Below are 56,809 nucleotides of genomic sequence, written 5' to 3'. Positions count from 1 at the left end.
TTCGGCCATGCATCCAACGATATCGTTCCCTGCCGCACCTGAGGACGAAGTCAAACGTTGCGGAATGCCGAGCCCATTGAACTCGATTCTGCGGATTGAACGGCATGAGCGAGGCGGTGCTGGAGCGGCAACTCATGCGGCGCTGAAACAGGCATCGCTTGATGGGTGGTACCTCCAAACTCCGGGGGTTATTTGGGCACTGAACGAAGCGGAGTTCAGATTCGATGTGTAGTTCGGCTCAAGGTAAGAAGTAGAAGCCCAGGGCACCTGTACGGACCCTGCCGGGCTTCAGGCACTCTCGCCGTTCAAGGACCTTTGCCTGCCGTCACTTGGCTACGAAGCTGTTGGATGTCGTCCGATCTTTGATTCATACCGGCATGACGCCTCCTCGATTGGAGCGCATGCAGCCGACTGCAGTGCAGTCAGAACAATGTCGGCGACGAAGCCTAGGGATCGGCGTGGCCGGGTTGAGAATGGCCGCGAAGCATACGGTAGCGATTGAACGTGCTTGCGCTTCAATGAGATGAGTGTTTCCTGCAAGTGATTCTGGTGGGAGTTCAAATGGAGAGAGACGAATTCGGCACTAGTCGCGGGACCGACGGCGAAGTCGATCCCGGCAACTACACCAGGACCGCCAGTTCTTCGAGGATGGCTATCTGGGGTTGCGTCATCCTCAGCGTCACCGGTGTACTCATCACGCTGGGCTGCCTGCTCGCGATCTACTTGGAGTCAACCGGGCTAGGTGCCCCGCGGGACGCAGGTTTACGCCCCGGGTACACCGCGCTGCTTGTCGTTGGCGCCGGGGCTGGGGTTCTGGTGCCCGTGGGGGCCTGCTTCGCTCTTCTCCGCACCTCTCATCGCCTCACCGTCGTGGTGGGAGCACTGGCGGCGGTAGTTGTCGCCGCAGCAATACTGGGCATGATGGGCTCCTGATACCAGCAGCCATAGGTGATGTCCTGCTCCTGAGTCACCCGCTGAATATTCGGTCAGGGGTGGATATTCGTTCGGTTCTCATCAGCACTGGCGTGTCCTTTGCGCGAGGCGATGGTTGCAGCTGCAGGACAGTGGCGTAGTCGTCTCGGCGCAGTGAGACGATCGCCCGGGCGACAAAGAGAACTGCCGCGATGAGCATGATGCAAGAGCCTGCAATCAGGTACCAGGCATCGGCCTCTTGGGGGAGCGCCAGCGAACAGCCGATCGGCTCTTCAGGGACGGCCGAGGTGAGGACGGGGTAGAGTACGGAACTGCCGTCGTCGTTCCGGGTGGATGGACCGGACCGTCCGTTACCTTGGTTACCAGTCCGGGTCGGTGCAACCTGTCAATACGTGGATGCGGTGTCGAAGTATTCGTCTGTGAAAGTGCACCTTGTGGGCGGGTACCCCGAATACCAGAGGGCTCCGGAGCGGCGGCAACTCAAGCGGCGCAGCAGGGCTTGCCGGAAATTCTCCATGGCCTGGTCAGCGGTTCACAGGGTGTTACGTAGGCGCTACCCAGTAAGGGCGGAGTAGCGACTTACGGTCTAGTCTTCGCGCCCGCTAGCAGCTCGAAGGCGGGCTTTCCCTGCGTGTCTCACCGTTTGCAACGACAAATTGGGAGTTGGTGCGGCACGTCTCGCCATTCTCGGTACTCGTGCTCTGACTGGTCAGCTTCGTTACGTTCTCGAGCTCGGTGTACTGCGTTTTGTAGTCGAACGACGACTGGCTGTCGCCATCCTGATACGTCGACTGATCCCTGCTATTGGTCGTGTAGTAGTAGCCGCCATGTTGACGAGTTACGGTGTGGTATTCATATGTTCCATCCGGAAAGCTGAGATCGCGGCGTTCCAGCTGCGCGCCGTTACTGTTGCCCGACGAGGTCGGCGGCGCGGCCAGTGCCGGTGAGGCAGTGAGGGCGAGGGCTAAGCCAGCGCCGCAGGCGATGATCAGAGGGGTCAGACGGTTCATCGTGGGGTCCTTCCGCTACTTTGTCGGGCTCCCCAGCGCGCATTGGACGAACCATAACGGTCGCGTGGTATCTCCGTCAACGAGTTGCGTAAACGCCTTCGAGGAGTGCGTGAACGGGTGCTCCCTGCTTGGTGGGGGCACAACCTCGGGGGCTTGGGCGAAACGCCGCGGCGTGGCAATAACACCCACAGTTTCCAGGGCGAGGCACCGGTGCTGAGCAGGAGACCTGCGGAGCTCAGAAGCAACTGGAAGAGTCGAACTTCTGTGCGGAACTCAGTAAGCGCCGGATTCTGCTTCACGAGGACGATGTCAACAGGAACGTGCACCACGCGGCTTGCAGCGCCCACCAGACACAGCCCGCCCGTCTGGAGGGAGTTCCACTTCAACGTCCGGTCGGCAGGTCACGCGACGGGACATCCGCCGCGACCAGCTCCGTATCCTGCGGTCGCCTCGGTCTGCGTCCGTAGAAGATGTCGCCTCTCCCGTGGCGGATCGGTGCGCTACAAGAGCACTGTGGGGCACATTCGGCCCGCCGTCACCAGAGTGAGACGGACTGTTAGCCTCTCATCATGCGCAAGACGTCGGCACGAGGCCCCGGCACCGCTGGCGGGGAGCGCGTACTGATCCTGTCCGCAGGGGTGGGATCGGGGCACAACAGTGCTGCGGCGGCGGTCCAGCAGGCGTGCGCCGAGCGCGACGACGTCGCCGAGGTGCAGGTTCTGGACGTGCTGCAGGTGAGTAGCGTGCTCTACCGTGCACTGCTGGGGAAGGGTTACTTCGTCCTGGTCGAGGGTGCGCCCTGGCTGGTCGAGTGGGGGTATGACCTCAGCGACCCACCGTTCCGGCGCCGCGGCCCGATCGACCCCTGGACACGGGTGAACGCTCTTCCGGTCATCGCTGCGATCAGGCAGTTCCGCCCGACCTCGATCGTGTGCACGCACTTCCTGCCGGCACAGCTGGTGGCGTCGCTGCTCCTTCGTGGCGTAATCGACGCGAGGACCGCTGTCGTGACCACGGATTACGACTTCCAGGGGCTGTGGCTTCCGGGCGTGTTCCACGCGCTCTTCGTGGCCAGGGAGGAGGCAAGAGTGGAGCTGATGGCGCTCGGCCTTCCTCCCGATCGAGTCGCGGCCACGGGCATCCCGATCGCAGAGCAGCTTGATGCTGCACCGTCGCGCAATGCCGGCGAGCCCCCGATGCTGCTGATCTCGGCGGGCGCATCCGGTGGTGACTATGCGGTCTCGGTGGTGCGGCAGACGATGCACATGCGCTCGCCGTTCACGGCCACGGTCGTGTGCGGACGCAACGATGTGCTGCGGCAACGCATGGAGCGGCTGGTGGCACCCGCTGGCGACCGTTACAGCGTGCTCGGCTTCACGGCGGAGATGCCGCAGTTGCTGCGCTGCGCCGACTTGTTCGTGGGCAAGCCGGGCGGGCTGTCGGCGTCGGAGTGCATGGCTGCAGGGCTGCCCATGGTGCTGGTGAATCCCATTCCGGGGCAGGAGGTTCGCAATGGCGACTACCTGATGGAGCAGGGGGCAGCCGTCCGCTGCAATACCGCCGCGACGATCGGCTGGAAGATCGATCAGGTGCTGCGCGAGCCGGGCCGTCTGCAGCGGATGCAGGCAGCGGCTAGGAGGACAGGCCGCCCTGACGCCGCGGCGGACGTGCTCACCGGCCTACTGGAGGGGCCGTCGCGTCCGCTTGTCGTGACCCGCGCGGCGCAGAAGACCATTCTCGGTGCGAGCGAGCAGCGCCTCGTCGCGTCCGATCTGAAGGGACCCTCCTCCTTGGTCCGCCTGGTCGACTCGGCTGCGGGTAGCACCGTCGCAGTGCTGCAGGCCGAGGAGGTCGGCGAACTCCAGAATCGGTACGGGACGCCGGACGGGGAGCTGGTGCTTCGGCGCGGCCAGGCGCCCGTGTCGCTCCGGTGGGAGGCGCGGCGGTTGCTGCGCGCCATGCTGCGGGGTGACGATGCGCTGCCCGTCCGCGTCGAAGGGCTTTCGGCACCCCCTCACGTCGTCACCGGGTGACCGACGGGACGCGTCCCCTATCAACCTCAGGTCCGCCGACCGTCCGTGTCACCTTCCTCGTCGATCGGTCCCACCGGCCGCCGCAATCGGGCCGCGTCTGCCCATCTGGCCGGGCTGTGCTGGGCTGCGAGCAGGGCCCAGTCGCCCGCGCGGGGGGACCAGCGCCGTGTGGCCGGATCGCGCTGCAGGGTGGGCCCCGCGTCCAGGGGAACCTGCACTGTCGTCTCCTCGCCGGGCTGTAGCGTCACCTTCCGGAAACCCAGGAGCTGAGCCACCGGCCTCGAGACGGACACGTCCGCGGCGTAGACCTGAATGACGGTCGAGCCTTCGCGGCCGCCGGTGTTCGTTACGAGCACGTCCGCGTTGCCGCCCGTGTCGTCGAATCCGTGGTCGAGAAGCCGGTGCTCGATGGTTGTGTAGCCCAGACCGAATCCGAATGGGAACGCGGGTGCGTGTCCCTCGTCGTCGAGCCGGCGTTGACCCCACCTGTCGTCGTAGACGACCGACTTCGCCGCGCGGTCGAACGGTGGCAGATGCGCGGCGTCCGTCGGCAGCACGAAGGGCAGCCGCCCGCCGGGCTCCGCACTGCCGGTCAGCACGCTCGCGAGCGCGCGGCCGCCCTCCATACCGCCGTACCAGGCGACCAGGATCCCCGGCACGCGCTCCCGCCACGCCTCCATGAGGATCGCGCTGCCGCCGATCAGCACGACGACGGTCCGGGGGTTCGCGGCGACGACCGCGTGGATGAGGCGCACATCGGCGGGGCGCAGGTCGAGTGAGGTGCGGTCGCCTCCACGGACGAAACGCGACGCCACGTGAGCGAGACCGATGAGCAACCGACGGAGGGGACCTGCGCCGAAGGCCGGACCGAGCACGCCTACGTCGACGCCGCCGGTCACCACGGATTCGCCCTCGTCGTGCTGGTCCAGGCCGACGACGACGATCGCCGTCTCCGCTGCGGCTGCGAGCGCCGCCGCGGCGCGCTCGTTCCTCCCGGAGGTGGTCGTGATCCGCACCCGGGGAAGCGCTTCGCGCAGCCCCTGTAACGGCGAGACCGTTGCGGGTGGCCGAACGCGTGACGAGCCATGATCGCCGAGGTTCGCCAGTGCCGCGAGCCGTCCGATCACCGCGACATGCCGGGTGGCGGAAGCCAATGGCAGAAGCGGTGCTGCGCCGACGGTCTCGTTCTTGAGCAGCACGATCGACTCCGCAGCGACCTGACGGGCGAGCGCCCGGTGCGCCGGGGAGGCGACGAGGGCGGGGGTCGGGCTCGCCGCCTCCCGGGTCGCGGCATGCAGCACGCACGTGCGCAGGACGCGGTGCGCGGACCGCAGCACAGTCGCGCGGGCGAGGTCACCGCTGCGCAGCGCGGCCGGCAGGTCACGGGCGCGCAGCAGCCGCAGCGGCATCTCCACGTCCATCCCGGCCTCCAAACTGACGACCGCGTCGTGGGTGCCGAATACCCAGTCGCTCGTCACGAACCCAGGGAAGCCCCACTCATGCCGCAACACATCGGTCAGGAGGGCGCGATTGACGTCCATGTACTCGCCCCGCACCCGGTTGTAGGAACTCATCACGGAGTCGGCGCCGGCGTCCACGACGGCCTTGAAGTGCGGCAGGTACACCTCATGCAGGGGGTGGTCGTCGACCGACACGTCGACCTCGAAGCGCTCGTTCTCCATGGAGTTGAGCGCGAAGTGCTTCACGCACGCCATCACGTGCACCCGGACGCCCCGGGTGAGGGCCGAGCCCATCCGGCCGGTGAGCACCGGATCCTCCCCGTAGCACTCCTGCGCCCGGCCCCACGCCGGGTGGCGAAGCAGGTTCACGCAGGCGGAGGCGGAGTAGTTCGCTCCACGCGCCCTGGTCTCGAGACCGATCGCGACCCCCACCCGTTCTTCCAGCAGCGGATCCCAGGTCGCGGCCCGTGCCATCGTCACAGGGAAGGCCGTGGAGGCGCCGATCACGACGCCGCGGCCACCATCGCTGAACCGGATGCCTGGGATGCCGAGCCGCGAGACTGCCCCTGCCACGAACGGCCGACGACCGAGCAGTATCGGGATGAGCGGGAGCAGCAGCCCGGGGGAGTCACCGTCGAGCAATCCGAGAATCTCCCCATCCGTCATCAGGTTGATCAGTTGCTCCGCTGCCTCATCCGCGTCGAGTTCACCCACCCGGACTGCCCGCACGGCCTGGCCGTACGCGCTGCGCTCCGTCGGCACCGTGCCCATCGATACCGGCTCTTGCGCCGGCGATCCCCAACGCCCTGCAGCCATCTTCATGCTCTAGATTCTGCACCCTGTGCGTGTGCGAGCGCGCAAGCGTCCGCCGAGCGGCGAGGTCCGGTACCAACGTCCGACCGGCGCGGGCTTCGCCGACGACCGGGAGTTATGGGTGTCGGTCCACACAGATTCCGCAGAACTGCCTGAAGCCTTTGTTATTGAGGAGATATTTTGGTTGCGCCTTATTTCACTGCTGGTCTACGCTGCGGAATAGCCTGCATTTGACCGTCGTTGTTTCTGGATCGACACCTTCTCGACCGAGCTGAATATTCCAATTCCACATGAGAAACAGCGATGAATATGAAAGCTACGTCCGCTGGTTCAATAAGTCCCTCCTCTTCGGCACAAGCGTCGCTCCACGTCCGCCCGGTAACTCCTGCGGTGCCTGGGCCGACGGCTGTCAGAGCATCAGGGATGTCGTTCTGGCGTAAGTGCGTAGCCGTTGCATCGACCCTTCTGATCGGATTCGCACTCATCACTCCGACAACGGCAAGCGCCGCAGCGACGGTCTCGCTGACCATGGACAGCTACGTACAGGCGGACAGGGCGACGACCAACTTCGGGTCCAGTATCCGTCTGTCCACGGAGGGACATGCGAACATCTGGCGGAACGCACTCCTACGCTTCAATATCCGGGTTCCCGCCGGAGAACGTGTCGTTTCGGCCAAACTGCGGGTGTATTCGGAGACATCCACGACGTCCACCCAGTTCGTGGATGTGTTCACCACGTCCGGCGGCTGGACCGAGGGGGGAGTTACCTGGAACAACGCTCCGGTTCGCGGGGCGTGGCTGGGGAAGGCCGGCGGGTTCGCTGCCAACTCCTGGGTCGAATGGGATGTCACCAAGGGCGTGAGTGCCACGGGTGGCGAGCAGAACTTCAAGCTGGAGAGCAACGCGCAGAAGTGGATCGGGTTCACGTCGAAGGAAGCTTCGAATCCCGCCCTGCGTCCCCGGCTGGTCGTGACGACCGCCTCTGGCACGGGAACACCTACCGAGGCGGCGGTAGTCCATGGTTGGGGCACACGGACAGCTGGCGACGAGTTCAACTACGCAGGTGCGCCGGATGCCACGAAGTGGATTGTCTACAACAGCGTCGGGCACGCCGGCAACGGTATTCGGAGTCCCCAGCAGGTCACCGTGGACGGTTCCAAGATGGTCATGACGGGAACTCCGGACGGCACGACCGCCGGCATCAGCGCGAAGTTCGCAAACCAGAAGTACGGGCGATGGGAAGTCCGTGCGGCCGGGTCCGGTGACGATGAATACCACCTCGTGTCCATCCTGTGGCCGGACAGTGGAAATTGGCCATGCGACGGCGAAGTCGACTTCGCGGAGACCACCGGTGATTGGAACGTCATCAAGTTCTTCCATCACTATGCGTGTTCGAACTCGCAGACGTCGGCGTTCAAGGCCCTGGACGTTTCCCAGTTCCACAACTACGCGGTCGACTGGTCTCCGAAGGGAATCGTGGGGTACATCGATGGGGTGAAGTGGTTCGAGGACACCGATCCCGCGCACCAGCCCCCGGGTTCGATGCACCAGACGCTACAACTGGACTGGTTCCCGAACAGCACTGCCAACGGCGCCGGCGAGATGCGAGTGGATTGGGTCCGCGTGTATGCCGCGGCCCCATCGCTCTGAATCCGGCCGTGAATCCGGCCGTGGTATCCGAGGAGCGGGCCGCCCTGACGCACACGCCCTAATCGACGTCGTGCCCTGTTCCACCCGGGGTCCATCCGAGGGCCGGACCCAGGGTGGTGGCAATGTCGGTCAGGATCTGGACGTAGTCCTCGTGGTCGAAGCTGAAGGGCAGCGCGAACGCCACCTCGTCGACCTCCTGGAACCCCGCGTGCGCGTGCAGTTGCTCGGCGATCTCATCGCTGGTGCCGACGAGATCCGGGGCGAACAGCATGCCTCGTGGCCCCTGCGGTGCCTTGGTGCGGGGCAAGCGCTCCTCGACGTATCGTCTGTACCTTTCCCGCTGGTCCGCCGATGCCGAATCGGTCGGGATCACCACCAGGCCCTGCGAGACCCGCCCTGGTCCGTGCGTTCCGGCTGACGTGGTGGCAGCCTCACGGAAGGCGCGGATCTGTGCCTGCTGGATCCGGTCGAAGACCGGTTCCTGATCGTCCTCGGGAAAGATCACACTGCTGGAGAGCAGATTGAAGCCGTTCGCCCCAGCCCAGATGGCGGATTTCCTGCTGCCGGCCCCGTACCACAGCCGTTGACGCAGCCCGGGGGAGTGGGGCTCCACACGGTTGGAGAATTCTTCGACGACACCCTGTCTGCCGGACAGTGCTCGGAGCGGTTCCCCTGAGATCAGACGGGCGAGTCGCTCCACGCGCGCGTAGCTGAAGTCTTCGAGCTCCGAAGAGTTCGGATACAGCTCGTCCTTGACGGTGTCGTAGTGCATCGGTTCGCCCACACTGAGGCCGGGGTTGATCCGTCCGCCGGCGAGCAGATCGACGGTGGCCAGGTCTTCGGCCAGGCGCAGGGGATTCTCCCAGCCCAGCGGGGTGACCGCGGTTCCGATCTCGATCCGGGACGTTCGCTGGCTCGCAGCGGCCATCATCGCAATAGGAGAGGAGATTCCGAACTGCAGGTGGCGGTGGCGCAGCCAGGCGCTGTCGAATCCGAGCTGCTCGCCGAGTTCGATGATCTGCAGGGTCGATTCGTGCCCCGCGGCCGGGTCCGCCGGATCGAACAGGCCGATGGTGAGGAATCCGAGCTTGCGTAGCGGACGCTGTGGGTCGGGCATGGGTTTCCTTCGAGGAAGCGGTGCAGTGCTGATCCTCACACTATGCGTCGGTCACCACATCCGGCTGTTCGTCTCCGAGACGAACCCGCGTCCGTCGGAGAACCAGTGGATGGTCGGGCTGTTGCGCGCCGTCGGTGTCGTGAGCTCGGCGAACAGGTCCGCGTTGAAGCGGTTGTTCAGCTCGGGGGAACTGAGCACCGTGTCTCTCGTGATGACGAAGACCGGACCCTTGAGTCCCCTGCTCTGGATCGACAGGTGCACCTCGGCATGCTGGTCCAACCGCGCCTTCAGCGCGCCGATCGCTGCCTGGACATTGGCGTCGTCGTCCCAGACGGCCGCGTGCTTGTCGACAAACAACCAGGCCATGCTCCTCCTTCTGCGTCATGTCGCTCCGCGCCCTGCCGGACGGGCACCTGCGGTGCCACCGATGACACTGTGCAAGCGTGGTTCCGTCAAGCAGAACACCGGGTCGAGCGCCTGATCAAGCCACGCGGATCGCCGTCGTCGTGCGTTGCAAAGAGGGGTACCTGTGCGTAGCCCGTTGGACGTCGCCACAGGTTCAGCACCCGACCCGGCATCGAGAGGCGGCGCCTCGGTCGGCTGGAACCATTTGGTTGCAGCTCGATAACAACCGTTAGGGACCACCCACATGGATACCTGCTGGTAACAATGTGCACTTAGGCTTTTGCTCACGTGAGTAGCGTCACCCTCTCGGGTCGCGTGTCCGCTGTCATGCAACACCGCGTGAAGCTGGGATCACACTAAGAAAGAGGAGGCGGAATGCGTTTCGGACGTACTTCCAAAGCTTTGGGGGTCGCTGCCGTGGCAGCACTCGCATTGAGCGCCTGCGCTGCCAATACGGGAACTGAAACTCCCGAGGAGAGCGCCGAGGGCGAAGCAACGGGCGGAAACATCCGCGTCGTAGAAGTAAATGCTTTCAGCTCGTTCAACTCGAACAGCTCCGAAGGCAATGTGGACATCAACGGCAAGATCGCCTACGCGACCCACTCCGGGTTCAACTACATCAACAACGATCTCGAGGTCGTCCCCAACGAAGACTTCGGCAGCATGGAGGTCCTCTCCGAGGATCCCCTGAGCGTGAAGTACACGGTCAACGAGGGAGTCAACTGGTCCGATGGCGAACCGGTCGACGGCGGAGACCTGCTGCTCTCCTGGGCCATCGGCTCCGGGTACTTCAACGACTCGAAACTGGATGACGCAGGTGAGGTCGTTTCCGGCGCCACCTACTTCGACTACGCGGGAGACACTGCGGGACTCGCCCTCACCGAACTTCCCGAGATCGGCGAGGACGGGCGCTCCATCACCCTGAACTACTCGGAGCCCTTCGCGGACTACGAGGTCGCGTTCGGCTTGATGACCGAGGGTGGCATCTCCACCCCGGCGCACGTGCTGGCGGAAAAGGGTGGGCTTGCCGACGAGGATGCACTCATCGAGCTCATTCAGACCACACCTGCGGGAGACCCGGAGAGCCCGGTAGAGCGTCCCGAGGTCCAGGCTCTCGCCGACTTCTGGAACACCGGCTTCGACACCAAGTCGCTGCCGACGGATCCGTCGCTCTTCCTCTCCAACGGTCCGTTCGTCGCCTCGGCCATCACGCCGGACCAGTCGATGACCCTGACCCGCAACGAGGACTACAACTGGGGCCCGGAGCCGAAGGTGGACGAGATCACCGTCCGCTACATCGGCGAGGCCCCCGCACAGGTCCAGGCACTGCAGAACGGCGAGGTCGACATCATCGCCCCGCAGGCCTCGGCCGATACGGTCGAGCAGCTCGAAGGGCTCGAGGGCGTCACGGTCGAGCAGGGCAACCAGCTGTCCTACGACCACCTCGATCTCAACTTCAGCGGCGTGTTCGAAGATGAGGCAGTCCGCGAGGCCTTCATGAAGACGGTGCCGCGCCAGCAGCTCGTCGACACCATCACCAAGAAGATCAACCCTGATGCAGAGCCTCTCGACTCGCAGCTGTTCCTGACCGACCAGGAGCCGTATGAAGAGGCAGCGTCGACCAATGGCTCGGAAGCCTACGCCGAGGTCGACATCGAAGGCGCCAAGGAGCTGCTCGATGGAGCGACTCCCGAGGTCCGAATCATGTACAACCGGGACAATCCGAACCGCCTCAACTCGTACACGCTCATTGCGGAGTCCGCGGCGCAGGCCGGCTTCAAGATCGTCGACGGCGGCCTCGGTTCCTCGGACTGGGGATCTGCCTTGGGCAACGGCACCTACGACGCCACGATCTTCGGCTGGATCAACTCGGGCGTCGGCGTATCCGGCGTGCCGCAGATCTTCAAGTCCGGCAACGGCTCGAACTTCAACGGCTTCTCCAGCCCTGAAGCCGACAAGCTGATGGACGAGTTGATCGTCACTACGGATCCTGCCGAGCAGGATGCCCTGCAGGTGCAGATCGACAAGCTGATCTGGGATTCCAAGTACGGACTGCCGCTGTTCCAGGTGCCTGGCGTCGACGCCTTCAGCGACAATGTCAGCGGCATCGAGTACATGCCGAACCAGACCGGTGTCTGGTGGAACTTCTGGGATTGGCAGGTCGTCCAGTAGCTCGACCGCTGGCACGAGTACATCTGTAGGAGGAAGACGCCGGGACGGGGGAACTCAGCCGTCCCGGCGTCTTTTTCTCTGCCAAGGGCCACGTCGCCCCATCCCCGCTGCGGTGGCCTCCTGGTGGGGCCAGTGGCACCGGAGTGATTGGGAGACCCCACATTTCGTCCCTCCGGGCCCTGCACTACACTTTCGCGAAGCACGGGAACACCCACCCGCACTCAACATTGAGGCTTGAAATACATGGTGACCTACATCGTTCGGCGTCTGGTGACGGCCGTCCTCATCCTGTTCGGCGCTTCCTTCGTGGTCTATCAGCTCACCGCCCTGTCGGGTGATCCGCTCGAGGACCTTCGGGCCAGCAACGCCCCTAACCGGGAGCAGCTGATCCAGGCGCGCACAGAACTCCTCGACCTCAATACGCCTGCGCCACTGCGCTACTTCGGTTGGCTCGCGGGAGCAGCCAAGTGTCTGGTGCCGTTCGCCGCCAGCTGCGACCTCGGCGCAAGCATCCAGGGTGAGGCCGTCACGACGTCGCTGGCCCGGGCCATGGGCAACACCATCACCCTCGTCACCACGGCCACCGTCCTGGCCATCATCATCGGCATCTCGCTGGGCATCATCACCGCGCTGCGCCAGTACAGCGGGCTGGACTACGGCGTGACCTTCATGTCGTTCCTGTTCTTCTCGCTGCCGATCTTCTGGCTCGCGGTGCTCCTCAAGGAGTTCGGGGCCATCGGTTTCAACAACTTCCTGGCGGATCCCGACATACCAACGTCGACGATCCTCGTCGTGGCGATCGCCAGCGGGCTCATCTGGGCGTTGTTCGCCAGCCGGTCATGGAAACGCAGGGCCATCGCCTTCGTCGTCGGCGCCATCGTCGCAGCGGCGTTGCTGACAGTCCTCGACCTCGTCGACTGGTTCTCGACGCCGGGCCTCGGCCCGATCGTCATCCTCGTCACAGGGGTCGGCATCGCCTTCGGCATCGTGCTCCTGACGGCCGGCCTCCGCAACCGCAAGGCGCTCTTCTCGTCCCTGGTCATGGTCGCGGTAGGGCTCGTCGCCTACTACGTCGTCAACCCGATCCTGAACTCAGCGACCGTCTGGATGATCGTCATCCTCGCGATCGTCACCGTGTTGCTGGGTATGGGGGTCGGTTACGCCATGGGCGGCTACGACCGCGCCCAGAGCATGCGCGCCGCGGCGCTCACGGGGCTCCTCATGGGGTTCCTCATCGTCGTGGACCGCTTCATGGTCACGTGGCCGTCCTACGTCAGCAACCCGCGCGTCCGGGGAAGGCCGATCGCTACGGTCGGAGCAGAGACGCCCGGCCTCGACGGCACCTTCTGGGTCAACGGGCTCGATACGTTCACCCACCTGCTGCTGCCGACGCTCGCACTGCTGCTCGCATCCCTTGCCAGTTACAGCCGGTACTCGCGCGCCTCGATGCTCGAGATCATGAACATGGACTACATCCGCACGGCCCGGGCCAAAGGCCTCAGCGATCGCACCGTGGTCATGCGGCACGCGTTCCGCAACGCCCTGATCCCGCTCGCGACCCTCGTGGCCTTCGACATCGGAGCGCTGATCGGCGGTGCCATCATCACCGAGCAGGTGTTCGCGTTCTCCGGCATGGGCCAGCTCTTCGTCCAGGCGCTTCAGCGCACCGACCCCGATCCCATCATGGGCTTCTTCCTGGTGGCCGGGATCCTCGCGCTGGTCTTCAACCTCGTGGCCGACATCGTGTACTCGTTCCTCGATCCTCGCGTAAGGGTGAAAGCATGAGCATCCAGACCCCCTCAGACCTCCCGGGCGGGGATGCGGCCACCGTCACCGGCCCGACCCATCCCGCACCCGAGCCGGAAGCGAAGGGCCTCTCGCAGGGCCAGATCGTGCGGCGGAAGTTCTTCGACAACACGGCGGCAATCGTCAGCCTCGTCGTTTTCGCCATCATCTTCCTTCTGGCGTTCACGTCCGTGGGCTTCGCCGGGGTCCCCGGGTGGTGGAAGTACAACCACACGGAATTCCTGCCGTTGCTCAATGGCGGTGCACCGACCGTCACCGGCCCCTTCAGCTGGGGGGACCACCCGTTCGGCCAGGACTCCATCGGCCGCGACTACTTCGCCATGACGATGCGCGGGACGCAGAACTCGATCATCATCATGTTCATCATCGGCACCCTCGCCGGCGTCGTCGGCGTGATTGTCGGTGCCTGCTCGGGATACTTCCGCGGCTGGACCGAGGCAGTGCTGATGCGCTTCACCGACATCATCATCATCATTCCCGTGGTCCTCGCAGCCGCGACCCTCGGTCAGGCCGTGAATCGGTACGTCGGGCCCGGAGCGCAGATCTGGCTCCTGGGCCTGTTCCTCGGGCTCGTACTCTGGACCGGGCTCGCGCGCCTCGTCCGCGGTGAATTCCTGACCCTGCGCGAACGCGAGTTCGTGGACGCAGCGAAGATCGCCGGAGCATCCAATGTCCGCATCATCTTCAAGCACATCCTGCCGAACGCCGTCGGCGTGATCATCGTGAACACCACACTGCTGATGTCCTCGGCCATCCTGCTCGAGACGGCGCTGAGCTACATCGGTTTCGGCGTGAAGGCTCCGGACGTATCCCTCGGGCTCATCATCAGCCAGAACCAGGAAGCCTTCCAGACGCGGCCGTGGCTGTTCTGGTTCCCGGGCCTGTTCATCGTCCTGATCTGCCTCTGCATCAACTTCATCGGCGACGGCTTGCGCGATGCCTTCGATCCGCGGCAGAAGAAGTTCAACGCCGGCCGGGCAAAGGACGCAGAGAAGCCCGCGGCCACGTGAGACGTCGTCTAGGAGCCGACGTTCTGGACGGCGCCCGCGCCGATCAGCAGCACCGCGACCGCGACGTGCCGCCAGTTCCAGGAGCGGCGCACACTATCCGGATGATCGACGTCGAGCGTGCCGTTCTCCACCAGCTCCTGCCAGCGGGAGCGGACGAGGTAGGCGGCGTAGCCCGAATCGGTGTTCTTGAGATCGCCCGGACGGACGGATCCGCCAGGACCGTAGCTCGTGGACGGCAGGTTGGTGACATGCTCGACCTTCCCGGCGTGGGTTCCCCACACGCCGGGAGCGGGAGCGGCCCACGCGGTGTACGCACCCGAGGGCGTGACGAGCTTCAGCGCGTACTTCGTGTCGACGTCGATCAGCGCGGCCCACGGTACCCGGATGGTGGCCAGAGGGTTGCGCAGGGTGACTGCTTCGTCGGCGAGAAGGACGGCCGGATACCAGAACAGCCACCAGCCGAGATAGGCGACGCCGACGAGCGGCGCCGCTGTCGAAAGGGCGGCGGTCCCGTCCGTCACCAGCACCGACACGAGCCCGCCCACCGCGATCAGGACGGCGATGCCCGTGAACCAGATACTGGTACGCGGCTTGAAGACGGTGGCGCCGGCCACGCTCGAGCTTTCCATGGCTCAATAGTCCCAGCACTGCAGCCGCACGCGGCAATCCAGGAGGACACGCTGACCCGCGTACCCTCCGTCACGAAGGAGAATCCCTCATGAGCACTCAGGTAATCGGCGGCACGGGAGACTCCGGCATGGACCGGCCGGCCTCCCAGGGGCCCGTGCTCGAAGTCCGGAACCTCTGCGTCGACTTCGGCGTGGACAAGAAGTGGGTGCCGGCCGCGATAGACCTCAACTACCAGGTGAACGCCGGTGAAGTACTGGCAATCGTGGGAGAGTCCGGCTCCGGCAAGAGTGCCAGCTCCATGTCCCTGCTCGGGCTCCTGCCCTCGAACAGCCGCGTGACCGGTGACGTGCTGCTCAACGGCAAGTCGGTCCTCACCATGTCGCCCGCCAAGCTGCGGCAGATTCGCGGCAACGACGTCGCCGTCATCTTCCAGGAGCCCATGACCGCCCTCAACCCGGTGTACACCGTCGGGTTCCAGATCGTCGAGACGCTCCGCCTGCACAATGAGATCTCGCCGGACGAGGCGAAGCAGCGCGCCCTGCGCCTGCTGCAGATGGTCGAGCTGCCGGACCCGGACAAGGCATTCCGGTCCTACCCGCACCAATTGTCCGGTGGCCAGCGCCAGCGCGCCATGATCGCGCAGTCCCTCTCCTGTGATCCGAAGCTGCTGATCGCCGATGAGCCGACCACGGCGCTCGACGTCACCGTCCAGGCCGAGATCCTCGACCTCATGCGCAACCTGCGGAACCAGCTCAACAGCGCGATCGTCCTCATCACACACGACATGGGTGTGGTGGCGGACCTCGCGGACCGGATCGCGGTGATGCGCCAGGGGCGCATCGTCGAGACCGGAACGGCCGATGAGATCTTCAATAATCCGCAGCACGAGTACACCAAGGCGCTCCTCGCCGCCGTGCCGCACCTCGGGCAGGGCGACGGGAACGACGACGTCGATATCACCGCCGCGCTCGCCGCGGCCACCCGGACCGAGCTGCAGTCGGTGGACCACGACGAGCTGGAGAGGCGGGAGCAGGAGGTCCTCGCGCAGCTCGCCGTGGACCGGTCCGTCGCCCCACCGACCGCCCAGCCCGTCCTCGAACTCATCGACGTCGCTATCGAATACCCGAAACAGGGGCGCGTGCCCGCGTTCCGAGCGGTGGAGGGCGCCAACCTCACGGTGTATCCCGGACAGGTGATCGGCCTCGTGGGGGAGTCCGGCTCCGGCAAGACGACGATCGGTCGGGCCGCCGTCGGGCTCCTGCCCGTCGCCGCGGGATCGCTGAAGGTCGTCGGCACCGACATCTCCGGATTCCGTCCCTCGTCGAAGGAGCTCGGCGCCGTCCGTCGGCACGTCGGCATGGTGTTCCAGGACCCGTCCTCGTCGCTCAATCCACGGCTCCCGATCGGTGAGAGCATCGGCGAGCCGATGTTTCTCGCCGGCGAGGCCAAGGGCGGGGAGTTGCAGAAGCGCATCGAGACACTCCTCGACCAGGTCGAGCTTCCACGCTCCTACCGCAACAGGTACCCGCACGAACTCTCCGGCGGGCAGAAGCAACGCGTCGGTATCGCCAGGGCCCTGTCGCTCAGGCCCAAGCTGATGGTCGCGGACGAGCCGACCTCCGCACTGGACGTGTCCGTGCAGGCCAAGGTGCTGGAATTGTTCCAGAACCTGCAGCGGGAGCTCGGATTCGCGTGCCTGTTCGTCACGCATGACCTCGCCGTCGTCGATGTGCTCGCGGACTACATCTGCGTCATGAAGCGCGGACGGATCGTCGAGCAGGGCAGTCGCGACCAGATCCTGCGCAGCCCCCGGGACCCGTACACACAGCGGCTGCTGGCAGCAGTTCCGCTCCCTGACCCGACGAAACAGCGGGAGCGTCGCGAGTTGCGCGCAAAGCTCATGGCGACGACCGACTGATCTCCCGTAGAGCGGTGTCGGCACAGCAGACACGCCCGAACCGGGGAGGTAGCCCGTCCTGCGCGGCAGGACGGGCTTCTCCGTGTCCGGCGGACAGGGTAGGAACCCGCTGCCCCGGGCCTCCTCCACGCCCTGTACAGGGCTGAAGACCGATGGCCAGCAGTCGTTACTGAAGCGTGATCAAGCCGCTGAGGTATCGCTGGCGGGCGGAAAGACGGGCGTCGACCCGCGTGGAGTCCCGCCCGGGGCGGGCACCCGCCGACCGGTTGTTCAGGGAAGCAACAAATCGGGCATATGATTCTGCGGTGTGAGTTGGCCCTCGCTATTCGCGGGGCAACCGAACCGGCCACATCAGCGCCGGAAAGACCAATACCTAGGAGGCGGAATGCGTTTTACGCGCAATTCCAAAATGCTCAGCGTCGCGGCCATCGCCGTCCTGTCGCTGAGTGCATGCGGCGGCGGAAGCACTGAATCCAGCACGGGCGGCGGCACCACGGACGCCGTCATCGTGGTGGACGGATCCGAGCCCCAGAACCCGCTGATCCCCACCAGCACCAACGAGGTGGGCGGCGGGGCAATCCTCGACCTCATCTTCGCGGGCCTCGTCAGCTACGACGCAGACGGCAAGCCCGAGAACGAGATGGCCGAGTCCATCGAAACCGAGGACGCGCAGAACTACACGATCACGCTGAAGGAAGGCAAGACCTTCACCAACGGCGACCCCGTCACCGCGAGTTCGTTCGTCGATGCCTGGAACTACGGCGCCGCCGCGAAGAACGCGCAGCTCTCGAGCTACTTCTTCGAGAGCATCGAGGGCTACGACGAGGCCAGCGCCGAGGGCTCCACCGTGGAGACCATGAGCGGCCTCACCGTCGTCGACGACCGCACGTTCACCGTGAAGCTCGCTCAGCCCGAGTCCGACTGGCCGCTGCGCCTGGGCTACAGCGCGTTCTTCCCGCTGCCCGCTGCCGCACTGCAGGATCCCGCCGCCTTCGGCGAGAACCCGATCGGCAACGGCCCGTACAAGTTCGCCTCCGAGGGCGCCTGGCAGCACAACCAGCAGATCGAACTCGTCCCCAACGACGAGTACGAGGGCACGCAGGCGGCGCAGAACGCGGGCGTGACGTTCAAGATCTACCAGAACGACACGACCGCCTACCAGGACCTCATCTCGGACAACCTCGACGTCCTGAAGACGATCCCCACGAGCGATATCAAGAACTTCAAGAACGACCTCGGTGAGCGCTCCATCGAATCGCCGTACGCGGGCAACCAGACCATCGCGATCCCGTATTACCTCCCCAACTGGGACGGCGAGGCCGGCAAGCTCCGCCGCCAGGCGATCTCCATGGCGATCAACCGCGAGGAGATCACGTCGGTGATCTTCAACAACGGCCGCACGCCCGCCAAGGACTTCACCGCACCCGTGCTCGACGGCTACAGCGAGGACCTGCCGGGCAGCGAGAACCTCGAGTACAACCCGGAGAAGGCGAAGCAGCTCTGGGAGGACGCCGAGGAAATCTCGCCGTACGACGAGTCGCAGCCCCTCACCATCGGCTACAACGCCGACAAGGGCGACCACAAGACGTGGGTCGAGGCCGTGGTGAACAACATCAAGAACGACCTCGGCATCGAGGTTGCGGGCAAGCCATACGCGACGTTCAAGGAAGCCCGCACCGAGGCCACGGAGGAAACCCTCACGGGTTCCCTGCGTGCCGGGTGGCAGGCGGACTACCCGTCGCTGTACAACTTCCTCGGACCCATCTACGCAACAGGCGCGGGATCCAACGATGCCCGCTACAGCAATGCCGAGTTCGATCAGGAACTGACCGACGGACTGGCTGCCAGCACCGTCGAGGAGGGCAACGAGGCCATGAACAAGGCCCAGGAGCAGCTCCTCGAGGACCTCCCGGCCATCCCGCTGTGGTACCAGGTCGCCCAGGGCGGCTGGAGCAACAACGTGGACAACGTCGAGTTCGGCTGGAACGGCGTTCCGCTCTACTACGCCATCACCGGCAAGTAACCCCCAGCGGTCGCGGGGCCCGCCCGGCACAGGGCGGGCCCCTTTTCCGTGCTCCAACGAAAAGGTCCAACACCTCATGAGCAACCCCCACTCGCGTCCCGACCGGACGCCCGCAGCACCGGGAGGTAGGCGCTGATGGTCTGGTACATCGTCCGACGCTTCCTGCAGCTGATCCCCGTCTTCCTCGGCGCCACCCTGCTGGTGTACTTCCTCGTCTTCAGCCTTCCCGGTGATGCCACCGCCGCCATCTGCGGTGAGCGCGGCTGCACTCCCGCCGTCGTCGCAGGACTGCGTGAGCAGTACAACCTCGACCAGCCCTTCTGGATCCAGTACCTGCTCTACCTCAAGGGCGTCCTCACCTTCGATCTCGGCGTCAACTTCTCCGGGCGGCCCATCGCCACGATCATCGCCGAGGTCTTCCCGACCACGGCGAAGCTCGCCGTCATGGCCCTCGTCATAGAAGCCTTCTTCGGGATCGTCTTCGGCCTGATCGCAGGCCTCCGCAAGGGGAAGATCTTCGACTCGTCGGTCCTGGTCCTGTCCCTGGTCGTCATCGCCGTACCCATCTTCGTGCTCGGCTTCCTGATGCAGTTCCTGATCGGCGTGAAGCTCCAGTGGACCAACCCCACCGTCAGCGGGAATGCGACCTTCTCGGAGCTGCTCCTGCCGGCCGTGGTCCTCGGACTGGTGTCCTTCGCCTACGTGCTGCGCCTCACCCGCACGAGCATCATCGAGAACGTCAACGCGGACTACGTGCGCACAGCGACGGCCAAGGGCCTCAGCCGCAGGCGTGTCGTCGTCGTGCACGTCCTCCGCAACTCCCTGATCCCCGTCGTCACCTTCCTCGGAGCCGACCTCGGTGCCCTCATGGGCGGCGCGATCGTCACCGAGGGGATCTTCAACGTCAACGGGGTGGGCAACACGCTCTACCGGGCCGTGCTCAACGGTGACGGACCGATGGTCGTCTCGATCGTCACGTTCCTGATCCTCATCTTCTGCCTCGCGAACCTGCTGGTGGATCTCCTGTACGCGTGGCTGGACCCAAGGATTCGATATGCCTGAACCAACATCCCTACCCGCCCCCACCGAGGCGCCAACCCCCATGGCCCGCACCAAGACGTCCGCCTACCCCATCGAGCACTTCGTCGCCGATCCCGACGAGACGCCCGTGCGGGCCACGGACAGCACGGTGTCCGACGCCGCTCCCCGCAGCCTGTGGAGCGAGGCCTGGCGCAGCCTGAGGCGCCAGCCGCTGTTCATCATCAGCGCGGTCCTGATCCTCGCGGTCATCTTCGTGGCGCTGTTCCCGGGCCTCTTCACGAACGAGCCGCCCAACGAGAACTGCCTGCTCGCGAACTCCGACGGCGGGCCCGCCCCCGGGCACCCGCTCGGCTTCACGGTGCAGGGCTGCGACATCCTGTCCCGCGTGGTCCACGGCACGCAGTCATCACTGACCGTCGGACTCTTCGCGACGATCGGCGTCGTCCTGATCGGCGGCCTCATCGGTGCCCTCGCCGGCTTCTTCGGCGGTTGGGTCGATGCCATCCTCGCCCGGGTGGGTGACATCTTCTTCGCGCTGCCGCTGATCCTCGGCGCGATCGTCGTCGTGCAGCTCCCCGTCTTCCAGCAGAACCGTAACGTGTGGACGCTGGTGGTCATCCTCGTCACGTTCGGCTGGCCGCAGATAGCCCGCATCACGCGGGCTGCCGTCATGGAGGTGCGCAACGCGGACTTCGTGACGGCCGCCCGATCACTCGGGGTGTCGCCGCTGGGCGCCCTGGTGAAGCACGTCATCCCGAACGCGCTCGCACCGGTCATCGTCATCGCGACGATCTCCCTCGGCACCTTCATCGTGGCGGAGTCGACGCTGTCGTTCCTGGGGATCGGACTGCCGCCGGACGTCATGTCCTGGGGGAACGACATCTTCTCGGCGAAGCCGTCGCTCCGCAGCAATCCGATGGCCATCTTCTGGCCGGGCCTCGCCCTGTCGATCACCGTTCTGAGCTTCATCATGCTGGGCGATGCCCTGCGTGACGCTCTCGATCCGAAGGCGCGTAAGCGATGAGCAGCAGCATGAGAGATGACACGACCCGGTCCTCGGCGACGCCGGCCACGTCCGACCTGCCGACGCCGCTGCTGGAGCTCCGCGACCTCGCCATCACCTTCTCGACGTCGAACGGGGAGGTCGAGGCGGTGCGGAACGCACATCTCACGGTGATGCCCGGTGAGACCGTCGCGATCGTGGGTGAATCGGGTTCGGGCAAGTCGACGACCGCGCTGGCTGCCATCGGGCTGCTGCCCGCCAACGGGCGCGTCTCGAACGGCAGCATCATCTTCGATGGCGAGGACATCACCTCCGCCTCGGAGAAGCGCATCGTCGAGCTTCGCGGTTCGTCGATCGGCATGGTGCCCCAGGACCCGATGTCCAACCTGAACCCGGTGTGGAAGATCGGATTCCAGGTGAAGGAGACACTGAAGGCCAACGGCCTGCCCAGCGGCACCCAGGACGTGGCGAAGGTGCTCTCGGAAGCGGGACTGCCCGACGCCGAGTCCCGCGCCAACCAGTACCCGCACGAATTCTCGGGCGGTATGCGCCAGCGCGCCCTGATCGCCATAGGCCTGTCCTGCCGCCCCCGCCTGCTCATTGCCGACGAGCCGACATCGGCCCTCGACGTGACCGTGCAGCGGCAGATCCTGGACCACCTCGACACCATGACGGAGGAGCTCGGCACCGCCGTCCTGCTCATCACGCATGACCTCGGGCTCGCCGCCGAGCGCGCCCACAAGGTGATCGTCATGTACAAGGGCCAGGTCGTCGAGGCCGGTCCTGCGCTCGAGCTGTTGACCAACCCGCGCCACCCGTACACACAGAAGCTCGTGGCGTCCGCGCCGTCGATCGCGTCACGGCGCATCGAATCGGCGAAGAGGGCCGGCATCGAGACGAGGGACCTGCTGGCGCCTGCCGTCGTGAAGGCAGCGTCCCTGGACACGGTGATCGAGGTCGAGGACCTGACCAAGGTCTTCAAGATCCGCGGAAGCTGGGGCAGGTCGACCGACTTCACCGCCGTGGACAAAGTGTCCTTCTCGATCGCACGCGGCACCACCACCGCTGTGGTCGGCGAGTCCGGTTCGGGCAAGTCGACCGTCGCGAAGTTGGTCCTCGGACTGGACGGCGCGACGTCGGGCAGTATCCGCTTCGACGGCGTGGATATCACCACGCTCGGACGGAAGGAGATGTTCGACTTCCGGCGCCGCGTGCAACCGATCTTCCAGGACCCCTATGGCTCGCTGGATCCGATGTACAACATCTACCGGACCATCGAGGAGCCGTTGCGCGTGCACGGCATCGGCAACGCGAGGAGTCGCGAGAAGAAGGTCCGTGAGCTGCTCGACCAGGTGGCTCTGCCGTCCGCCACGATGCAGCGCTTCCCGAACGAGCTCTCCGGTGGCCAGCGGCAGCGGGTGGCCATCGCCAGGGCCCTGGCCCTCGATCCGGAGGTGGTCATCTGCGACGAGGCCGTCTCGGCGCTCGATGTGCTGGTGCAGGCGCAGATCCTGAACCTGCTCGCCGACCTGCAGTCCGACCTCGGTCTGAGCTACCTCTTCATCACGCACGACCTCGCGGTGGTCCGCCAGATCGCCGACCACGTGGCCGTCATGGAGAAGGGGAAGCTCGTGGAGCAGGGGACCACCGACGAGGTGTTCGACAACCCTGGAACCGCCTATACGCAGGCCCTGCTGGCAGCGATCCCCGGAGCGGGACTCGTCCTGCCGCCCGAGGTCGCCTGACGCGCGGCCGTCCCTCATCCGGGCGGTGAACCCATAGCTGACGACGGCGGCCCACCTCGCGGAGGGCCGCCGTCGTTGTGCGCCCACAGCGGATTCCGGGCGCCGTCGACAGGTCGCATTAGGTCTGTTTTTATCCAACGTTTAGACTGGAGACAGGGCGTGCAGTGCAGCCGCCGCCACTTTCCCCGCAGCAGATACCGAATTGAGTAATAACGCATGTCTGAAACCACAGGCAATACCGCTGTCCGCAGCGATCTCCGCAACGTAGCCATCGTGGCTCACGTTGACCACGGAAAAACCACCCTGGTCGACGCCATGCTGAAGCAGACCAACTCGTTCGCGGCTCACGGCGATGTAGCCGACCGCGTCATGGACTCCGGTGACCTCGAGCGCGAGAAGGGCATTACCATCCTCGCGAAGAACACCACCGTGTTCTACGACGGTCCCGCAGCCAAGGGCGAGACCATCACCATCAACGTCATCGACACCCCGGGCCACGCCGACTTCGGTGGTGAGGTCGAGCGCGGCCTGTCCATGGTCGATGGCGTCGTGCTGCTCGTCGACGCGTCCGAGGGCCCGCTGCCCCAGACCCGCTTCGTGCTCCGCAAGGCCCTCGCGGCCAAGCTCCCCGTCATCCTGCTGGTCAACAAGACCGACCGCCCGGACTCCCGCATCGAGGAGGTCGTCAGCGAGTCGATGGACCTGCTCCTGGGCCTCGCCTCGGACCTCGCGGACGAGGTTCCCGACCTCGACCTGGACCTGATCCTGAACGTGCCCGTGGTCTACGCCGCAGCGCGCGCCGGTGCCGCGTCGATAGAGCAGCCCGAAGATGGCACCATCCCCGCGAACGACAACCTGGAGCCCCTGTTCCAGACGATCATCGATCACATCCCGGCGCCCCGGTACAACCCGAACGGGGTCCTTCAGGCTCACGTCACCAACTTGGATGCGTCACCGTTCCTCGGCCGGCTCGCCCTCCTGCGCATCTTCAACGGCACCCTCCGCAAGGGCCAGACCGTCGCCTGGGCACGCCAGAACGGCGAGCTGAAGACCGTCAAGATCACCGAGCTCCTCGCCACGAGGGCGCTCGACCGTGTTCCTACCGATTCCGCCGGACCCGGCGAGATCGTCGCGGTCGCCGGTATCGAGGGCATCACCATCGGTGAGACCCTGACCGACGTCGACAATCCCCAGCCCCTGCCCCTGATCACCGTCGACGACCCCGCGATCTCCGTCACCATCGGTATCAACACCTCGCCGCTCGCGGGCAAGGTCAAGGGCGCCAAGGTCACAGCGCGCCAGGTCAAGGACCGCCTCGACAAGGAGCTGGTCGGCAATGTGTCGCTCCGCGTCCTTCCCACCGCCCGCCCCGACGCCTGGGAGGTCCAGGGCCGCGGCGAGCTCGCCCTCGCCATCCTCGTCGAGCAGATGCGCCGCGAAGGATTCGAGCTCACGGTCGGCAAGCCGCAGGTGGTCACCAAGACCATCGACGGCAAGCTCCACGAGCCCATGGAGCACATGACCATCGACGTGCCCGAGGAGTACCTCGGCGGCGTCACCCAGCTCATGGCCGCCCGCAAGGGCCGCATGACCAACATGGCCAACCACGGTACCGGCTGGGTCCGCATGGAATTCATCGTTCCCGCGCGAGGCTTGATCGGTTTCCGCACCCGCTTCCTGACGGACACCCGCGGTGCCGGCATCGCGGCATCGATCTCCGAGGGCTACGAGCCCTGGGCCGGTGACATCGAGTACCGCACCAACGGTTCGATGATCGCGGACCGCGCCGGTGTCGTGACCCCGTTCGCCATGATCAATCTGCAGGAGCGCGGCTCGTTCTTCGTGCAGGCCACCTCCGAGGTGTACGAGGGCATGATCGTCGGCGAGAACTCCCGCGCCGACGACATGGAGGTCAACATCACGAAGGAGAAGAAGCTCACCAATATGCGTGCGGCCTCCTCCGACACCTTCGAGAACCTGACCCCGCCGCGCAACCTGACGCTCGAGGAATCCCTCGAGTTCGCCCGCGAGGACGAATGCGTCGAGGTCACGCCGGAGACCATCCGCATCCGCAAGGTCATCCTGGACGCGAACGAGCGCATGCGCGCCTCCCGTTCGCGCGCCCGCGTGTAACGCCAGCACCACCGTGGCAAACGACGCCGCCGGCACCTTCCCTGCAGGGAAGGGCCGGCGTTCGGCGTTCCCGGCATCGGATGGTTCCGGGAATGGCGGCGCTTCGGCGGGTGCCGCCGTCGCCCAGGAGCTGGTGGGTGACGCTGCTCCCGATTTGGAAGGTAAGGTCCCGGGCGGCCATCACACCGCACGCGGCGCCTCTGCGCCCGGTCGCACAGCGGCGGTGCTCGCCGCCGTGGCCGGAGGTATCGCGGCGGCGATCCTGGGCACCCTGCTGCACGGCCAGTTGCTGCACGTGGGAGTTACGGACGTTCCCGCCGGGGCCCTGGCTGCACTGGTGCTCGCCGGAAGCGTGTTCCTGCTGTGCGGGCTATGGGCGCGGAACGTCACCATCACCGCCGTGGCCGGGGCGGTCGCCTACGGCGTCGTGGCACTGCTCTCGACGTCGTCGAAGACCCTCATCCTCACCGGGTCGTCGGAAGCGGCCCCGGGAACGGCCCTGGCCGGGAACATCTGGCTGTTCGGGGTGCTCGTGGTGACGCTCGGCGCCGTGGTGGTCGGGAGCATCCTGCTGCGTCCGCGGCGGACCTAGGTCGACCACCCTGTATCAGTCGGCCGTGCGGTCCAGATGGTGCGCGAGCATGATCGACGTAGCCGTCCCGTCCTCATCGGGACCACGCCCGGCGTAGTCCTCGAAGACGGCCCGTATGCGGCCCATCATCTCCTCGCGGTTCGCATCGTTGAGCCGGACGCCGAGGCGCCACACATCGATGTCTGACGGCTGCAGGCCCTCGATCTCCTGCAGGAACGTCTCGACCAGGACGGGCGCGGAATTGGGGATGCGGCTGTGCCAGGACAATCCGGTGGCACGGTAGGGAATCTCCTTGGCGCCACGATTGCCTGTCCTGGCGTCTTCGGCGGCGAGGAAGCCGGTGGACAGCAGGGTCCGCACGTGGTGGAGGGCTGTTGCCGGGTTCAGGTCGAGCGTCTCCGCGATCTCCTTGTTGGTCCTCGCCTTGTGGAGGCACAAGCGCAGGATGCGGAGCCGGACAGGGGAGCTGAGCGCCCGTCCGCGGGCCTGGAGGTCCTCGTCTAAGTCCATCCCCCGATTGTACGTGAGCACGACCGATTGATTGACAGGTCCCAACCACTGTGACGGCAAGGGTGGCCACGCCTGATGCGAAGCGTTCGGGCGCCGGCCCTAGGGCGGGGAACGGCGCGGAGTACGGCGCGGAGGCGCAGGTGGGACCGCCTTCGCAGCCGTGATCTCGGTGAGCAGGACGACGTCGTCGCCCCTGCGCGTCCGTACCGTGCACGTGGTCGCATCGAGGGCGATCAGGTTCCCGAGGGAGTCCGTGTAACCGTCGTCGAGACGGCGACGGACCACGACCCTCGTGGTCAGGGGGAGGGACGCGAGGAGGTCGGCGGGGGTCTGCACCCATCAAGGGTAGGCCCGCCGGGCTTCCGGTGGCCGCCCGGCCGACGGTCCTGCTGGGGTGGGCCGTTGCGTTAAGCTGGAGACCGCACCGAGGGTGCGTCAGCGACCCCAGTTCCAAGGAAAGGCGTGGGAAGTGACCTACGTAATTGCGCAGCCGTGCGTGGATGTCAAGGACAAGGCCTGTATCGAGGAGTGTCCTGTCGACTGCATCTACGAGGGCGAACGGTCGCTCTACATCCACCCCGATGAGTGCGTGGACTGCGGGGCGTGCGAGCCCGTGTGCCCGGTCGAGGCGATCTACTACGAGGACGACACCCCCGAGCAGTGGGCCGAGTACTACAAGGCCAATGTGGAGTTCTTCGACGTGCCCGCCCCCACCGGCCCGGCCCTCGGATCACCCGGCGGAGCGGCGAAGGTCGGCAACACGGGCTTCGACCACCCGATCATCGCGGCCCTCCCGCCCCAGAACCAGCCCGCCTAGGTGGCGTCCGGGGAGCCGATGTCCTTCGGCCTGCATCTGCCGGACTACCCGTGGGACGCGATGGCTCCTTATCAGGAGGTTGCCGCCCGGCACGCGGACGGCATCGTCAACCTGTCCATCGGCACACCCGTCGATCCCACGCCCACTCTTATCCGGGACGCGCTCGCCGCAGCCGCGGACGCCCACGGCTACCCGACGACGCACGGTACCCTCGCGTTGCGCAGGGCGATCAGTGACTGGTTCGCGCGCCGCAGGGGAGTGGGCGGACTGGACCCGGACGACATCCTGCCGACTGTCGGGTCCAAGGAACTCGTGGCCTGGATGCCCCTCCTGCTCGGCCTGGGGAAGGGCGACGTCGTCGTGCGCCCGACGGTCGCGTACCCCACCTACGACATCGGTGCCCACCTCGCCGGAGCCACGCCCGTACCCGCCGATTCCCTTGCAGACCTCCCCGAGGACGTCCGCAGCAGGGTGAAGCTGGTCTGGATCAACTCACCGGGCAACCCGACGGGCGACGTGCTCGACGTCGACGGCCTGCGCAGCATCGTCGACGACGCCCGCGCGCTCGGCGCCGTCGTCGCATCGGATGAGTGCTACGGCGAGCTCGGCTGGGATTCCTGGGATCCCGCGCAGGGCGGACGGCCGGTCCCGAGCGTCCTGGACCCCCGGGTCTGCGGAGGCTCGCACCATCTCCTGCTCGCGGTCTACTCGCTGAGCAAGCAGTCCAACCTCGCCGGCTACCGTGCTGCCTTCACGGCAGGAGACCCTGCGATCATCGCCAGTCTCGTCAACTCGCGCAAGCACGCCGGGATGATCGTCCCGTACCCGGTGCAGGAAGCCATGCGCGTGGCCCTCGGGGACGACGCACACGTCGCGGACCAGAAGGACCTGTACCGCCGTCGTCGTGCCCTGCTCATCCCGGCCCTCGAAGCTGCGGGTTTCACGATTCGAGGCTCGGCCGCAGGACTGTATCTCTGGGCGTCGAACGGGCGGCCGACCTGGGACACGATCGGCTGGCTCGCGGATCTCGGGATCCTTGCCGGGCCCGGGGTGTTCTACGGTGACGCCGGAGAGGGCTTCATCCGGGTCGCACTCACGGGCAGCGACGAGAGGATCGAGGCGGCCGTCAGCCGTCTTGCACATGCAGTCCGCTGAAGGGCGCTGGTTTCCTTCCACGGCGAGGGTCAGCAGGATTAGTGGTGGAGGGCTGCCTGACGGTAGCGTTTGACGCTGTATGTGCGATCGCCGGAGTGACGTCTGTCCTCCTGTGTAGCGATGATTCGTGGTGACACCCTCGCTCCAGCTCCTGAAGGAGAATCAATGACAGAGCAGAAAGCTGCCTCCCTGCATTACGACGGCGGGAAGCTCAGCCTGCCGCTGGTGCCCGCTGTCGAAGGCAACAACGGCTACGACGTGTCGAAGCTGCTGAAGCAGACGGGCCAGGTCACCTATGATCCCGGCTTCATGAACACCGCGGCCACCTCGTCCGCGATCACCTATATCGACGGCGATGCCGGCATCCTGCGCTACCGCGGGTACCCGATCGAGGAACTGGCGAAGCACTCCAGCTTCCTCGAGGTCTCCTACCTCCTCATCTACGGGAACCTGCCGACTCCCGAGGAACTCACCGGGTTCGACGGGCGCATCCGCCGCCATACGCTGCTGCACGAGGAGCTCAAGGGTTTCTTCGGTGGCTTCCCCCGGGACGCGCACCCGATGCCCGTGCTGTCCTCGGCCGTCTCGGCGCTGTCCACGTTCTACCAGGACTCGCTCGACCCGTTCGACGACGAGCAGGTGGAGCTGTCGACGTTCCGCCTCATGGCCAAGCTGCCCGTGATCGCGGCCTATGCCCACAAGAAGTCCATCGGCCAGCCGATGCTCTACCCGGACAACTCCATGAACCTCGTGGAGAACTTCCTGCGGCTGTCCTTCGGCCTGCCTGCGGAGCCCTACGACCTCGACCCGATGATGGTCAAGGCCCTGGACCTGCTGCTCATCCTGCACGCGGACCACGAGCAGAACTGTTCGACGTCGACCGTCCGTCTCGTCGGCAGCTCCAACGCGAACATGTTCGCGTCCGTCTCCGCCGGTATCAATGCACTCTTCGGTCCACTGCACGGCGGCGCCAACGAGGCCGTGCTGAACATGCTGCGCGACATCCAGACCAAGGGCATGCAGCCCGAGGACTTCATGGAGAAGGTCAAGAACAAGGAAGACGGCGTGAAGCTCATGGGCTTCGGGCACCGCGTCTACAAGAACTACGACCCGCGCGCGAAGATCGTCAAGGCCACCGCCCACGACATCCTCAACAAGCTCGGTGGGAACGACGAACTGCTCGACATCGCGATGCGGCTCGAGGAGAAGGCGCTCGCCGATGATTACTTCATCGAGCGGAAGCTGTACCCGAACGTGGACTTCTACACGGGCCTCATCTACAAGGCTATGGGCTTCCCGGAGAAGATGTTCACCGTGCTGTTCGCCATCGGTCGGCTGCCGGGCTGGATCGCCCAGTGGCGCGAGATGATGCAGGATCCGCAGACGAAGATCGGCCGTCCGCGCCAGCTATACACGGGTGAGGGAGAACGTCACTACCCCGCCAGCTGATCATCCTGATGATTCCCGTGCTCGAACGACGGCGGCCGCCCACCTTCCCAGGTGGGCGGCCGCCGTCGTCGTGAGGGTGCTAGCTGCTCTGCTCCGTCGCGTACCCCTGCGGGTTGTGCTTCTGCCAGCGCCAGTGATCCTCGCACATCTCGGCGAGCGTGCGGGTCGCGGACCAGCCGAGGTCGGCGAGGGCCGAGGACGGGTCCGCGTAGCTGACGGCCGCGTCACCCGGCCGGCGGGGAGCGAATGCGTAGGGGATGTCCCGGCCGACGGCCGCGGAGAAGGCGGCGAGGACCTCGAGGACGGAGGAGCCGTTGCCGGTTCCGAGGTTCCAGGTGTGCACCCCGCCCTGCCGGACGAGGTAGCCGAGCGCGGCGAGATGGCCTGCGGCGAGGTCGACGACGTGGATGTAGTCGCGGATGCCCGTACCGTCCGGCGTCGGGTAGTCGTTGCCGAACACCATCACCTTCTCGCGCCGGCCCACGGCCACCTGCGCCACGAAGGGCAGGAGGTTGTTCGGGGTGCCGGTGGGATCCTCACCGATGGTGCCGGAGGAATGCGCGCCCACGGGATTGAAGTAGCGCAGCAGGGCGATGCTCCAGCGCGGATCCGCCGCTCCGAGGTCGGTCAGGATGTCCTCGATCTGTTCCTTTGTGCGGCCGTAGGGATTGACGGCGTCGAGCGGGAGCTTCTCCGTGAGGGGGACTTCCTCCGACGCCCCGTAGACGGTGGCGGAGGAGCTGAAGACGAGGGTGCGGACATCGGCATCGTCCATCACGCGCAGCAGGTTCAGGGTGCCGCCGACATTGTTGTGGTAGTAGTACAGCGGCTGCTCGACGGATTCTCCGACCGCCTTGAGGCCGGCGAAGTGGATGACGGCGTCCACCTTCTCCTCGGCGAAGATCTCCCGGAGCCGGGCCTCGTCGAGGAGGTCGGCCTTGTGGAACGTCGGCGTGCGGCCCGCGAGTGTCGCAACGCGCTGCAGCGACGTCTCGGTCGAGTTCAGCAGGTTGTCGACGACGACGACGTCATGGCCGCTGTCGAGGAGGGTGAGGACGGTATGGGAGCCGATGTAGCCACTGCCACCGGTAACGAGGATCTTCATGGTCCCATCCTAGGCGGGGGCCCTTCCAGCCCCGCAGAACGACGCATCGAATCGCTGTCCGACCTCTGGAGCGCCGTCGGTCCGAGGTCTAAGGTAGGAGCAGCCTGACTGGTGCGAAGGAGGCCCATGTCGTACTCCGAATCCCGCTACAGCGCGTACTTCACCGTCGATACTTCGGAAGTACTGCTCGTGGCGCTCTACCTGCGGGACTGCGCGGGATTACGGGGAATCGGCAGGCCGGCACTGCCGCCCGTCATCCCCGCGGTCCGCACCGTCGACACGCGGCGCCTCACGGATCCCTTCGGTGGATCGGCAGCCTTGCGGGTCGAGTGGGAAGCCTGGTGGCACGGTCTCATCGGTCGCCGGATCAGCGAGGCCGTCCTTCCCGTTCCGCCGCTGTTCGAGGCGCTCGACGGCATGGAGGCCCTTAAGGCACTGCTGAGGGCGCATTTCGGTGCGGCCATGGACTGGGCGGAGGAGAGGTGCGCCGAGTATGCCCTGCACGCCGGGGCGCGCGGCGTCGGCAGCATGGAGTATCTCCTGGCACGCATCATCGAGGAACGGGAGCTCGAACTGGGCCGCGCGGCACGCCGCTTCAGCCTGCAGGTCGTCGAACTGCCGCTGGGTGTCCGCCGTGCCTGGTGGGTCGAGCCGGGAACACTCCTGATGTGCCAGGAACTGTTCGACGACGAGCGCTCCTTCCGCAGTTATGTGGAGCCCGTCGTCAAAATGCTGGCGTGACCGTCGACGCCAGGTGGTATCAGGGCGTTGCGCCCGCGACGGCGATCGTCAGGGTGCCGGGTTCGGTCGTCGTCGAGGTCCAGCCGCCGTCCGCCCGCGCCCATTCCAGCCCGGAGTAGGACACGGTGGTGATGTGCAGCGCGGAGGCGTTCGCCACGGCCCACTGAGCGGCTGCCCATCCGAGCGTCCCCGTGACGTCCATGGTCAGGCGGGTACCGTCGGCAGCGCCCCCCAGCGGTCCGAAGACCTCGTCGGCGGCGATCGAAACGGCCAACGCGTCGCCCGTGCCTGTCGGTTCGCGGAGTGTGCAGTCGAGCGCAGCGGGGGAGTTACCCGTCAGCGCGGACGCGAAGGCGCGGCCCTCCGGCTCGTGATCGGCGTAGGCCTGCGGGAACGCCGACCGCTGGACGGTCTGCGCCGCCTCCGTGATAGGGAGCGACTCATAGTCCGGGACCTCGACCAGCGCGTCGTAGAAGGCGCCCGTGGCATACAGGGGTGTCATGATCTGCTCCTGCGTGCCCCATCCCTGGGATGGACGCTGCTGGAACAGGCCGCGGGAGTCCGGACCGGCGTCGTCGCCGTAGTCGATGTTCTCCAGCCGCGATTCCTGGATAGCGGTTGCTATGGCGATCGACGCGGCGCGGGCAGGCAGCCCGCGGTTGACGGCAACTCCCGAGATGAGTGCCGCGTTGCCCGCCTGCGTCGGGGTGAGCTCGAACGTGTTGGCGCCCACGGTGGCGCTGCAGCGTTCGCGCACCAGCACCTCGCTCTGGTCGAGCTGCTGCACGGCGACGACGGACCCGCCCACGACCACGACGCCCAGCGCCGCGAGCATGGCTGCTGTCCGGACGCGGCGGCGACGGACTGCAACGGAAGGACGGGAGGATGCCATGCGCTAGTTGGCGTGCAGGGCCGGATTCAGGGAGATGCCCTCCCCCGTCCGCGGACGTGCCTCAACAGCCCCGGTGGTCGAATTGCGGAGGAACAGGATGCCGGATTCACCCGAGAGGTCCTTGGCCTTGACGACCGAACCGTCCTTCAGGGTCACCTTCGTCCCCGCGGTCAGGTACAGGCCCGCCTCGACCACGCAGTCGTCACCGAGGGAGATGCCGACGCCGGACTCGGCGCCGAGCAGGCAGCGCTCGCCGATGGTGATGCGTTCCTTCCCACCGCCCGACAGTGTGCCCATGATCGAGGCACCGCCGCCGACGTCGGAGCCGTTTCCGACGACGACGCCTGCCGAGATGCGGCCCTCGACCATCGAGTGGCCGAGGGTGCCCGCATTGAAGTTGACGAAACCCTCGTGCATGACGGTGGTGCCATCGGCGAGGTGGGCACCGAGGCGAACGCGGTCGGCGTCGGCGATGCGCACTCCGGCCGGAACCACGTAGTCCACCATGCGGGGGAACTTGTCGACGCCGTGGACGGCAACCGGTCCACGGGCGCGCAGCGCTGCGCGGACGGTCTCGAAACCCTCGACCGGCGTCGGTCCGAAGTTCGTCCAGACGACATTGGCGAGGAGGCCGAAGACGCCGTCGAGGTTGATGGTGTTGGGCTGCACGAGCCGGTGGGAGAGGAGGTGGAGCCTGAGGTAGGCATCCTCCGTGCCGGCCGGCGCTTCGTCGGGGTCGATGGTCAGGTCCACGACCCGCTGGGTGACCTTCCGGTACTCGTCCGCTCCGGAGGCGGCGAGGCCGTCCAGGGTTTTGCGGAGCCCATCACGGCCGTCGGGGCCCAGCGTATCCTCGCCGAGCCATGGCGCAGGAAACCAGGTGTCCAGGACCGCTCCGGTGGAAGACACCGTGGCGAGGCCCAGGCCACCAGCCGTCCGCTGGGAGTCGCCGGGCATGGATGAGCTGGGCGTGGGAGAAGTCATGGGTAGCAGTCTACCGAGCGATAGTGTTGCAGCATGATTCAGACACCCGCCCCTGCGCTCGATCTGACATCCGACGTGGCCCACCTGACGGCCCGGCTCCTCGACCTCGAGAGCGTCTCAGGGCACGAGGCGGGAATAGCCGACGCCATCGAAAGCGCCCTTCGGCGCCTCGACCATCTCGAGGTGGTCCGCAACGGCGACTGCGTCATGGCGCGGACGATGCTGGGTCGGAGCGAGCGCGTCATCCTGGCCGGACACATCGACACCGTTCCGTTGCCGACGGCCGCCGGATCCCGCGGCACCGTCCCGTCGACGTGGGAGGGCGAGACTCTGTTCGGCAGGGGTGCAACCGACATGAAGGGCGGCGTCGCGGTCCAGCTCGCGCTTGCGGCTGCTCTGACCGAGCCGACCCGGGACATCACGTTCATCTTCTACGACCACGAGGAGGTCGAGGCGTCGCTCAGCGGCCTCGGGCGCGTTGCCCACTCCCACCCTGAATGGCTGGAAGCGGACTTCGCCGTGCTGCTGGAGCCGACGGACGGGACCGTGGAGGGCGGCTGCAACGGAACGGCCCGCTTCGAGGTGCGCATCACCGGCAAGGCGTCCCACTCCGCCCGTGCCTGGATGGGCGTGAATGCGATCCACGCAGCAGCCGACGTGCTGGTGCGGCTGCGCGACCACCAGCCGGCCACCGTCCACGTCGACGGCCTGGACTACCGTGAGAGCCTCAACGCCGTGAAGGTCACCGGCGGAACGGCCGGCAACGTGATCCCGGACAGTACCGTCATCGAGGTCAACTACCGCTTCGCCCCCGACAAGACCCCCGAGCAGGCCGAGGAGTACGTGCGGGCGCTGCTCGAAGGATTCGACGTCGAGCGGACCGATGCCGCCGCCGGTGCCCGGCCGGGCCTCCAGCACCCTGCGGCCGCCGCCTTCGTCGCGGCCGTCGGCGCGGAGCCGAAGCCCAAGTACGGCTGGACCGACGTCGCGCGCTTCAGTGCCCTCGGCGTTCCTGCGGTCAATTTCGGCCCGGGCGATGCATTGCTCGCTCACACCGACGACGAGCATGTCCATGCCGACGCCGTCCGTGCCTGCCTTCAGGCGCTCGTGACCTGGCTGTCCTGACGCCGCTGTCCTGACGCCGCTGTCCTGATCAGGCGGATCTGGACGTGCCGGCGCTGGCCCGGCAATCCTGAACCGGCGGTCCTGACCCGCACGGCCGGCCTCCGTCCGACGGCGAAGGGACCCGGCGATCTGCCGGGTCCCTTCGTCGTCGTGCCGTGCCGTGCCGGAACTCAGGTAGCGGCCGGGGTCAGGACGATGGGGTCCTTGGGTGATGGCCTGCGGCCCTTCGTCCTGAAGCTCAGGAGGACCGACAGTCGAGTCGCGAGCGTGGACAGGGCGAAGTTGATGACGATGAAGATCGCCGCGGCGACGAACAGTGACGGGATGACATTGCCCTCGCCCACGCCGAGGCGCCGCGTGAACTGCAGCAGCTCGGGATAGGTGATGATGAAGCCGAGCGCAGAGTCCTTGAGGATGACCACGAACTGGCTGATCAGGGCCGGCAGCATCGCGATCAGAGCCTGCGGTACCTCGATGTTGCGTAACGACTGGTTCCTCGTGAGGCCGATGGCCATGCCGGCCTCTCGCTGGCCCTTGGGGAGGCCGTGGACGCCGGAGCGCACGAGCTCGGCGATCACCGATCCGTTGTAGAGCGTCAGGGCGATGACGACGGCGATCAGCGGAGCATTCTGCGGCTGCACGGCACCCGAACTGCCGAGGGCCAGCCAGAAGAAGATCATCATGAGCAGCACCGGAACGGCCCTCAGTACCTCGACGACCAGGCCGGAGACGTAACGGATGGGTGCCGAGTGGGACAGCCGCCCCACGCCGAAGATGAGACCGAACACGACGGCCGTGACGATGGAGATGCCGGCAGCCTTCAGCGTGTTGAGCAGTCCGGGCAGGATGAAGAACTGCCAGGTCCGGGACTCGAGGAAGGGCGTCCACATGCTGGCCGCGAGCTGGCCCTTGCCTGCCAGCGCCGAGATGATCCAGGCGAGGATGGCGAGGACGATCAGGACGCCGACGATGTTGCTGATCAGGATGATTCGCCGGGCTTTGGGGCCCGGGGCGTCGAAGAGGACCTGCTGCGCGCTCATCGTGCCACCGCCAGTCTGCGTGAGGCCCACGTGGTGAGCAGTCCGATGGGGATCACAAGGATGACGAAACCGAGGGCGAAGGTGAGGAAGATGGGAACCACGAGGTCCGAGCGGAACTCGATCATGGTCTTCATGAGGCCCGAGGATTCCGTGGCCACGGACCCTGCCGCGGCGACGGTCGAATTCTTGATGAGGGCGATCAGCACGTTTCCGAGTGGCGCGATCGCGCCGCGGAAAGCCTGGGGCAGGATGATCAGGCGGGCAGCCGGCAGGAAGCTCAGGCCGATCGCCCGGGCCGCTTCCGCCTGGCCGAGCGGGACGGTGTTGACGCCGCTGCGGATGGCTTCGCAGACGAAGGCCGCGTGGTAGAGCGCGAGCCCGACGATGGCGATCCTGAACAGGCTGACGGTGAGATCACTCGCGAGGCTGATCTGCATCACGGAGAACAATCCGAGGAAGCCGAACGCGAGGATGATAGTCAGCGGCGTGTTGCGGAAGATGTTCACATAGGCGGCCCCGAAGAGCTGCAGGCTCGGGATCGGGGAGATGCGGAACAGTGCCAGCACCGTGCCGATGACGAGCGCGAAGATCGCCGCCCAGAATGACAGCTGGATATTGACCCAGAACGCAGCGGGCACGTCATAGGTCTGGAACAGCGACAGGTAGTTCTCCACGGTTCACCTCTTTCCTGGTGGGGAACATGGCATTGGTGGGGTGGTCCGCGCGGACCACCCCACCAATGAGGGCGATGCTAGGCGCAGGGCGCGGGTGTCGGCGGGTTCAGTTCCGCGTTGAAGGTGTAATCGGCACCCTCGGTGTTGCTGGTGATCGCCTCGTCCCACGCGCCGTCGTCGATCATCTTGGTGATGGCTTCGTTGACGGCTTCGCAGCGGTCGCTGCCCTTGGGCAGGCCGACGCCGTAGTTCTCCTCCGAGAAGGTGTTGCCGACGACCTTGAACTTGCCGGCATTGGCTTCCTGGGCCGCGAGACCGGCCAGGATGATGTCATCGGTGGTGACGGCGTCGATCTGCCCGCCGCCCATGGCGGTGACGCACTCGGCGTAGCCGGGCTGCTCGACGAGCTGCACACCCGGGTACTGGTCCTTGATCTTCTGTGCGGAGGTGGAGCCGGTGACCGAGCAGAGGTTCTTGCCCTCGAGGTCCTCGGGGCCGGCGATGTCGCTGTCGGTGGGAACGAGGAGGTCCTGGCCGGCGACGAAGTACGGCCCCGCGAAGTCGACGACCTCCTTGCGGGTATCCGTGATGGAGTAGGTGGCGAAGATCATGTCGACCTGGTTGTTCGACAGCAGGTTCTCACGGTTGGCGGAAGGGGCCTCGACCCACTCGATGTTCTCCTCGGTGACTCCGAGTTCGTTGGCAACGTACTTGGCGACGTCGACGTCGAAGCCGGAGTAGGACCCGCCCTCGTCGTAGCCGAGTCCCGGCTGGTCGAACTTGATGCCGATGCGGAGGCTCTCGCCGCCGGCTTCGGCGCTGCTTCCGCTTTCGCTTTCGGCGCTGTCTCCGCCACCACAGGCGGACAGTGTCAGTGCGGCCACTGCGGCCAGTGCGGCTGCTGCGTATCGGGTCTTCTGCATTGGTTCTCCTTGTGTTGCGGCCTCGCGAAGGCCTCTTGGAGGCGAGTCGTGAAGCGGGGTGGTGAGTGGGGGGTCAGTGCGAGAGGATCTTGCCGAGGAAGTCCTTGGCGCGGTCGCTCCGGGGGTTCGTGAAGAATTCCTCGGGCGTGGCCTGTTCCATGATCTGGCCGTCCGCCATGAAGATCACCCGGTCGGCTGCACGGCGGGCGAAGCCCATCTCATGGGTGACCACGATCATGGTCATTCCCTCCTTGGCGAGCGCCACCATGGCGTCGAGGACCTCGTTGATCATCTCCGGGTCCAGCGCCGACGTGGGTTCGTCGAACAGCATGACCTTCGGCTGCATCGCCAGTGCCCGCGCGATCGCCACGCGCTGCTGCTGGCCACCCGAGAGCTGGGCGGGAAGCTTCTGGGCCTGGTTGTCGACGCCGACGCGCTTGAGCAGGGACATCGCGAGGTCCTTCGCGGCGCCGCCCTTCATCCCCTTGACCTTGATGGGGCCGAGCGTCACGTTCTCGAGGATCGACTTGTGGGCGAAGAGGTTGAAGGACTGGAACACCATCCCGACGTCGGCCCGTAGCTTTGCGAGCGCCTTGCCCTCCGCGGGGAGCACCTTGCCGTCGATGGTGATCTCACCGTCGTCGATGGTCTCGAGCCTGTTGATGGCCCGGCAGAGGGTCGACTTCCCGGAGCCGGATGGTCCGATGACGACGACCACCTCACCACGGGCGACATCGAGATTGATGTTCCGGAGCACGTGCAGATCACCGAAATGCTTGTTGACGTTCTTGAGTGAGACGAGGGGACGTGCCGAGGACGCAGGCGAAGTCGGTTGCGGTTCACTTGTCATGGGAGAAATCTAGCGAACTATTCCTTCTGAGCAATACGAAGCACCGCAAAGGTGTTGATTGTGATTCAAGAGCAACCAAAAATCTGCGCCTGAGATCGTGTTGGTTAGCCTAGGGATATGTCTCCTTACCCGCGCTTCTCCGCCGCCGATGATGCCCGGCGCTCCACAGCCCCCGACGACGACGCCGTGTCCCCGCTCCGCCCCCCGACGCTGCCCTCCAATGGCAGTCGCCCGCAGGCCGGCCTTCCGGGCGAGGCCACGCGGCGCAGGGGCTCGGTCGAGTTGCGGCGCGGCCAGGCAACGGGACCACAGTCGGACAACATGCTCCTCGATTCTCCCGATTCCGGGGGGTTCACCCGCACGGACCCCTGGCGGGTGCTGCGCATCCAGAGCGAGTTCGTCGAGGGTTTCGGCACCCTGGCGGACCTCGGTCCGGCGATCAGCGTCTTCGGATCCGCGCGGACCGCTCGCGATTCGGCCTTCTACTCCATCGGGGAAGAGGTAGGACGGCGGCTTGTCGCGTCGGGCTTCGCCGTCATCACCGGGGGAGGCCCGGGCGCCATGGAGGCCGCCAACAAGGGAGCCTGCGAGGCCGGCGGTGTCTCCGTGGGACTCGGTATCGAACTGCCCTTCGAACAGGGCATGAACGAGTGGGTCGATCTCGGCATCAACTTCCGGTACTTCTTCGCCCGCAAGACGATGTTCGTCAAGTACGCGAGCGGTTTCGTGGTGTTGCCCGGCGGTTTCGGCACCCTCGACGAACTGTTCGAGGCGATGACCCTGGTCCAGACGGGCAAGGTGACGTCCTTCCCCATCGTGCTGATCGGCGTCGACTACTGGCAGCCGCTGCTCGACTGGGTCGAGGGCACGCTCGTCACCGCGGGCACAGTCTCGGAAAAGGATCTCTCCCTGCTGCAGCTCGTGGATACGGCCGAGGAGGCCGTGCGGATCGTGGCGGCGTCCGCAGGTCACGAGCACCACGCCTCCTGACCGTCCCCGAAGGTGACTCTGGCACCATTGCGGTGTGACTATCTTCCTGCTGATCCTCGCCATCCTGCTGGTGGGAGGGACCGCGCTCGTCGCTTCAGGACGGCGGATGCCTGCGCCGCTCGGATGGCGTGCGCCCGAAGCGCCGGCAGGGCGCGACGGGCTCGGCCTGGTGGAGCCGGTGGCGAGCCTGCCACCCGTGCTGCTGCCGGATGATCCCTCAGCGAGGGACATCGACGCCGTGCGGTTCGGTCTCGGTCTCCGCGGCTACCGCATGGACCAGGTGGACGAGGTCCTCGATCGGCTCGCCCTGGCCCTCGACGCGCGGGACGCCACGATAGCGGACCTGCGGGCGCAGCTCGCCGGACAGGACGCCGAACGGTGAGCGGAGCCGTCGCAGGCTCGGACGGCCGCCTCCGCTGCGGCTGGGCCGTGTCCAGCACGACCTATGAGCAGTACCACGACACGGAGTGGGGCCGACCCGTCGTCGGCGAGGCAGCGCTCTTCGAGCGCCTGAGCCTGGAAGCCTTCCAGTCCGGCCTCAGTTGGATCACCATCCTGCGTAAACGGGAGGCCTTCCGACTGGCCTTCGCCGGATTCGACCCCGAAGCGGTGGCGACCTTCGGTGAGCAGGACGTCGACCGACTCCTGGCTGACGCGGGCATCATCCGGAACCGGCAGAAGATCCGGGCGACCATCGCCAATGCGCAGGCACTGCTCTCGCTCCCGGACGGCACCACCCTTGGCTCGGTGCTCGCCCGGCATCGACCGAAGCAGGGTCCTGCTCCGGCCACGCTGACCGACGTTCCCGCAATCACGCCGGAGAGTACCGCCCTGGCACGCGAGCTGCGCGGACTCGGCTTCCGGTTCGTCGGTCCGACGACGGCGTACGCGATGCTGCAGGCGACGGGATATGTCAACGACCACCTCCGGGACTGCTGGGTGCGGGATGCGCCGCTGATGCCGGGGGAGGATCCAGGCCACGCTGGTCCCGTTCCGACGGCGTCGATTCCATGAGCCGTTGGGCCGGCCGTTCCGGACGTTCGGCCAGCCGCGCGCGATCCGACGGAACGGGAACGGGAACGGCAGCACCGGCTGCCGTGTCGCGACGTTCCCGGCTGTTCTCGCACTGGTTCATCCAGGTTCTGGCCATCTTCGCCCTCGGGCGATTCGTCAGCACCGCCATACTCCTCCTCGCCGCTGCCCGCCAGGGTGCCAGCCCCTGGTCGGGGCCCGCGCCCGCCTACGGGACGTTTATCAACTACTGGGACAGCGGGTGGTACGAGCGCATCTTCCGGGAGGGATACCCGACGGAACTGCCCACGGACGAGTTCGGCATCGTGAGCCACAACCAGTGGGCCTTCTACCCGCTCTACCCGGGTATCGTCCGCCTGCTCGACGCCGTCACCGGTCTGGGGTGGGGCATTCTCGCCCCCGTCTCGGCCTGCTTCGCCGCGGCGGCCGCCTCACTCGTGATCTACCGCCTCTTCCTCCTGAGGGCGAGGCATCGAACCGCCCTCGCGGGTGTCGCCGTCGTGTCCTTCGCTCCCGTCTCGGCGATCATGCAGGTGCCCTACGCGGAGTCCCTGCACCTCCTGCTCCTCGCGTCCGCCCTTTATCTGGTGGCGACGCGTCGTCACTACGCGGCAATGCCCGTCGTCGTCCTCATGTGCCTGGCCCGTCCGGCAGGCGTGCCGTTCGCCATCGCCCTGGGCGTCCTGTTCCTCCACGCCGTGTGGGCGTGGCGCGGACCGGGCAGGGACGCCTCCCGTCGGCAGGAGGTGGCACGACAGGTGCTTCCCCTTCTGCTGCTCGGAGCGGTCGCCTCCCTCGCTGCGGTGGCCTGGCCGCTCGTCGCCTGGGCTGTCACGGGCCGGCGCGATGCGTATGTCGCGACGGAGACTGCCTGGCGGGGCGAGGCCCTCACCCCGTTTCTGCCTTGGTTCGAGGCGCCGGCAGCCCTCGTGGGTCCGGCAGCGGGCATCCTCGTGGTCGCGGCGCTGGTCCTCGGCTCAGGAGCGCTGTTCCTCGCGCCGTCCGTGCGTTCGCTCGGCCTGGTCTTGTGCGCCTGGTGCGCCGGTTACCTGCTCTACCTCGCGGCCTTCTGGGATCCCCAATCGAGTACCTGGCGGATCCTGGTGCCGCTGTTCCCGTTGGCACTTTCTGCCGCGTCACTTCGCGGCGGACGCCTCCTCTGGGTGCTCCTGCCGGTGTCGGTGGTGCTGCAGTTCCTCTGGGTGGATTGGCTGTGGGGATGGACGCCAACCGGCTCGGAGGGGGATTATCCACCCTGACTGTGATCCACGCCGCACCTGAATTAGCAGGTGCAGGGCTTGTGCTGAATAATGAAGGTGATGACGTGCACCGCCGGGCCTTTCATCGGGTCGACGGGACGGAGCACTGTTTACTGTCGCGCTGCCGCTCACCGCGGTTGCGCCCTGTTGAAAGGGACCCCCATTATGGCTGCCATGAAACCGCGTACCGGCGATGGACCGATGGAAGTCACCAAGGAAGGGCGCAGCCTCATCATGCGGGTACCGATCGATGGTGGCGGCCGCCTCGTCGTCGAACTGAATGCGGAAGAGGCAGGCAACCTCAAGGACTGCCTGCTCACCGTCACCGGCTAGTAGGGCACCGGCCTCCTGCCGGTGCCCCGCGCCTCCCGGTCATGCCCGTTGCTTGACCGCCAGCAGGAGACCGGTGCCTGTCGGCAGGAGAGCCGACACGAGGGACTCGTCATCGCGGATCATCCGGCCGACCTGACGAAGGGTATTGGTCGACTGCTCCCGCACGGCCGGCTCCGCGACGCGGTCCTGGTCGAGGGCATCGTTGACGATCAGGATGCCGCCTTCCTTGAGGAGTCGCGTCGCCTGCTCGACGTAGGCGGGCAGACCGGCTTTGTCGGCATCGATAAAGACGAGGTCGTACGCGCGATCGGTGAGACGGGGGAGCACATCGGCCGCCCGCCCCGAGATGGTGCGCGTTCGGTTCGACGGGATGCCGGCTTCGGCGAAGGCCTCGCGAGCTGCGCGGAGGTGGTCGACGTCGGAATCGATCGTCGTCAGCACGGCGTTGCGCCCCAGCCCCCTCAGCAGGCAGACACCCGAGACTCCTGCTCCTGCTCCCACTTCCACCGCCGTCGTGGCCTTCGAAGCCGCGGCCAGGACGGTGAGGGCCGCCCCGACGGCCGGTGTCACGGGAGCTACTCCGAGTTCGTGCGACCTGTCGCGCGCCCTGAGCAGGATGTCGTCCTCGTCGGGGAGTCCTTCGGTGTAGGACCAGCTGCTGTGTTTGTCGGCGGCCATGGACGTCCGTTCTGTGGTTCGCGGGAAAAGGGAGCTTTCGGGAGGCCGTAGCCCCGCCCCAACACTACTGTCTGGGGTGCTCGGACTTCCATGCGGACGGAGGGCGGGAGCCGCACGTCCGACGGGCGCGAAGAATAACCGATCGGGCGGCGAAAGGAAGATGCACCACGCATCCAGCTGCCAGCTACTTCACAGCTTCGTGCGAAAGACTTTTCCTTCGGGACATCCAGCATGAAGACAGCTTCGAATCCCTGCTATTACTGCCCCGGCGATGCCGACGGCAGGGCATGATCGGGATCCGTGGCAAGAAGGGGTAGATGATGTCTAGCGTGAAGGCGGCACAGACCGCCGTGGAGGCTGTCGCAGGACCGGACGGGCCCATCCTCGATGAGCACGGCAACCCGTGGGTCGCGCCCTCCTGGGAAGAAGTCGTCACCACCTACTCACCCAAGGTCTACCGACTCGCCTACCGGCTCACGGGCAACAAGTTCGACGCGGAGGACCTCACACAGGAGGTCTTCGTCAGGGTGTTCCGGTCCCTTGCCAATTTCAAGCCGGGCACCCTCGATGGCTGGCTGCACCGCATCACCACGAATCTCTTCCTCGATCAGGCGCGACGCAAGACCCGTATCCGTTTCGACGGACTGACGGAAGAGGCCGAGAGCCGCCTTCCCAGCAAGCATCCGGGCCCGGAACGGAGCTTCGAGTTCAATAACATCGACATCGACGTGCAGGCCGCCCTCGAGGAACTGCCGCCGGACTTCCGCGCCGCCGTCGTCCTCTGTGACCTGGAAGGGCTGGCGTACGACGAAGTGGCCCAGGTGCTCGGCGTGAAGCTCGGCACGGTCCGCTCCCGCATACACCGCGGCCGCACCATGCTGCGGCAGAAGCTCGCCCACCGCGATCCCCGGACGTCCGGTGGAGGTGCCGCCCTGGGCGTCGCACGGGTTGCCGGTCTGGGTTAGGAACAATGCTGCATCCCCATCGCTTCCTGCAGGACCTCGTGGACGGTGAGTTGTCCGACCGGCGTCGGATCACCGTTGAACGCCACGTGTCCCGCTGCACACCCTGCGCTGCCACCGTATCCCGGCTGCGCAGCCTCAAGAGTGCGCTACTGGGGCTTCGCCGACCTTCACCCGACCCGGACTTCCAGCGCAGCCTCCTCTCTTCCGGGCCTCCGAGTGAAGGTCGATCGAGGCTGCACAGGCCCGAGGAACGTACCGGGTCCAGTGCTGCGTTCGTCCGCGACCACCACGAGCGCACCACACCGCCCCGGCGTCGTCGCACCGTCCTCGCGGCGGCCGGCGGCTCAGCTGTCGTCGCCACGGCGATCCTTGGAAGCGCCTACATCGTGGGTTCCGAGGCGCAATCCGTTCCGGTCGAGGCAGCGAGCGGATCCACCGCACTCCGCGCGGGGTGGGAATCGGTTGCGCCACAGACCCCCACGTACCTGGATAACGACCAGCTGGACACCCTGAGGGCCGGAGGCTGGTACTGCCCCGAACTCGAATCCCTCGGGTACACGCTGCAGAGCGCCGAGGGCATCACCGTCGGCGGCAGGCCCACGCTGGAACTGGTCCTCGAAAACGACGGTCACACCGTCACCGTGTACGAGCAGAGGAAGGTCAGCGAGATCCAGGAGGCGGAGGCCGCGCCCCTGAGTGCGGTGTCCGGCAGGACGGTCACTGCGGACGGCTTCGAACATGTCGGGGGAGCCGACAGGGATCTCTGGGTGCGGTCGGGCAATCCCTGGCAGGTGGTGCTCGACTCACCCACGGTGACCTACACGGTCGTGTCCCGCATGCCGGCTGCCGCCATGCCGAAGACACTCAGCCAGTTGGTGACCACGGAGCATGCCCAGTTGTCCCTCGCTCCACAGGGCCAGGACGACTCCATGATGGAGCGCATCATCCGTGGCCTCTCGATGATCACGCATTACCGGGACAATGCCGGATAGGTTCGGCGAGCGGGCGGGAACACCTGTCGAGTATGGCCGGCCGAAGCCGGGAGGGTAGTCTTCTCAGGTGTTGGGAATCAACGGTCTCGAACTCGTGGTCCTGGCGATCATCGCCGTCGTGGTGCTCGGCCCGGAGCGACTTCCGGAGTACGCTGCCCAGCTCGCCCGGCTCGTCAAGGGCCTGCGCCGCATGGCCACGGGAGCGCGCGAGCAGCTCAGGGAGGAAGTCGGCCCCGAGCTCGACGACGTCGACTGGCGCAAGCTCGACCCTCGCCAGTACGACCCCCGCCGCATCATCAAGGAAGCCCTCCTCGACGATTTCGAGGATGTCCTGAAGCCGGTCAGCCAGGGCGCCCCGAAACCGTCCGCGGCCGCTGCGCCCGCCGCAGCCACTGCCGCTGCCGCCGGTATCAGCGCCACCCGGTCAGGCCCGTCCGTTCCCGTCGGGTCCCGCCTCGGTGCCGGACAGGCCGCGCCGTACGACCGCGAAGCGACGTAGTCCGCCGCGTTCCCACCTTCCGCCCGGTCAGCGAGGGCTGACGTTCAGCCTCAGTCCCTCGAGGCCGCGGGGACGGCGGGTCAGCGCTGAGGCGATTGCCAGCAGTTCTGCCCGTGACCTCGACGCCCCGGCACCGAGGACGAGGGGGGTGCCGGCGTCGCCGCCCTCCCTCAACGCGATGTCCAGCGGGATGCTGCCGAGGAGCGGAATGTCGAGGCCGAGAGTGGTCGACAACCTGTCGGCAAGCGCTGCGCCACCGCCGGCTCCGAAGAGTTCGAGCCGACCGCCGTCGGGAAGCTCGAGCCAGGACATGTTCTCGATGACTCCCGCTACACCCTGCCCTGTCTGGGCCGCCATGGCGCCCGCCCTCTCGGCGACGTCTGCAGCCGCGCTCTGCGGGGTCGTGACGACCAGCAGTTCCGAGGAGGGCAGCAGCTGGGCCACGGAGATCGCGATGTCACCCGTGCCCGGCGGCAGGTCGAGGAACAGGACATCCAGGTCACCGAAATAGACCTCGGTCAGGAATTGTTCGAGCGCCCGGTGCAGCATCGGACCGCGCCAGGAGATGGGCTGGTTGCCTTCCACGAACATCCCGATCGAGATCACCTTCACGCCGTGGGCGACGGGCGGGAGGATGAGTTCGTCGACCCGTGTCGGCTGCTGGGTGATGCCCATGAGTGCCGGAACGGAAAAGCCGTAGACGTCCGCGTCCACGATGCCCACGCGGAGTCCCTGCGCGGCCATCGCGACCGCCAGGTTCACGGTCACGCTGGACTTGCCGACTCCGCCCTTGCCGCTGGCGACCGCATAGACGCGGGTCAGGGACCCGGGATCGTTGAACGGTATGCCACGGCGCCCCCCTTCACCCTTCAGCTGGTCCTTCAGCACATCGCGCTGCTGCTGGTCCATGACGCCGAGCTCCACCTCGACCCGGTCGACGCCGTCGACTGCGGACACGGCGGCGTCGGCGTCCTGAGTGATCGTGTCGCGGAGGGGGCACCCCGCGATGGTCAGCAGGACCCGGATGTGGACGGCGCGGTCCCTGATGGACACGGTGTCCAGCATGCCGAGTTCGGTGATGGGTCGGCGCAACTCGGGGTCGATCACCGTGGCGAGGGCCGAGCGCACGGCCTCCTCGGTGGGGATAGGCCTGCTCAACGGACGGGTTTCCTCCCGGCGGGCGGGACCTTCGGCAGCGCCACGGTGCTGTCGGACGGCTTGCGGGGCTTGCGCTTCTGCAGGGTAAGTTCCTGGCCGTCGGTCGTCTCGAGGAGTTCCTCGAGGATGGAGCGCAGCTCGGACCGAACGTAGTCGCGGGTCGCCACCTCGCGGAGGGCGATGCGCAGCTCCGCGATCTCCCGCGTCAGGTACTCGGTGTCGGACAGGTTCCGCTCCGCCCGCTGGCGGTCTTCGCGCATGGAGACGCGGTCCCGGTCGTCCTGGCGGTTCTGCGCGAGCAGCAGCAGGGGTGCTGCATAGGAGGCCTGCAGGGAGAGCATCAGCGTCAGTGCCGTGAACCCGAGTGCCGCGCTGTCGAAGCGCAGGTTCTCCGGGGCGATCGTGTTGAAGGTCAGCCAGACCACGACGAAGACCGTCATGTAGAACAGGAACTGCGGGGTGCCCATGAAGCGGGCGATGTTCTCCGTGCCGCTGCCGAAGCGGTCCGGATTCGGGCGCAGACGCGGGAGGATTCGCTTGCGCGCCTCACGCGGCGTATCGAGTCCGCGTGAATTCGATCGGATCTTCTCAACCACGGCGGTCACCTCGTTTCGGTACGGATGTGTCGTCCTGTGCGCGCCAGTCGTCGGGCAGCAGGTGGTCCAGCACATCGTCGACGGTTACGGCACCCACCAGCCTGCCGTCGGCGTTCACCACTGGCAGCGAGTTCAGGTTGTAGGTGGCAAGGATCCTCGACACCTCGCTCACATTCGCCTGGTCGCCCACGGCTTCGAGATCCGTGTCGATGATGTTGCCGAGCGGCTCGGGCGGCGGATATCGCAGCAGCTGCTGGATGTGCACCACGCCGAGGTAGCGCCCGGTCGGGGTCTCGAGCGGAGGCCGGCACACGAAGATGGACGAGGCGAGGGCAGGTGTCAGCTCCTCACGCCGGACGTGCGCGAGGGCCTCGGCGACGGTCGCCTCGGGCGGGAGGATGACCGGCACCGTGGTCATGAGGGAACCTGCGGTGTCCTCCTCGTACTCGAGCAGCCGCCGTACGTCCTCGGCGTCGTCGGGTTCCATGAGCTGGAGGAGCTCCTCCTTCTGCGCCTCGGGGAGCTCGTTCAGGAGGTCGGCTGCGTCATCGGGGTCCATCTCCTCGAGGACGTCGGCCGCACGCTCACGCGTCAGGGATTGGAGAATCTGCACCTGGTCGTCGTCGGGCAGTTCCTGCAGGACGTCCGCGAGGCGGTCGTCCTGCAGCTCACCGGCCACCTCGATGCGCCGCTTGTCGTTCATCTCGTGCAGCGCGTCGGCGAAGTCCGCGGGCTTGAGATCGTCGTGCTGGGCGACGAACTGCGTTGCGCCCTGCGGCTCGTCCGTCGTCCCGTGGAAGGCGTCGAGCCAGTCGATGATGAGGCGCTCACCGCCGCGCCGGAGTCCGCGCAGGGGCGACGTCGAGCCCCCGCGGCGCACGAACAGCTGCGAGACGTGCCAGTCGCCGGCGCGGTTCCGTTCCATCGCGATGTCCTCGACGACGGCGCTTCCGCTGCCGTCCCGAAGCGTGAGGCGCCGGTCGAAGAGTTCGGCGACCACGAGCATCTCCGCGCCGCGCTGCTCGAAGCGGCGCAGGTTCACGAGGCCGGTACAGATGATCTGCGAGGGGTCCATGGAGGTGATGCGGGTCATGGGTACGAAGACGCGTTTCTTGCCCGGCACCTCCACCACGAGGCCGATGGCCTGCGGGTGTTTGGTGGGACCACGGTCCAGTACGACGGCGTCCCGCAGGCGGCCGAGACGGTCACCCAGGGGGTCGAAGACATCGAGGCCCAGCAGCCGGGCGACGAAGACGCGGGTCGGATTGGTAGTCACGGCTCTAGGCTATCCGGCGTGGCATAGCGGGACGGAATCGGACCGACCTGCGGCGTCCCGATAGCAGTCGCCGCTTCGCCCTGCTCCCAGCATCCACCCAGCTGCCGTCGAGCGAACTGGTAGTCCGCTCCCGGCGATACGCCTCCCATCCGCACGGGCGGTAGGCAAGAATGGGTGCATGTCGACACCTTCACTTGGAACCACTGCCTCCCGCGACCCGGGCCGGGTGCTACCCACCGGCGAGACCATCGGCCGGTACACCAGCTACCTCGATGCCCAGAAGGCCGTCGACTACCTCGCTGACAACAAGTTCGCCGTGCAGCAAATCGCCATCATCGGCAACGACCTCAAGGCCGTGGAGCGCGTCACGGGTCGTCTCAGCTACCCGAGGGTCGCCCTGAGCAGTGCCCTGTCGGGAGCCTGGTTCGGTCTGTTCGTAGGGTTGATCCTGGGTCTGTTCGCGGACAGCGACATGGTGAGCACCGTGCCTTCCTCGATAGCGCTCGGCGCCATCTTCTGGTTGCTCTTCGGTGTCCTCACCTATGCCTTCCAGCGCGGAAAGCGCGATTTCACCTCGACGAGCCAGGTCATCGCGACCAGCTACGACGTCCTCGTGGAGCCGAGCCTCGCAGGGGAGGCGCGTCGGCTGCTGCAGCAGCTGCCCATGAACGGGCAGGCGCAGCACCCGGGGGCGAACTCCTCGGCCTGGGCCCAGGGACAGCAGGCCCAGCAGCCGCCTCACCAGCAGCAGGCGCCCGAACGGCCCGCATCCTGGAACGATCCGTTCCCCGGCCAGCAGGAACCCCAGCAGCAACCCCAGCAGCAGCCCCAGCAGCAGCCTGCCGGGGCCGAGGAGAGCCAGACAGCCGGTCCCGGTACAACCGGCCCGCGCCGGGGACAATTCCCGGACCTGCCCGATGGCCGGCCGCAGTACGGCATCCGCGTAGAGGACCAGCTTCCGGGCAACGCTCCGGCGGACGGCGCAGCAGGCGCTAGCGGCACCCCGGGCGCCGACGGAGAGATCGCAGCGCCGGCTGCAACTGATCCGCCTGCGAATGGCGGGAACCCGGGCGGCACGGGCTCGTCGGCAGCGGGACAGCGCTAGCGCTCAGCGGGACGCCGGCCGTACGTCGGCAGTACATCGGTACGACAGGAAGAGGCGGGGACCAGTGCACTGAGTGCACTGGTCCCCGCCTCTTCCCGTCTCCGTCGGGCTACTCGCCGGTGCTGCCCCAGATGCCGGCGATCCAGTCCTCGACGTCCTCCGGGTGGCGTGGCAGGGCAGCGCTCAGGTTGACCGGTCCGTCGGCGGTCATGAGGACGTCATCCTCGATACGTACGCCGATGCCGCGGTACTCCTCCGGCACGGAGAGGTCTTCCGCCTTGAAGTAGAGGCCCGGCTCCATGGTGAAGACCATGCCCTCGGTGAGCACACCATCCAGGTACAGGTCCCGTTTGGCCTGCGCGCAGTCGTGCACGTCCATGCCCAGGTGGTGACTCGTCCCGTGCGGCATCCAGCGGCGGTGGTGCTGCCCCTCGGGTGACAGTGCCTCCTCGAGCGAGACGGGCAGAAGCCCCCAAGCATCGAGGTTCTCGGCCAGGACGGTGACGGCCGCGAGGTGGATCTCGCGGAATTTGCGGCCGGGCAGGGCCGCTGCAAAGCCGGCGTCCGCGGCGTCGAGCACGGCCTGGTAGACCTTCCGCTGCACATCCGTGTACCGACCGTTGACGGGGAGGGTCCTGGTGATGTCGGCCGTGTACAGGCTCTCGGCCTCGACGCCGGCATCCAGCAGCAGGAGCTCGCCGGCCTTGACATGCCCGGTGTTGCGGATCCAGTGGAGGGTGGTCGCGTTGTTGCCGGACGCGGCGATGGTGTCGTAGCCGAGGTCGTTGCCCTCCTCGCGCGCCCGGGTGAAGAAAGCACCTTCGACGACGCGCTCGCCGCGCGGATGGCTGATGGCACGGGGGAGTGCGCGAACCACTTCGTGGAAACCGCTGACGGTCGCTGCGACGGCGGACGCCATCTGCTCGATCTCCCACGGATCCTTGATGAGCCTGAGCTCGGACAGCACCTCGGCGAGCACGGCGTCGAGGGCGTCGGCCTTCTCGAGGTCGACGCCGGTGTTGATGCGGGAGGTGTCCACCAGCGCGTCGGCATTGAAGTCGACCTCGCGGAGCAGGCGGATGCTCATGCCGCCGATCTCGAAGACGCCTGCGTCCTTCGTGATGGCGACCTCGAGTTCGCTGAGGTCGGCCGTCCGGAGGGACAGCTGCGCCTTGATCTGGGCCATCGAGAGTCGCTGGCCGATCCAGAATTCGCCGAGCCGGGCGTTGGCGTAGAACTCCGCGCTGTCACGCCCTGCGAGTTCGCGGAAGTACAGGGTGGCCACGTGGTTCCCGCCGTCGTCGCCCGTTCCGGGGTCGACGGGCTCGAGCACCAGCACGGCGTCCGGCTCGTGGTCGAGGCCGAGCCCCGTGAGGTGCGCGAAACCGGAGTGGGGACGGTATCGGTAGTCGGTGTCGTTCGAGCGGACCTTGAAGGGTCCGGCCGGCACGACGATCCGTTCCCCCGGGAAACGATCGGAGACGGCCCGACGGCGGCGCGCTGCATGGGCGGCGACGGGTGCCTCGGCCGGGAGCTCCTCCGAGGCCTGCGCCCAGTCACGGGCCATAAAAGCCTTGAAGGCGTCGGAGTCGGGCCGCTGCGAGCGGTTCTCGTTGCGGTCGGACAGGGGCTGGCCCTGCCCTGTGTGTGTGGAGTTCTGGGCTGCGGATGCGGTGTCGTCGGTGCTCACCCTGTCATCGTCTCACCGTGGCCGCGCAGCGGGAAAGTCCGGCCACGGGTCGCATCATCGGGCCCGCCGCTGCGAGGCCCCGGTTCCGGGTGGTCCGGGCAGCGGGATGAGCGGAAATGCCTGATGACGCTGAGCCGCTGGCCGGAGATGCAACGCATGGCGCGTACATTGAATCCGGTGAGAATCGATCTGCACACGCACTCCAATGTCTCGGACGGCACCGAGGATCCCGATGTCCTGATTGCCTCCGCCGCCTCAGCAGGGCTCGACGCCGTCGCGCTCACCGACCATGACTCCACTGCCGGTTGGGACAGGGCGAGGACGGCGGCGAAGGCACATGGCATCACTTTCGTCCCCGGGATGGAGGTCTCCTGCCGGACGGACACCGGCATCAGCGTGCACGTGCTGTCCTACCTCCACGACCCGCTGCATGCCGGTCTGCGCCACGAGATCGAGAAGTCACGGTCGGCCCGGCTCACCCGAGCCCGCCGCATGGTCGAACTGATGTCCGAGGACTACCCGATCACCTGGGCCCTGGTGCAGGAGCACGTGACGGAGGGCGCCACCGTGGGACGGCCGCACATCGCGGACGCGCTGATCGCCCTCGGCATCGTCAGCACTCGCTCGGAAGCCTTCGAGCGCGTCCTGACCGCGCGCTCGCCGTACTGGGTGAGCCACTACGCACCGCATCCCGCTCACGCCGTCGCCCTTATCCGGGATGCCGGCGGCGTGCCCGTCTTCGCGCATCCATCGGCTTTCAACCGGGGAGCGGTGGTGGGCGGTGCCGTGATCGACGAGATGATCGACGCCGGACTGGTGGGCCTCGAGGTGGAGCACCGGGACAATCCCGACGGCGCCCGGGTCGAGCTGCGGAGGATCGCCCGGGACAACGGCCTGCTCGTCACCGGTTCCAGCGACTACCACGGGACCGGCAAGCCGAACCTGCTCGGTGAGAACGTCACGACGAGCGAGACGTTCGAGGCCATCATCGGGCTCGCCACGGGGACGCCGGTCAGCTGAACGGTCCGCAGGGGTGGTCCTGGCGTGCAGACTCAGGGCTCGGGCCCGTGCTCACGTCCAGGGAGCGAGGCGGGCACGCATGACGTCGATGGCCTGCGGATTGCGGTCCACGCAGACGAAGCGACGGCCGAGCTTGCCCGCCACCGCACCGAGGGTCCCTGATCCGGCGAAGAAGTCCAGGACCCAGTCGCCTTCGCTGCTGCTGGCAGCAACGGCGCGTCGCAGCAGGCCCTCCGGCTTCTGGGTGGGGTAGCCGGTCTTCTCGCGGCCGGTCGGGGACACGATGGTGTGCCACCACACGTCGGTGGGCAGTTTGCCGAGTGCAGCCTTCTCGGCCGTCACGAGTCCGGGTGCCATGTAGGGTTCCCGGTCCACCTCGTCGCTGTTGAAGTAGTAGCCGGCTGGGTCCTTCACGTAGACGAGGATGTTGTCGTGCTTCGCGGGCCACTTGCGCTTGGCCCGGGCGCCGTAGTCGTACGCCCAGATGATCTCGTTCAGGAAGCACTCGCGCCCGAACAGGGCGTCCAGCATGACCTTGGCGTAGTGCACCTCGCGGTAGTCCAGGTGCACGTACAGCGTCCCGTCGTCCGTCAGGAGGCGCCAGGCCTCTGCGAGCCGCGGAGCGAGGAAGTCCCAGTAGTCCTCGAAGGCGTCGTCATAGCTCGAGAGGATTCCCTTGACGGTCGAGTAGGACTGGCCCTTGAAGCCCACGCGGTCACCGGAGCCTTCGACCGCCCGCACCATCGTCGTCGGCTGCCGTCGCTGCACCCGGCCGGTATTGAACGGCGGGTCCACGTAGATCATGCGGAAAGACGAATCCGGAAGTGTCGCCAGGTACTCGGCGTTGTCGGCGTGCACCACGAGGTTGCGACCTTCCGCGCTCCAGGACGGAGGCGCGGAAGGCACGGAGAGTTCGGTCACCGAGGGCTAGTCCTCTGAGCCGCCGGCGGGGTTCGCGACGACCTCGCCGTTGCGGCGACGGGTGCGGCTGCGGCGCGGGCGGTCGCCCGCAGGTGCCTCGGCCTCCCCGCCGGCGCGACGACGGCGCCCGCCACCCTCGGTCGTATCTCCTGCCGCCGACCCGGTCGCGGGTGCGGCAGCCGACTCTGCTGGTCCGGTGGTGTCACCGGAACGGTTCCCTCCACGGCCACGACCGCGCGACCCGCGGGAGCCCTGGCCGGACTCGCTGCTGTCCGTGGACGAGCCGCCGTCGCGGCGCTGACCCCCGCGACCGCCCGAGCGTCCGTGTCCGCCGTCGTTCCCGCTGCCGGCGGAGCGGGTGCTGTCCGCGTGGGCGCCGCCGCCGCGCTTGCCGGTCTCGCCGAGGTCCTCGAGGACCTCCGCACCGATACCCGCGAGCTTCCGGTCCTTGCGGGGGAGGCGGCCCTTGGTCCCCTCCGGGATGTCGAGGTCCGTGTAGAGGTGCGGTGATGACGAGTAGGTCTCTACCGGCTCCGGCGCGTTCAGGCCGAGGGCCTTGTTGATGAGGCCCCAGCGTGGGAGGTCGTCCCAGTCGACGAAGGTCACGGCGGTGCCCTTCTTGCCGGCACGGCCCGTACGGCCTACGCGGTGCAGGAAGGCTTTCTCGTCCTCGGGGCACTGGTAGTTGATGACGTGGGTGATGTCCTCGACGTCGATGCCGCGGGCAGCGACCTCGGTGGCGACGAGCACGTCGATCTTGTCTCCGCGGAAGGCGCGCAGGGCCTGCTCGCGCGCACCCTGGCCCAGGTCACCGTGGATGGCGCCGGCCGCGAAACCGCGGTCGATCAATTCCTCGGAGAGCTTCGCCGCGGTGCGCTTCGTCTTGCAGAAGACGAGGGTGCGGCCCCGGTTGCGGGACTGCAGGATCCGGGCGACGACCTCGGCCTTGTCCAGGTTGTGTGCCCGGTAGATGACCTGGCGGATGTCCTTCTTGGTGATGCCCTCGTCCTCGGGATCCGCTGCGCGGATGTGCGTGGGCTGCGTCATGTAGCGGCGGGCCATCGCGATGACGGGGCCGGGCATGGTTGCGGAGAACAGCAGTGTCTGGCGCACCGGTGGCGTCGCGGCTATGAGGGTCTCGACGTCGGGCAGGAAGCCGAGGTCCAGCATCTCGTCGGCCTCGTCGAGCACCACGATCTTCACGTTCTTGAGGACCAGCAGCTTCTGCCGGTACAGGTCGATCAGGCGACCGGGCGTCCCGACCACGATCTCGACACCGCGCTTGATGGCCTCGATCTGGGGCTCGTAGGCGCGGCCGCCGTAGATGGTGACGATGCGCGCGTTGCGCTTCTTCGCCGCCGTCGTCAGGTCGCTGGCCACCTGGACGGCGAGCTCGCGTGTGGGGACGATGACGAGGGCCTGCGGTGCACCGGGCACCGGGAGCTTGTCGTAGCCCGCGTCGTCGGGCCCGACGACGCGCTGGATGGCCGGGATGCCGAAGCCGAGGGTCTTGCCGGTACCGGTCTTCGCCTGGCCGATGATGTCGTGGCCGCCGAGGGCGATCGACAGTGTCATCGCCTGGATGGGGAACGGGTGGATGATGCCCGCATCGGCGAGCGACTCCACGATGTCCGGGCGGACGTTGAAGTCGGCGAAGGTCTCCGCGACGGGAGCGTGCGGCTCCTCGGTGGTGATCAGGGTCTCTTCGACGTCGATGGCGTCCGTGGAGTTGTCGGCGACGAGGTGGTGCGTGTCGGTCGTCGTGGCGATATCTGCTATAGCGCCGTGGTTCGTGTCGTGATCTGTATTGTGCACGTTCTACCGTTCATTCAGGCCGTGCGGCCGCCGAGGCTCGACGCCCGGATGATGACCATCCGGTGCGGAGCGTATCGGCGGGCGCAGAGCGTCCAGTGGAAGCCGATCGCGGGCTTGCGACTGCGTGCGGGCTGCGGAGGGAGACCTGCGCCCGCGGGAAAACTCGGGATCGAGTAGGTACTGCGGGTTATCGAAGAGTGATAACGACCGGGCATCCATTACTACGCATCAAGACTACCCTGCCTGTCCCTGCGCGGTGTCATCGCGCGCTTGCGGAAGCGTGTCCGTCGGTTTCACCTCGAATCGGAGGAGGCGGCGGGCGATATCCGCCTCGAGGAGGACCACGGTCACCCGCTCGCCGGCCACGAGCTCGCCGTAGCATTTCGCCTCCAGCGGTGGTTCGGTGACCTGGACCGTGCCGGACAGCCGCGGTGCCTGCCTGCCGGGCGCGTCCTCGACGGCGGGCGGCGAGCCCTGCAGGACGATGGCGGAGAACGCCTCGCCGATGCGGTTGCTCAAAAGAGCGGCCTGCACGGCGTCCATCGCTCCCGCGTCCAGCCGGGACGCCGTCTGGTTGGAGGAGGCCATGAGGGCATTGAGGTGCGGGAGCGCCGAGCGGACCCACCCGGGTACTTCCTCGCCAGCGCAGAGGGACGCGCAGGTCACCAGCACGAAGCGGTCCACGAGGCGGCGGAGGGGGGCGGTGGTGTGGGCGTAGGGTGCGGCGATGGCCGACTGCACCAGGGAGTCCGGCACCTCGCCGTCGAACGCGGTGTAGCCCGCACCGCGGAAGAGCGAGGCCGCCGAGTGCATCAGCGCCAGTTGCCGGGGATCGGTGACGTCGAGCGTGCGGAGGAAGGCGCCGTAGGGCATGTCCCTGGGCCATGGGTGCTCCAGCGCTTCGGACTGGCGCCGGAACTTGCCCAGTGCGCCCTCGTCCGGAGACGGCAGGGTCCGCAGGATGCCGATGCCGCCGTCGATCATGATCCGTGCGGCCGCCATACCCGTCATGAGCGAGATCTGGGCATTCCAGTCCTCGCAGGGCAGCGGCGGTTCCGTGACGATGGCGTAGCTCTCGCCGTCGTGGGTGATGTCCTGGCGGGGGAGGTTGAGGCTGGCGCCGCCCCGGTCGAGCTCCTGCCGGATGCGGAGCACTCCGATCTCCCGCAGGAGCATCAGTTGCTCGTCCGCCGTGCCGGCGTCGATGTCCGCCTGTACCTGTGCGTAGGTCAGCTGGCGCCGGCTGCGGACCGTCGCGCGGCTGACGTCGACAGAGAGGACCACCGCCTCGGCGTCGAGCTCGAAATGCCAGACGAAGGCCGGCCGGTCCTGCTCGGGAAGGAGGCTCGCTGCGTCCTCGGAGATGACCTCCGGATGGAGGGAGATGCGGCCGTCCGGGGCGTACATGGTCTGCCCGCGAAGCCTCGCCTCGGTATCGATGGCTCCGCCGGGCGCAACGAAGAGTGGAACATCGGCGATGGCGTACCAGACCTCGTAGCCCTCGCCGGCGTCGCCGGTACGGCGGGCGAGGTGCACGGCCTGGTCGAGGTCCGTCGAGCCGGGCGGATCGATGGTGAGGAAGGGCAGGTCCCGCCGGTCCGCCGGAGGAAGGCGATGCAGCGCCACCGATGCGTCCGCTTCCTGCAGGACGTCGTGGGAGAAACCCTCACGGATATCGAGTTCCTCGCGCAGGGTTCGCAGCGACTCCGTCAGCCGCTGCTGGGACTCGCGGTCCCTGAGGTCCATATGCTGTGCTGGCACGCACCTTACGGTAATGCACGTCACAGACAACGGGGCAGTCCGGCGAGGACCGCCCCGGGCTTGCCCGGCCCTCCTGAGTGCGTACTCTTAGCAGAATGAACAAGGGCTCCTCCGACAGCACCGCCGTCTCCGCCACGGGCACGGACGGGACGCAGGACCGGTCGGCGCCGGTGGCGCAGTCGCCGGTGGCCGCACCGGGTGGTCCGTCCCCGGTCGCGCCGACCTCACTCGCAGGCCCGGCGAGCGCCGCCGAGGACGCCCTCGCGAACCCCCGCTATGCCCGCTTCGTCACGGACCTCCTCGGCGTCATCGCGTACGGCGAGCTGTCGGGGTTCGAGCGGCTGTCCTCCGATGCGCGCTTCTCTCCGAGCCTCGCGGACAGGGCGAGCCTCGGTCGCCTCGCAGTCCTCGAGTTCGAGCATTTCGAGATGGTGGGCCGCTTCGTCGGCGGGCTCGGGACCACGATCGAGGATGCCATGGCGCCGTTCCAGGCCTCCATCGACGCCTTCCACGAGCGCACCCGCCCCGGTGACTGGTACGAATCGCTGATGAAGGCCTACGTGATCGACGCCTTCTCCGGGGATTTCTACCGTGCCCTGGCAGACAGCCTGGATCCTCGGACCCGCGACCTCATCAGCGCAATCGACTCGGGCGACGGCGCCGCCCACCTGCAGCGCCGCCTCACGGAAGCGCTCTCGGACGACCCCCGCCTCGCCTCGCGCCTGGCGCTGTGGGGCAGGAGGCTCGTGGGTGAGGCGCTCACCCAGGCACAGCGGGTCGGCATCGAACGCGAATACCTCGCGGGGCTGCTGTTCGCCAATGAGGCCGACCACACCCAGCACACGACGGCGCTGTTCTCGAAGCTGACCCGCAACCATTCCCGGCGGATGAGTGCCCTGGGACTCACGGCGTAGTCCCGCTCGGGACGAAAAAAGAACCCGCGGCCGACGGCGCATGCCG

52 protein-coding genes (1 of these 52 only partly in view) are annotated in these 56,809 nt (G+C 66.8%); 29 read left to right on the top strand and 23 right to left on the bottom strand.

The features are described from left to right. Positions 1-9, bottom strand: partial view of a DapH/DapD/GlmU-related protein gene (locus D6T63_RS12735; protein ID WP_120149421.1) — the start only. The gene continues 576 nt to the left of window position 1, outside the view; the window shows 9 of its 585 coding nt (coding positions 1-9); it begins with the start codon at positions 7-9; its stop codon lies off the left edge, out of view. Positions 10-561: 552 nt separating this feature from the next. On the opposite strand from D6T63_RS12735, the gene D6T63_RS12730 reads away from it, so the two are divergent. Next, the gene (locus D6T63_RS12730) at positions 562-933 is read left to right on the top strand and encodes a hypothetical protein (RefSeq protein WP_147394368.1); all 372 of its coding nucleotides are present in this window, start codon (positions 562-564) and stop codon (positions 931-933) included. Between the two features lie 602 nt (positions 934-1,535). On the opposite strand, the gene D6T63_RS12725 is transcribed toward D6T63_RS12730, so the two are convergent. Next, entirely contained in the window at positions 1,536-1,943 is a 408-nt protein-coding gene (locus D6T63_RS12725; protein WP_120149419.1) for a hypothetical protein, read from the bottom strand. A 569-nt stretch (positions 1,944-2,512) separates the two neighbouring features. On the opposite strand from D6T63_RS12725, the gene D6T63_RS12720 reads away from it, so the two are divergent. Next, the gene (locus D6T63_RS12720) at positions 2,513-3,976 is read left to right on the top strand and encodes an MGDG synthase family glycosyltransferase (RefSeq protein WP_120149418.1); all 1,464 of its coding nucleotides are present in this window, start codon (positions 2,513-2,515) and stop codon (positions 3,974-3,976) included. 26 nt (positions 3,977-4,002) lie between these two features. Here D6T63_RS12720 and D6T63_RS12715 read toward each other — a convergent pair whose 3' ends face one another. Beyond that, positions 4,003-6,258, bottom strand: a complete 2,256-nt coding sequence (locus D6T63_RS12715) for a beta-glucosidase family protein (protein ID WP_120149417.1) — start codon at positions 6,256-6,258, stop codon at positions 4,003-4,005. A gap of 414 nt (positions 6,259-6,672) precedes the next feature. Between D6T63_RS12715 and D6T63_RS12710 the strand changes: the two genes are divergently transcribed. After that, entirely contained in the window at positions 6,673-7,899 is a 1,227-nt protein-coding gene (locus D6T63_RS12710; protein WP_120149416.1) for a CBM96 family carbohydrate-binding protein, read from the top strand. 58 nt (positions 7,900-7,957) lie between these two features. Here the strand turns inward: D6T63_RS12710 and D6T63_RS12705 are convergent, their stop codons facing one another. Next, complete coding sequence (locus tag D6T63_RS12705) at positions 7,958-9,016, bottom strand: LLM class flavin-dependent oxidoreductase (protein ID WP_120149415.1); 1,059 nt, start codon at positions 9,014-9,016, stop codon at positions 7,958-7,960. Between the two features lie 51 nt (positions 9,017-9,067). Next, positions 9,068-9,382 (bottom strand): hypothetical protein, encoded by a 315-nt coding sequence (locus tag D6T63_RS12700; RefSeq protein WP_120149414.1) that lies wholly within the window; start codon positions 9,380-9,382, stop codon positions 9,068-9,070. A 414-nt stretch (positions 9,383-9,796) separates the two neighbouring features. On the opposite strand from D6T63_RS12700, the gene D6T63_RS12695 reads away from it, so the two are divergent. From D6T63_RS12695 to D6T63_RS12685, 3 genes are all read left to right on the top strand, one after another. Further along, positions 9,797-11,593, top strand: a complete 1,797-nt coding sequence (locus D6T63_RS12695) for an ABC transporter family substrate-binding protein (RefSeq protein ID WP_120149413.1) — start codon at positions 9,797-9,799, stop codon at positions 11,591-11,593. A 243-nt stretch (positions 11,594-11,836) separates the two neighbouring features. Further along, complete coding sequence (locus tag D6T63_RS12690; protein ID WP_120149412.1) at positions 11,837-13,378, top strand: ABC transporter permease; 1,542 nt, start codon at positions 11,837-11,839, stop codon at positions 13,376-13,378. After that, on the top strand, positions 13,375-14,409 hold the full coding sequence (locus tag D6T63_RS12685; protein WP_120149411.1) for an ABC transporter permease: 1,035 nt from the start codon (positions 13,375-13,377) through the stop codon (positions 14,407-14,409). Before D6T63_RS12690 ends, D6T63_RS12685 begins: the two co-directional genes overlap by 4 nt. 8 nt (positions 14,410-14,417) lie before the next feature. On the opposite strand, the gene D6T63_RS12680 is transcribed toward D6T63_RS12685, so the two are convergent. After that, complete coding sequence (locus tag D6T63_RS12680; protein WP_120149410.1) at positions 14,418-15,038, bottom strand: PH domain-containing protein; 621 nt, start codon at positions 15,036-15,038, stop codon at positions 14,418-14,420. Between the two features lie 128 nt (positions 15,039-15,166). On the opposite strand from D6T63_RS12680, the gene D6T63_RS12675 reads away from it, so the two are divergent. The 7 genes from D6T63_RS12675 (at position 15,167) to D6T63_RS12645 (ending at position 25,494) form a co-directional block, all read left to right on the top strand. Then, the gene (locus D6T63_RS12675; RefSeq protein WP_235830747.1) at positions 15,167-16,957 is read left to right on the top strand and encodes an ABC transporter ATP-binding protein; all 1,791 of its coding nucleotides are present in this window, start codon (positions 15,167-15,169) and stop codon (positions 16,955-16,957) included. A 385-nt stretch (positions 16,958-17,342) separates the two neighbouring features. Further along, a complete protein-coding gene (locus D6T63_RS12670; RefSeq protein WP_120149408.1) occupies positions 17,343-18,980 on the top strand; it encodes a peptide ABC transporter substrate-binding protein in 1,638 nt (545 codons plus the stop codon). Positions 18,981-19,115: 135 nt separating this feature from the next. After that, on the top strand, positions 19,116-20,042 hold the full coding sequence (locus D6T63_RS12665) for an ABC transporter permease (RefSeq protein WP_120149407.1): 927 nt from the start codon (positions 19,116-19,118) through the stop codon (positions 20,040-20,042). 40 nt (positions 20,043-20,082) lie between these two features. Next, positions 20,083-21,045, top strand: coding sequence for an ABC transporter permease (locus tag D6T63_RS12660; protein ID WP_120149406.1), 963 nt, complete (start codon positions 20,083-20,085; stop codon positions 21,043-21,045). A gap of 8 nt (positions 21,046-21,053) precedes the next feature. Next, positions 21,054-22,769 (top strand): dipeptide ABC transporter ATP-binding protein, encoded by a 1,716-nt coding sequence (locus D6T63_RS12655; protein WP_120149405.1) that lies wholly within the window; start codon positions 21,054-21,056, stop codon positions 22,767-22,769. Between the two features lie 216 nt (positions 22,770-22,985). Then, entirely contained in the window at positions 22,986-24,902 is a 1,917-nt protein-coding gene (gene typA, locus D6T63_RS12650; RefSeq protein WP_120149404.1) for a translational GTPase TypA, read from the top strand. 13 nt (positions 24,903-24,915) lie between these two features. After that, positions 24,916-25,494 (top strand): hypothetical protein, encoded by a 579-nt coding sequence (locus D6T63_RS12645; protein ID WP_120149403.1) that lies wholly within the window; start codon positions 24,916-24,918, stop codon positions 25,492-25,494. 15 nt (positions 25,495-25,509) lie between these two features. Here D6T63_RS12645 and D6T63_RS12640 read toward each other — a convergent pair whose 3' ends face one another. Next, positions 25,510-26,004, bottom strand: a complete 495-nt coding sequence (locus D6T63_RS12640; RefSeq protein WP_120149546.1) for an ArsR/SmtB family transcription factor — start codon at positions 26,002-26,004, stop codon at positions 25,510-25,512. A gap of 99 nt (positions 26,005-26,103) precedes the next feature. Next, positions 26,104-26,340, bottom strand: a complete 237-nt coding sequence (locus tag D6T63_RS12635) for a putative acetyltransferase (RefSeq protein WP_120149402.1) — start codon at positions 26,338-26,340, stop codon at positions 26,104-26,106. 133 nt (positions 26,341-26,473) lie between these two features. Here D6T63_RS12635 and fdxA point away from each other — a divergent pair, with 133 nt between their 5' ends. The 3 genes from fdxA to D6T63_RS12620 all read left to right on the top strand — a co-directional run bounded on the left by fdxA (position 26,474) and on the right by D6T63_RS12620 (position 29,425). Then, on the top strand, positions 26,474-26,821 hold the full coding sequence (gene fdxA / locus D6T63_RS12630) for a ferredoxin (protein ID WP_120149401.1): 348 nt from the start codon (positions 26,474-26,476) through the stop codon (positions 26,819-26,821). Between the two features lie 18 nt (positions 26,822-26,839). Beyond that, positions 26,840-27,976, top strand: coding sequence for a succinyldiaminopimelate transaminase (gene dapC, locus D6T63_RS12625; protein WP_120149400.1), 1,137 nt, complete (start codon positions 26,840-26,842; stop codon positions 27,974-27,976). Positions 27,977-28,141: 165 nt separating this feature from the next. Further along, the gene (locus tag D6T63_RS12620) at positions 28,142-29,425 is read left to right on the top strand and encodes a citrate synthase (RefSeq protein WP_120149399.1); all 1,284 of its coding nucleotides are present in this window, start codon (positions 28,142-28,144) and stop codon (positions 29,423-29,425) included. A 79-nt stretch (positions 29,426-29,504) separates the two neighbouring features. Here D6T63_RS12620 and galE read toward each other — a convergent pair whose 3' ends face one another. After that, the gene (gene galE, locus D6T63_RS12615) at positions 29,505-30,530 is read right to left on the bottom strand and encodes a UDP-glucose 4-epimerase GalE (RefSeq protein WP_120149398.1); all 1,026 of its coding nucleotides are present in this window, start codon (positions 30,528-30,530) and stop codon (positions 29,505-29,507) included. 126 nt (positions 30,531-30,656) lie between these two features. On the opposite strand from galE, the gene D6T63_RS12610 reads away from it, so the two are divergent. Continuing rightward, positions 30,657-31,271 (top strand): hypothetical protein, encoded by a 615-nt coding sequence (locus D6T63_RS12610; protein WP_120149397.1) that lies wholly within the window; start codon positions 30,657-30,659, stop codon positions 31,269-31,271. Between the two features lie 19 nt (positions 31,272-31,290). On the opposite strand, the gene D6T63_RS12605 is transcribed toward D6T63_RS12610, so the two are convergent. After that, complete coding sequence (locus tag D6T63_RS12605; RefSeq protein ID WP_235830731.1) at positions 31,291-32,163, bottom strand: hypothetical protein; 873 nt, start codon at positions 32,161-32,163, stop codon at positions 31,291-31,293. 3 nt (positions 32,164-32,166) lie between these two features. Then, the gene (dapD, locus tag D6T63_RS12600; protein WP_120149395.1) at positions 32,167-33,147 is read right to left on the bottom strand and encodes a 2,3,4,5-tetrahydropyridine-2,6-dicarboxylate N-succinyltransferase; all 981 of its coding nucleotides are present in this window, start codon (positions 33,145-33,147) and stop codon (positions 32,167-32,169) included. 33 nt (positions 33,148-33,180) lie between these two features. On the opposite strand from dapD, the gene dapE reads away from it, so the two are divergent. Continuing rightward, on the top strand, positions 33,181-34,272 hold the full coding sequence (gene dapE, locus D6T63_RS12595) for a succinyl-diaminopimelate desuccinylase (RefSeq protein WP_120149394.1): 1,092 nt from the start codon (positions 33,181-33,183) through the stop codon (positions 34,270-34,272). A 170-nt stretch (positions 34,273-34,442) separates the two neighbouring features. Here the strand turns inward: dapE and D6T63_RS12590 are convergent, their stop codons facing one another. From D6T63_RS12590 to D6T63_RS12575, 4 genes are all read right to left on the bottom strand, one after another. Then, a complete protein-coding gene (locus D6T63_RS12590) occupies positions 34,443-35,312 on the bottom strand; it encodes an amino acid ABC transporter permease (protein ID WP_120149545.1) in 870 nt (289 codons plus the stop codon). Further along, positions 35,309-35,986, bottom strand: coding sequence for an amino acid ABC transporter permease (locus D6T63_RS12585; RefSeq protein WP_120149393.1), 678 nt, complete (start codon positions 35,984-35,986; stop codon positions 35,309-35,311). Before D6T63_RS12585 ends, D6T63_RS12590 begins: the two co-directional genes overlap by 4 nt. 77 nt (positions 35,987-36,063) lie before the next feature. After that, entirely contained in the window at positions 36,064-36,909 is an 846-nt protein-coding gene (locus D6T63_RS12580; RefSeq protein ID WP_120149392.1) for a glutamate ABC transporter substrate-binding protein, read from the bottom strand. A 73-nt stretch (positions 36,910-36,982) separates the two neighbouring features. Further along, entirely contained in the window at positions 36,983-37,759 is a 777-nt protein-coding gene (locus tag D6T63_RS12575; protein ID WP_120149391.1) for an amino acid ABC transporter ATP-binding protein, read from the bottom strand. A 117-nt stretch (positions 37,760-37,876) separates the two neighbouring features. On the opposite strand from D6T63_RS12575, the gene D6T63_RS12570 reads away from it, so the two are divergent. From D6T63_RS12570 to D6T63_RS12550, 5 genes are all read left to right on the top strand, one after another. Continuing rightward, the gene (locus D6T63_RS12570) at positions 37,877-38,749 is read left to right on the top strand and encodes an LOG family protein (RefSeq protein WP_120149390.1); all 873 of its coding nucleotides are present in this window, start codon (positions 37,877-37,879) and stop codon (positions 38,747-38,749) included. Between the two features lie 34 nt (positions 38,750-38,783). Further along, on the top strand, positions 38,784-39,131 hold the full coding sequence (locus tag D6T63_RS12565; protein WP_182976989.1) for a DivIVA domain-containing protein: 348 nt from the start codon (positions 38,784-38,786) through the stop codon (positions 39,129-39,131). Further along, positions 39,128-39,763 carry a DNA-3-methyladenine glycosylase I gene (locus D6T63_RS12560; protein ID WP_120149389.1) on the top strand — a complete coding sequence of 212 codons (636 nt, stop codon included), beginning with the start codon at positions 39,128-39,130 and terminating at the stop codon, positions 39,761-39,763. The genes D6T63_RS12565 and D6T63_RS12560 overlap by 4 nt, the downstream gene beginning before the upstream one ends. Beyond that, a complete protein-coding gene (locus D6T63_RS12555; RefSeq protein WP_147394367.1) occupies positions 39,760-41,040 on the top strand; it encodes a hypothetical protein in 1,281 nt (426 codons plus the stop codon). The genes D6T63_RS12560 and D6T63_RS12555 overlap by 4 nt, the downstream gene beginning before the upstream one ends. Before the next feature lie 165 nt (positions 41,041-41,205). Further along, positions 41,206-41,373, top strand: coding sequence for a DUF3117 domain-containing protein (locus tag D6T63_RS12550; RefSeq protein WP_082471292.1), 168 nt, complete (start codon positions 41,206-41,208; stop codon positions 41,371-41,373). 39 nt (positions 41,374-41,412) lie between these two features. Here the strand turns inward: D6T63_RS12550 and D6T63_RS12545 are convergent, their stop codons facing one another. Next, entirely contained in the window at positions 41,413-42,051 is a 639-nt protein-coding gene (locus D6T63_RS12545; protein WP_120149387.1) for an O-methyltransferase, read from the bottom strand. A gap of 317 nt (positions 42,052-42,368) precedes the next feature. On the opposite strand from D6T63_RS12545, the gene sigE reads away from it, so the two are divergent. The 3 genes from sigE to D6T63_RS12530 all read left to right on the top strand — a co-directional run bounded on the left by sigE (position 42,369) and on the right by D6T63_RS12530 (position 44,507). Beyond that, positions 42,369-43,016, top strand: coding sequence for an RNA polymerase sigma factor SigE (gene sigE, locus D6T63_RS12540; protein WP_407923742.1), 648 nt, complete (start codon positions 42,369-42,371; stop codon positions 43,014-43,016). Between the two features lie 5 nt (positions 43,017-43,021). Continuing rightward, positions 43,022-44,008 carry an anti-sigma factor family protein gene (locus D6T63_RS12535; protein WP_120149386.1) on the top strand — a complete coding sequence of 329 codons (987 nt, stop codon included), beginning with the start codon at positions 43,022-43,024 and terminating at the stop codon, positions 44,006-44,008. 67 nt (positions 44,009-44,075) lie between these two features. After that, entirely contained in the window at positions 44,076-44,507 is a 432-nt protein-coding gene (locus D6T63_RS12530) for a Sec-independent protein translocase family protein (protein WP_120149385.1), read from the top strand. Positions 44,508-44,534: 27 nt separating this feature from the next. Here the strand turns inward: D6T63_RS12530 and D6T63_RS12525 are convergent, their stop codons facing one another. Genes D6T63_RS12525 through D6T63_RS12515 form a run of 3 tightly spaced genes read right to left on the bottom strand, consistent with a single transcriptional unit; the run spans position 44,535 to position 47,537 of the window. Next, positions 44,535-45,665 carry an Mrp/NBP35 family ATP-binding protein gene (locus D6T63_RS12525; RefSeq protein ID WP_235830730.1) on the bottom strand — a complete coding sequence of 377 codons (1,131 nt, stop codon included), beginning with the start codon at positions 45,663-45,665 and terminating at the stop codon, positions 44,535-44,537. After that, complete coding sequence (locus D6T63_RS12520; protein WP_235830729.1) at positions 45,662-46,261, bottom strand: DUF1003 domain-containing protein; 600 nt, start codon at positions 46,259-46,261, stop codon at positions 45,662-45,664. The genes D6T63_RS12525 and D6T63_RS12520 overlap by 4 nt, the downstream gene beginning before the upstream one ends. Then, complete coding sequence (locus D6T63_RS12515; protein WP_120149384.1) at positions 46,254-47,537, bottom strand: magnesium transporter; 1,284 nt, start codon at positions 47,535-47,537, stop codon at positions 46,254-46,256. Before D6T63_RS12515 ends, D6T63_RS12520 begins: the two co-directional genes overlap by 8 nt. Positions 47,538-47,715: 178 nt before the next feature. Between D6T63_RS12515 and D6T63_RS12510 the strand changes: the two genes are divergently transcribed. Continuing rightward, positions 47,716-48,642, top strand: coding sequence for a general stress protein (locus D6T63_RS12510; RefSeq protein WP_182976987.1), 927 nt, complete (start codon positions 47,716-47,718; stop codon positions 48,640-48,642). 109 nt (positions 48,643-48,751) lie between these two features. Here the strand turns inward: D6T63_RS12510 and D6T63_RS12505 are convergent, their stop codons facing one another. Continuing rightward, the gene (locus D6T63_RS12505) at positions 48,752-50,332 is read right to left on the bottom strand and encodes an aminopeptidase P family protein (protein WP_120149383.1); all 1,581 of its coding nucleotides are present in this window, start codon (positions 50,330-50,332) and stop codon (positions 48,752-48,754) included. A 177-nt stretch (positions 50,333-50,509) separates the two neighbouring features. Here D6T63_RS12505 and D6T63_RS12500 point away from each other — a divergent pair, with 177 nt between their 5' ends. Beyond that, positions 50,510-51,352: a PHP domain-containing protein gene (locus D6T63_RS12500; protein WP_120149541.1), complete on the top strand. Its 843-nt coding sequence runs from the start codon at positions 50,510-50,512 to the stop codon at positions 51,350-51,352. Positions 51,353-51,403: 51 nt separating this feature from the next. Here D6T63_RS12500 and D6T63_RS12495 read toward each other — a convergent pair whose 3' ends face one another. The 3 genes from D6T63_RS12495 to D6T63_RS12485 form a co-directional block, all read right to left on the bottom strand. Continuing rightward, positions 51,404-52,273: a DNA-methyltransferase gene (locus tag D6T63_RS12495; RefSeq protein WP_235830728.1), complete on the bottom strand. Its 870-nt coding sequence runs from the start codon at positions 52,271-52,273 to the stop codon at positions 51,404-51,406. Positions 52,274-52,279: 6 nt separating this feature from the next. Next, positions 52,280-54,043 carry a DEAD/DEAH box helicase gene (locus tag D6T63_RS12490; protein WP_120149539.1) on the bottom strand — a complete coding sequence of 588 codons (1,764 nt, stop codon included), beginning with the start codon at positions 54,041-54,043 and terminating at the stop codon, positions 52,280-52,282. A 279-nt stretch (positions 54,044-54,322) separates the two neighbouring features. After that, positions 54,323-55,849, bottom strand: coding sequence for an RNB domain-containing ribonuclease (locus D6T63_RS12485; RefSeq protein WP_328588673.1), 1,527 nt, complete (start codon positions 55,847-55,849; stop codon positions 54,323-54,325). 95 nt (positions 55,850-55,944) lie between these two features. On the opposite strand from D6T63_RS12485, the gene D6T63_RS12480 reads away from it, so the two are divergent. Next, entirely contained in the window at positions 55,945-56,763 is an 819-nt protein-coding gene (locus D6T63_RS12480) for a ferritin-like fold-containing protein (RefSeq protein WP_120149381.1), read from the top strand. Positions 56,764-56,809 lie beyond the last annotated feature (46 nt).

It is taken from the genome of Arthrobacter cheniae, from assembly GCF_003602275.1.
GTDB lineage: Bacteria > Actinomycetota > Actinomycetes > Actinomycetales > Micrococcaceae > Arthrobacter_D > Arthrobacter_D cheniae.
Note: the sequence above shows the minus strand (reverse complement) of the source record. Positions and strands in the feature narration are given on the sequence as shown.

Coding starts and splice junctions, on each gene's coding strand:
- D6T63_RS12730 (WP_147394368.1), top strand. CDS start 562: ATGGAGAGAGACGAATTCGGCACTAGTCGCGGGACCGACGGCGAAGTC.
- D6T63_RS12725 (WP_120149419.1), bottom strand. CDS start 1,943: ATGAACCGTCTGACCCCTCTGATCATCGCCTGCGGCGCTGGCTTAGCC.
- D6T63_RS12720 (WP_120149418.1), top strand. CDS start 2,513: ATGCGCAAGACGTCGGCACGAGGCCCCGGCACCGCTGGCGGGGAGCGC.
- D6T63_RS12715 (WP_120149417.1), bottom strand. CDS start 6,258: ATGAAGATGGCTGCAGGGCGTTGGGGATCGCCGGCGCAAGAGCCGGTA.
- D6T63_RS12710 (WP_120149416.1), top strand. CDS start 6,673: ATGTCGTTCTGGCGTAAGTGCGTAGCCGTTGCATCGACCCTTCTGATC.
- D6T63_RS12705 (WP_120149415.1), bottom strand. CDS start 9,016: ATGCCCGACCCACAGCGTCCGCTACGCAAGCTCGGATTCCTCACCATC.
- D6T63_RS12700 (WP_120149414.1), bottom strand. CDS start 9,382: ATGGCCTGGTTGTTTGTCGACAAGCACGCGGCCGTCTGGGACGACGAC.
- D6T63_RS12695 (WP_120149413.1), top strand. CDS start 9,797: ATGCGTTTCGGACGTACTTCCAAAGCTTTGGGGGTCGCTGCCGTGGCA.
- D6T63_RS12690 (WP_120149412.1), top strand. CDS start 11,837: ATGGTGACCTACATCGTTCGGCGTCTGGTGACGGCCGTCCTCATCCTG.
- D6T63_RS12685 (WP_120149411.1), top strand. CDS start 13,375: ATGAGCATCCAGACCCCCTCAGACCTCCCGGGCGGGGATGCGGCCACC.
- D6T63_RS12680 (WP_120149410.1), bottom strand. CDS start 15,038: ATGGAAAGCTCGAGCGTGGCCGGCGCCACCGTCTTCAAGCCGCGTACC.
- D6T63_RS12675 (WP_235830747.1), top strand. CDS start 15,167: ATGGACCGGCCGGCCTCCCAGGGGCCCGTGCTCGAAGTCCGGAACCTC.
- D6T63_RS12670 (WP_120149408.1), top strand. CDS start 17,343: ATGCGTTTTACGCGCAATTCCAAAATGCTCAGCGTCGCGGCCATCGCC.
- D6T63_RS12665 (WP_120149407.1), top strand. CDS start 19,116: ATGGTCTGGTACATCGTCCGACGCTTCCTGCAGCTGATCCCCGTCTTC.
- D6T63_RS12660 (WP_120149406.1), top strand. CDS start 20,083: ATGGCCCGCACCAAGACGTCCGCCTACCCCATCGAGCACTTCGTCGCC.
- D6T63_RS12655 (WP_120149405.1), top strand. CDS start 21,054: ATGAGAGATGACACGACCCGGTCCTCGGCGACGCCGGCCACGTCCGAC.
- typA (WP_120149404.1), top strand. CDS start 22,986: ATGTCTGAAACCACAGGCAATACCGCTGTCCGCAGCGATCTCCGCAAC.
- D6T63_RS12640 (WP_120149546.1), bottom strand. CDS start 26,004: ATGGACTTAGACGAGGACCTCCAGGCCCGCGGACGGGCGCTCAGCTCC.
- dapC (WP_120149400.1), top strand. CDS start 26,840: ATGTCCTTCGGCCTGCATCTGCCGGACTACCCGTGGGACGCGATGGCT.
- D6T63_RS12620 (WP_120149399.1), top strand. CDS start 28,142: ATGACAGAGCAGAAAGCTGCCTCCCTGCATTACGACGGCGGGAAGCTC.
- galE (WP_120149398.1), bottom strand. CDS start 30,530: ATGAAGATCCTCGTTACCGGTGGCAGTGGCTACATCGGCTCCCATACC.
- D6T63_RS12610 (WP_120149397.1), top strand. CDS start 30,657: ATGTCGTACTCCGAATCCCGCTACAGCGCGTACTTCACCGTCGATACT.
- D6T63_RS12605 (WP_235830731.1), bottom strand. CDS start 32,163: ATGGCATCCTCCCGTCCTTCCGTTGCAGTCCGTCGCCGCCGCGTCCGG.
- dapD (WP_120149395.1), bottom strand. CDS start 33,147: ATGACTTCTCCCACGCCCAGCTCATCCATGCCCGGCGACTCCCAGCGG.
- dapE (WP_120149394.1), top strand. CDS start 33,181: ATGATTCAGACACCCGCCCCTGCGCTCGATCTGACATCCGACGTGGCC.
- D6T63_RS12590 (WP_120149545.1), bottom strand. CDS start 35,312: ATGAGCGCGCAGCAGGTCCTCTTCGACGCCCCGGGCCCCAAAGCCCGG.
- D6T63_RS12580 (WP_120149392.1), bottom strand. CDS start 36,909: ATGCAGAAGACCCGATACGCAGCAGCCGCACTGGCCGCAGTGGCCGCA.
- D6T63_RS12575 (WP_120149391.1), bottom strand. CDS start 37,759: ATGACAAGTGAACCGCAACCGACTTCGCCTGCGTCCTCGGCACGTCCC.
- D6T63_RS12570 (WP_120149390.1), top strand. CDS start 37,877: ATGTCTCCTTACCCGCGCTTCTCCGCCGCCGATGATGCCCGGCGCTCC.
- D6T63_RS12555 (WP_147394367.1), top strand. CDS start 39,760: ATGAGCCGTTGGGCCGGCCGTTCCGGACGTTCGGCCAGCCGCGCGCGA.
- D6T63_RS12550 (WP_082471292.1), top strand. CDS start 41,206: ATGGCTGCCATGAAACCGCGTACCGGCGATGGACCGATGGAAGTCACC.
- D6T63_RS12545 (WP_120149387.1), bottom strand. CDS start 42,051: ATGGCCGCCGACAAACACAGCAGCTGGTCCTACACCGAAGGACTCCCC.
- sigE (WP_407923742.1), top strand. CDS start 42,369: ATGATGTCTAGCGTGAAGGCGGCACAGACCGCCGTGGAGGCTGTCGCA.
- D6T63_RS12535 (WP_120149386.1), top strand. CDS start 43,022: ATGCTGCATCCCCATCGCTTCCTGCAGGACCTCGTGGACGGTGAGTTG.
- D6T63_RS12510 (WP_182976987.1), top strand. CDS start 47,716: ATGTCGACACCTTCACTTGGAACCACTGCCTCCCGCGACCCGGGCCGG.
- D6T63_RS12480 (WP_120149381.1), top strand. CDS start 55,945: ATGAACAAGGGCTCCTCCGACAGCACCGCCGTCTCCGCCACGGGCACG.